Consider the following 57,671-nt stretch of genomic DNA (forward strand, 5'->3'; position numbering starts at 1 on the left):
GCAGCTGCGCCGGCGAGAACTTGATGAAGTTTCCCTGCAGCGCGACGTCGGACAGGCCGGCTTCGCGGGCCCCCACCCGGAAGCGGGCCACGGCGATGAGGTTCTGGACCGGCAGCGGCGGCTCGCCGTAGCGGTCCACAAGCTCGGCCAGGACCTCTTCGATGGCCTCGTACGTCACCGCGGAGGCCAGCTTCCGGTAGGCCTCCAGGCGGAGCCGCTCCCCCGGCACATAATCGTGCGGGAGGTGGGCGTTGACCGGCAGCTCGATCTTCATTTCGGCGGCCTTTTCCTCGGCATCCCCGCGGAAGTCGGCCACCGCCTCACCCACGAGGCGGATGTAAAGGTCGAAGCCAACACCCTGGATGTGGCCGGACTGCTCACCGCCCAGCAGGTTGCCCGCCCCGCGGATTTCGAGGTCCTTCATGGCCAGCTGCATGCCGGCGCCAAGCTCGTTGTGGGTGGCCACGGCTTTGAGCCGTTCCAGGGCCACCTCGCCCAGGGGCTTCTCGGACGGGTACAGGAAGTAGGCATAGGCGCGTTCACGGCCGCGGCCCACCCGCCCGCGGAGCTGGTGCAGCTGGGAGAGGCCGTACTTGTCCGCCCCGTCCACGATCAGGGTGTTGGCGTTGGAGATGTCCAGGCCGGTCTCGATGATGGTGGTGCATACCAGGACATCGAAACGCTTTTCCCAGAAGTCCACAATGATCTGCTCCAGCCGGCTCTCGGACATCTGCCCGTGCGCCACCTCAACACGTGCTTCCGGAACCAGTTCACGGATCTTCGCGGCCGTCCGGTCGATGGTGGACACGCGGTTGTGCACAAAGAACATCTGGCCTTCGCGCATCAGCTCACGCCGGATGGCCGCCGAGGTCTGCTTGTCCGTGTACGGTCCCACATATGTCAGCACGGGATGGCGTTCCTCCGGCGGGGTGGCCAGCGTGGAGGTTTCCCGGATGCCGGTCAACGACATCTCCAGGGTCCGCGGAATCGGGGTGGCGCTCATGGCCAGCACGTCCACGTTGGTCCGCATCTTCTTCAGCGCTTCCTTGTGCTCCACACCGAAGCGCTGCTCCTCGTCCACGATCACCAGGCCCAGGTCCTTGAACGCGAAGTCCTTCGACAGCAGCCGGTGGGTGCCGATGACGACGTCAACGGAGCCGCTCTTGACGCCCTCAACGGTCTCTTTGGTTTCCTTGGTCCCTTGGAACCGCGACAGGGCTTTGACCCGCAGGGGGAACCCGGAGAAGCGCTCGGTGAACGTTTCGAAGTGCTGCTGGGCGAGCAGGGTGGTGGGCACCAGGATCGCCACCTGCTTCCCGTCCTGGACCGCCTTGAACGCGGCCCGGACGGCGATCTCGGTTTTGCCGTAGCCCACGTCGCCGGACACCAGGCGGTCCATGGGGATCTCGCGCTCCATGTCCGCCTTGACCTCATTGATGGTGGTCAGCTGGTCCGGCGTCTCCACGTACGGGAAGGCCTCCTCCAGCTCACGCTGCCACGGGGTGTCCGGTCCGAACGCGTGGCCCTTTGAGGCCATCCGCGCGGAGTACAGCCGGATGAGCTCGCCGGCGATCTCCTTGACGGCCTTGCGTGCCTTGGACTTGGTGCTGGCCCAGTCGGAGCCGCCCATCTTGCTGAGCACAGGGGTATCGCCGCCAACGTAGCGGGTCACCTGGTCCAGCTGGTCGGTCGGGACAAACAGGCGGTCCCCGGGGGCGCCGCGCTTGGACGGGGCGTATTCCAGGACCAGGTACTCGCGGACGCCGTCTCCGCCGCCCGCCACCTTGCGCTGGATGAGTTCGATGAAGCGGCCAATGCCGTGCTGTTCGTGCACCACGGAATCGCCGTTGACCAGCTGCAACGGGTCCACGGCATTCCGCCGCTTGGACGGCATACGCCGCATGTCCTTGGTGGAGCCCGCGGAAGTCCTTCCCAGCAGGTCCGCTTCAGTGAGCAGCCCCAGCTTGAGGCTGTCCAGGACAAAACCGCGTCCGACGGCGGCAGTGGTCACCTCGATGATGCCCGCCTGCGGCTCCTTCTCAAGCGTGTCCACCCGGGCACAGGGGATGTCGGCGTCGTGGAAAAGTTCCGCCAGGCGCTGCGCCGGGCCGGGACCCTCCGTGGCCACTACGATCCGCCACTGGTCCCGGACGTGGGAGCCGATGAAGTCCATCATCTCGGCCACATCACCCTGGTACCCGCGCGGTTCGCGGGCGCGGAGGTTCAGAACGTCGATCTCGGGCAGCAGCTCCTCGTCAGTGGCCAGCGACGTGATGGACCACCAGGACACCTCATGCTCCAGCGAGAAGCTCCGGGTTTCGGCCAGGGAACGGAAGCTGGCGGAATGCAACGCTGCCGACGCCTGCGAACTGAGGTCCAGCGGAGCCGTGCCGCCATCCGAGGCCGTGGACCAGGCTGCTTCCAGGAACTCCTCGTTGGTGGCCGCAAGATCATGTGCGCGCCTGCGGACCTTTTCCGGTTCAATGATCACCGAGATGGACCCGGCGGGCAGCTGCTCCACGAACGGAACCATGGCGTCCACCAGCACCGGGGCCAGGGATTCCATCCCTTCCACTGCGATGCCGCCGGCGATCTTCTCCAGCATGTCCGCGGCCGCGGGAAGCTGCGCCTTCAGGGTGGCCGCGCGCGACATCACCGACGGCGTGATGAGGATTTCGCGGCAGGGCGGGGCGTGGAGCTCGGTGGGGTGATGCACACCGGGCGCCGACAGCGAGCGCTGGTCGGCCACCGCGAACCAGCGCATCTGGTCCACCTCGTCGCCGAAGAACTCCACGCGGATGGGATGGTCCTCAGTGGGCGGGAAGACGTCGATGATGCCGCCGCGGACGGCAAACTCGCCACGGTGGGTGACCATGTCCACGCGTGCGTAGGCGGCATCGGCAAGGCTCCGCACCACGCTGGAGAACGGCATGTCCTGTCCCACCTTCAGCGTGACCGGAACCAGCTCGCCCAGCCCGGCGACGATCGGCTGGACCACCGCGCGGACCGGTGCCACCACCACACGCAGCCGGCCCGCCGTCGAACTTTCCGGGTGCGCCAGGCGGCGCAGGACGGACAGCCGGCGGCCCACGGTGTCCGAGCGGGGCGAGAGCCGTTCGTGCGGCAGGGTTTCCCAACTGGGGAACTCGGCCACTGAATCGGCCGGCAGGTAAGCGCGCAGGGCCGCTGTCAGATCCTCTGCTTCGCGTCCTGTCGCGGTGACCGCCAGCACCACAGGAGGGAGCCCGCCGTCGGGAGTTCCTTCGTCGGAGCCGGCGTCCAGGCCATCTGCCATTTCCGCCAGCAGGACGGCGCGGAGTCCGGCCGGCGCGCTGATCTGGTAGTCCTGGCCCCGGACGTCAAAACCCCTGGCCGCCTCCGCCTGGACCCGCGCGAACGTCTGGTCTTCTGCCAGGACACGGCGCAGTCCGGTCAGCGAGGGACCACCGTTGGACGGGCCAGGATGGGACGGGCCAGTGGGGCTCATGGCGGAAACTCCTGTGGGTTCATGCCTGTGGGTTCATGGGATCGCAGGCAACACGAAAGCCCGAAATTCACTTCGAATCCCGGGTCATCCCAGCCTACCCCTGCCCCGGGGCCCGCCGGGCACCCCGTTGCTAAGCTTGCTGAGGAAGCGCGCCTGTTGCGCGCCTCCGCCCGCCTGGCCTGAGGAGCTTTCAGTGAGCGATAGCAATAGTCCGAGCGACACTCCACCCACGGTGGCAGCGGGGACGGCGCGAACCGTCCTGGTGACCGGCGCCACCGGCTACATCGGAGGCCGCCTGGTCCCCCGGCTGCTGGAGGCCGGGCACACCGTCAAGGTCCTGGTCAGGACACCGGCAAAGATCGCCGGCGTGCCGTGGCTGGGCAAGGTTGAGGTCATCGAGAGCAGTCTCGACGACGGCGGAGCCCTGGAGCAGGCGCTGGCCGGCGTCGACGTGCTCTACTACCTCGTCCACTCCATGGCCTCCGGCGCCGGCTTCGAGTCCAAGGAAAAGGCCATGGCGGAAACGGCGGCCAGAGCCGCTGCCGCCGCCGGCGTAGGCCGGATCGTCTACCTGGGCGGCCTGCACCCGGCCAACGTGGAACTGTCCACTCACATGCGGTCCCGGGAAGCCGTGGGAAAGGTGTTCCTGGACAGCACCGTGGACGCGGTGGTCTTCCAGGCCGGGGTGGTGATCGGTTCCGGGTCCGCGTCCTTCGAAATGATCCGCCACCTGTCCGAAGCGCTTCCGCTGATGCCGGCCCCGAGCTGGGTGCGCAACAAGATCGAGGCAATCGCCGTCCGGGACGTGCTGCACTACCTTGTGGGCGCCGCATCCTTGGACGGGCCCGTCAACCGCACCTTCGACATCGGCTGCCGGCAGGTCCTGAGCTACGCGGGCATGATGAAGGAATACGCCGCCGAGGCCGGGCTGCCGTACCGGGTGGTGCTGGCTCTGCCCATTCCCGCCCCGAGGCTCGCCGGCGTGTGGGTGGCCCTGACCACGCCCATCCCGCTGTCCATGTCGCTCCCGCTCGTCGAGTCGCTGCAGCACGATGCCGTGTCCCGCGAACACGACATCGACGCCCATATCCCGGTGCCGGCGGGCGGCCTGACCCCGTACCGGCGGGCCGTTGCCCTCGCCCTGGGCAAGGAGCGTGACGGCCAGGTGGAAACCACATGGTCAAATGCCGGGGCCGACGCCGATCCGCTGCCCAGCGATCCGGACTGGGCAGGCCACACGGTCTACGTGGATGAACGGACCTTCCACGGCGAAGTTGATCCCGCCGACGTGTGGACCATCATCGAAGGAATCGGCGGCCGGAACGGCTGGTATTCCCTGCCGCTGGCATGGTGGGTACGTGGCTGGCTGGACAAGCTCACCGGCGGCGCGGGCCTGCTGCGGGGACGAAGGCACCCAGGCACCCTGGCCTCGGGCGAAGTGGTGGACTGGTGGCGCGTGGAACGGATTGAGCGCGGAAAACTGTTGCGCCTCCGCGCGGAGATGCGCGCCCCCGGACGTGCTTGGCTTGAACTGTCCGTAGAACCTGACGGGACGGGCAGCCGCTACCGGCAGCGGGCCATTTTCTTCCCCAAGGGCCTCAGCGGAAAGCTCTACTGGCTTGCCGTGCTGCCGTTCCATAGCCTCATTTTTCCGGCGATGGCACGGAACATCACCACGGCGGCGCAGAAAATCGCCGGCGCCGACAGTGCGGAGGCCGGTTCCAACAACACGCAAGGCTCCCCGTAGGATGTGGGGAGCAAAAAGCGTTCTGACCTACACATCACTGGAGGACCCATGGCACTGAGTGCAACCACTACCCTTCCGCACGCCGTCGACAGCGTCGCTGCCGTCTTTATCAACGAGGACTTCCAGCGGCACACGAGCCAATTCGTTGGCGGCACACTTGAATCCTTCGAGGTGGCCGGAGACGTTGACGGAGTATTCAGCACCACCTCGGTCCGCACGCTGCCCACCACCCGGCTGCCGGAGATCGCCCGTAAGTTCGTGGGCGAAAAGCTCACGGTGACGCAGGTGGAGAACTGGGACGCCCCGGCGGCCGACGGTTCCCGCCAGAGCAACATCACGCTGAAGATCGCCGGCGCCCCTCTTGATGTGACCGCGGTCCAGCGGCTCGTCGCGGAGGCCGGCAGCACGCGCATTGAACTCGAAGGCAACGTGACCTCCTCCGTCCCGTTCCTGGGCGGCAAGATCGCCGAGGCAGCTGAACCCATGGTGGCCAAGGCCCTGAACATCCAGTCACAGCAGGCCCAGGCCTGGCTCGAAAGCCACTAGGCCATGCAGCTCCCCCTGTTTGCGGGCTTGGTCCTGATTATCGCCGGCCTCTGGTCCCTGGTGATCTGGCCGCAGTTCCTGCGCCGCGTGATGAAGGATCCCAGGGCGCGGGACGCCGCCGGCAAGGCCACAAAGTTCCTCACCGTCCACGTGGTGCTGGTCAGCATCTCCATGGTGCTGGGAGCCGCCACTGCCGTGATCGGGGTTATGGGGCTGCTCGGGTAGGCTGGACACAGGTGCGCCGGGAAGTCTGGTCGGCAACAGTTTTGCCGACCCCTTAATTCCAGGAGCCACCCATGGCCAAGCGCCCTTCCCGCCCCGCCTTCGCTGCCAAAGTCCTCAGCCGCTCAAGCTACCCCGAATTCCTGCGGATCTCAGAGATCCTCAGGCTGGAAACAGCCGGCGGTGCCCTCCTTTTGCTGGCCACAGCCGCGGCCCTCGTCTGGGCCAACTCGCCTGCGGCTGAGGGCTACTTCGCGCTGCGTGACCTGAAAATCGGCTATGAGCCCTGGCACCTCCGGCTCTCCCTGGGGCTTTGGGCGTCGGACGGTCTCCTGGCCATCTTCTTCTTCCTGGCCGGCCTGGAACTCAAGCGGGAGTTTGTCTCCGGTGAACTCCGCAAAGTGTCCAAGGCGGTGGTTCCGGTGGCCGCGGCCGTGGGCGGCGTGGCAGTTCCGGCCCTGATCTACACGCTGGTGAACCTGGGCCAGGACGCCGAGAGCCTGCGGGGATGGGCCATTCCCACAGCCACCGACATCGCCTTTGCCCTGGCCGTGCTGGCCGTCATAAACACCCACCTGCCTGCGGCCCTCCGGACCTTCCTGCTCACCTTGGCCGTAGTGGATGACCTGCTGGCCATCGGCATCATCGCCTTCTTCTACTCGTCCGGACTGCAGCCGCTCTTCCTGTTGGCGGCACTGGTTCCGCTGGGGCTGTTTACCCTGCTGGTCCAGAGGAGGGTCCGCAGCTGGTACCTGTTGCTGCCGCTGGCCGCCGCCACCTGGGGACTCGTGCACGCTTCCGGTATCCACGCCACGGTGGCCGGTGTGCTGCTCGCTTTTGCCGTGCCGGTGCTGGCGTCGCAGAAACGCGGTGAGGCGGGTTCCGGTATGGCTGAGTCCCTGGAACACCGGCTCCGCCCGCTTTCGGCAGGTTTCGCCGTCCCGGTCTTCGCCTTCTTTTCCGCCGGAGTTGCCGTGGGCGGCCTCGACGGCTTCCGATCGGCCCTGGCGGATCCCGTGGCGGTGGGAATTGTGGCTGCCTTGGTGGCCGGCAAAACGATTGGCGTGTTCGGTACTACCTACCTGATCACTAAGACCACCAGGGCAAAGCTCGACGACGGTCTGGCCTGGATCGATGTTGCCGGCCTTGCGATGTTGGCCGGAGTGGGCTTCACGGTGTCGCTGCTGATCGCCGAGCTGAGCTTCGGTGCGGGCTCGGCCTACGATGACCACGCGAAGGTGGCCATCCTCACCGGATCACTGGTTGCCGCCCTGCTCGCCACCGTGGTGCTCCGGCTGCGGAACCGGCATTACCGCGCAGTGGAACTTGCGGAACGGCATGATGCTGACGGCGACGGCATCCCGGACGTTTTCGAGCACCGGGGCTGACAGCGGCGCGGCCGGGCCTCGGCCCGGCTTCGGCCCGTGCGTGCCTAGGCTGCCTGGTTCAGGGCGTCCTCGGCGGCCACCCAGGAAATCATGGCGCATTTAACGCGCGCGGCGTAGCGGGCCACACCCTCGAAAGCCGCGGCGTCGCCCAGGATCTCGGGATCGGCGTGGATCTTCCCGCGCGAGCGGAGTACTTCGCGGAAGTTGCCAATGACGGCGTGGAGCTCGTCCACGGTCATTCCCTCCGCGAGTTCGCTGAGGACCGACGCCGATGCCATCGAGATGGAACACCCTTCGCCGTCCCAGGAAATCTGCGCCACCTTGCCGTCTTCCACGGCCACCCGCAGCGTGACTTCGTCGCCGCAGACCGGGTTGAGCTGGTGGGACTGGCCCGTGGACGCCCCCGCCGGCACGGCGATGCCGGCCAGTCCGCTGCCGTGACGGGCTTTGGAATGGTCAAGGATGATCTGCTGATACAGCTGGTCAAGGCTCATGGTGGTGTACCTTCGGTGATCGCGCTAGACGCGGAAGTAGGAGCGGACTCCGGCGACGGCTTCCAGGAAGGCATCGACGTCGTCGGTGGTGTTGTACAGGTAGGCGCTTGCCCTGGTGGTTGCGGTCAGGCCCAAGCGGCGGTGCAGCGGCTGGGCGCAATGGTGACCCACGCGGACGGCGATGCCCCTGGAATCCAGGAACTGCCCGACGTCGTGCGCGTGCACGCCGTCGACGTGGAACGCGGCAAGGCCGATCCGTTCCTGTCCGGCGGCAGGCCCCAGCACGCGGATGCCGGGAATGGACTCCAGCCCCGCCACCATCCGCTGGCCGAGCTCCGCTTCCCAGCGGTGCACCCGGTCCAGGCCGGTTTCCGTGAGGTAGTTGGCTGCGGCGGCCAGGGCAACGGCCTGCGAGATGCGCTGGGTGCCGGCCTCGAAGCGCTGCGGCGCGGGCAGGTACTCGGCCCGTTCCATGGTCACCGTGGTGATCATGGAACCGCCTGTGATGAACGGTGGCAGCACGTCCAGGAGGTCCTGCTTGCCGTAGAGGACCCCGATTCCGGTAGGCGCCAGCATCTTGTGGCCGGAGAACACGGCGAAGTCGACGTCAAGCTCCTTGACGTTCAGCGGCAGGTGCGGTGCCGACTGGCAGGCGTCCAGGACCACCAGGGCTCCGGCCTGCCGCCCCAGCGCAACCAGTTCCTGTACGGGGTTAATTGTGCCCAACACGTTGGAGGCGTGGGTGAACGCGAGGACCTTAGTTTTGCTTCCCAGGATCTCGGCCGCAATATCCAGCCGCAGGGCACCGGCGTCGTCGATGGGGATGTAACGAAGCGTGGCGCCTGTGCGGAACGCCAGTTCCTGCCAAGGGATCAGGTTGGCGTGGTGCTCCATTTCGGTCACCACGATCTGGTCACCCGGGCCCACTGCGAGGTCTTTCAGCCGGGCGTCGCCGCGCCCCTGCGCCGCCCACAGCGCGGCGTTGGAGAGCGAGTAGCTGAGCAGGTTCAGGCCTTCGGTGGCGTTGGAGGTCCACACCGTTTCCGCGTAGCCGGCACCGATGAATTCCGCTATGGTCTCGCGGGCACCTTCGAACACCTCTGTTGCTTCCACGGCAAGGTAGTGGGCCCCGCGGTGCACGGCAGCGTTGCGCTGTTCGTAAAACTCCTGCTCAGCTTCGATGACACTGAGCGGGTTTTGCGAGGTGGCGCCCGAATCGAGGTATACCAGGGGCTGGCCGTTCACCAGCTGGCCAAGTACGGGGAAGTCGTTTCGAATCCTGAGGACTTCGGCGTTATCCATGGCCGGCACTGCGCGTTCCAGCGTGGCAGGCGTTGATACTAGGGCCAAAGCTAAACTCCTTGAGATGCCAATGGATTGACACTCAATTGTCCCACAACACCACTATGGCGGCGGCCCGATGGGCAACCGCCACAGCAGCTCCGGGCTTCAGCCCGCGGAGGTGAGGGCCGGCGACGGCTGGGGGGAGAGTCTCGGTCTCAGAAGACTCTGACGTCGCCGGCCCCGCTTCGATCCAGCCCCAGGGCCGGAAGTTTGCTTCAAAATGAGGCCTGAAAGTCTGTTGGCCGGTCCGCGGTTTTGGTGGCTCCGTGTTTTCCTGCCGCACTAAGTCAATCGCATGCTGAAGCTCAGCACACGAGTAGGCAGTACTCTACTTTTTGGGGCCGGGGCTACGCGTTTCCGGACGTCCTTACACAGGGTCCCGGACGCATGGCGTCCGTACGCAGGCCTAGTTCGGAAGGGCCGAAGCCAGTTCGTCGCGGCTCCGCACGCCGAGTTTGACGTACGTGCGGTAGAGGTGGCCCTCCACAGTACGCACGGACACCATGAGTCTTTGTGCGATCTCCCGGTCGGTGAGACCTTTCACGGCGAGCTCTACGATGTCCTGTTCCCGGCGGGTGAGGTGCACGCTGGGGGCTGCGGCGATGAAGTGGCCTTCCCGGAACCGCTCGCCCAGTTCGTGGTCGCACTTCTCCCGCAGGGCCACCGCCTGACGGGCCCGCCGGCGCTCACCGGAGCTCTCAAGGACGGTGCTCGACCGCGCGTAGGCTTCCCGCGCAAGGTTAACGAATCCCGCGCCTTCAAGCATGGCTGCCGTTTCCATGATGGAATCGGCGTCCTCGGACTCCCAATGCCCCGCCAGCGTGAGCATTGCCGCGGCCCAGCGGCCTTCCACGCTCCCCGCCAGTGAGTGGACCAACGGGATCACGGAATGGTCGCCCAGGTCCCAGCAGAGAGCCAAGAGTTCCAGGAGTGTCCCGGCCCGTGTGGTCACCTCGGGTGTGGTGGCCAGTGTGTGGAGGCGCGCCAGGCCTTTTCCGTCATGCGCCACATACTCCGATGCCGCTGCCGCGTACGCCCTCGCAAGGAGTCCGTAGCCGGGGGAACCCTGCGGTGAATCCTTGTAATCCAGCTCAAGCCGGCCGGCCTGGGCGGCGTCGCCGAGCCTCGCCGCTACATAAAACGCCAGCCCGGAACCAAACCGGAACATCTGCAGCGGATCGTTGAGCCTCAGGGTCTCCACCGCCGGCAACAGCGTTTGATAGGCGCGTTCCATCCGCCCCTGCCGCAGGAGCGAGTAGCCACGGAGCACCTCGAGGCTGCCGCCGAAATAGGCGACACCCCGCGGCTGCCCGGCAGCATAGTTCGCCGACTCCCGTTCCGCCGAGTCCCACTCCCCCATGGCCAGGTAATCTGCCACCAGGCGGCCAAGGACAAATTCGTTGAAGAAGAACACGCCACCCTGCAGTGAGGGAAGTTCCGAGACTGCCCGCAATGCGGCATCCAGCCCCTGGACGGCCCGTCCGGCCGGGGCGAGCGAATGGGCCAGCAGCGCCAGGCCCACCGCACGCAGGGCGTCGTCCGTGGCATCGCCGGCGCGGCTGCTCCGAAGGTCCTGGACCTCGGCCTCCAAGGCCTGGTGGTTGCCTGCTTCGCAAAGTTCCAGCAGGCGAAGCAAGCGCTCCTGCCAGGGCCCGGCCGGCGCGCCGGCGGTCTCTTGGGAATCCGGCGGCACAGCATCCGGGCCAGCCGTCATGACGCCTGCGCCCTGAAGCGCATCACGGGAATCGGCCGCGAATACTGACAGCGGCGTTCCCAGAGCCTGGTGTGCCATGGCCCTGAGCATCAGGACCGGAACAGCCCAGGCACCGTTCCCCAGCTGCAGCCAGCATCCGTCCAGGAGCTTGGCCGCACCCGCAAAGTCGCCTTCATTGAATAAGGCGCGTCCCTGGACGGCCTGTGCCTGCGGCACGAGGTCCGGGTCCACGACCTTCGCCGCCATCATCCGGCTGCTCCGGTTCCGGGAGTGGACCAAGGCAGTGCCGGCCGCCTCAAGCAGCTCGGGATCGGATATTTTCAATCCACATTCAAGGGCCCATTCCACGGCCCTCATCCTGCCTTCAGACCCTTCGGGAGCGGTTCCCAGCTGATCCCGGATCTTTTCAAGCAGCTGCAGGCTCCGGGACACCGAGATACTTGTGCGGAGCGCCTCGCCGAACACGGAGTTCCAGATCCGGAGATCGGCTGGAATGCCGGAACTTTCCACCATCATCTGCTGGTCCAGCAGCGTGCGCACTACTTCAGCGCCAAAAATATCCTCGATCACCTTCCGGCTCACGGGTCCTGCGAGGGCGACAAGTTTCAGGACTTCCTGCTCTTCCGGGCTGCGGCGGAGCATGTCCTTCACCACCACCTCGGCGAGCCTGGGTCCGTCGGCAGGCAACGGGCCCAGCAGCATCCAGATCCCGTTACGCTTTGCGAGTTCGCCCCGCTCTGCGGCATCATGCAGCAAGGCATCAAGAATCCGCGGATTTCCGCCAGACGCGCTCCAGATTGTGTCAATGGTTCCGGAGGGGATTGTTCCATCAAGTGCGTGGGAGAGGACTTCCTCGACCTGCTCCCGGTTCATGGGTCGGAGATCCACACGGTCAGCCAGGCCGTCATACCAGAGCTGAGCGAGCGGCTGGGGCAGCCCGGGCCGCGGCCTGCCGGCAGCAAGCACTGTGGCCCAGCCAGCGGAGATCATGTCGGCCACGATGCTGGCCGTTGCCTCGTCCAGGTGATGGGCGTCATCCATCATCAGAAGCAACGGGGTATCCTTGCCGGCTTTCAGCTTCTCAAAGTACCTCCACACGGACCGCAGCACAGCCACCGAAGACACGGAGTCTTCGGCCGTCAGCTCCGCCGTGTAGGGCGCCAAAACTCCAAAGGGAACGCCGGACAGCGACGAACTTCCATGGATCTGAACAATGATCATCTCCTGGGAAAGCCGCTCGGTGATGGCCTCGGTCAGCGTTGACTTCCCGATGCCCGGGCCCGCCATGAGGAACACGGCCTGGCTCGTGCGGCTGCGAATGATGTTGCAGATCCGGTCCAGCGGCTCACGCCGGCCCGTGAGCAGCCGATATTGCGTTCCCTGTTTGGCAGCGTGGCCGTTAGACGAGTCCAGTCAGATCACCCCTGGATGTAACTCCGAGCTTGGTAAAGACCTGGTAAAGGTGGCCTTCCACAGTGCGCACGGACACGCCCATCTCCACGGCGATATCGCGGTTGGACGCGCCCCGGCCGGCCAGCCGCGCGATCTGCCTCTCCCTGGCAGTCAGTAGAGGGCTGCCGCTGCTCGGCACGATCGGCAGGCTTGCCACGGTGGCTGCGAGGATGTCCAGTCGGGCCTGTGCATTCCTGGCGGAAACCGAGTCACCGGCCTGCCGGGCGTAGTCAACGGCCAGCGCCATGCACCGGGCCTCAACGGCATCCAGTTCCAGGGTGGCCGCCAGTTCCCCGCCGGCAAGCAACGTTTTGGCGTCGTGGGTGCGGCTGCCCACGGCGACAAGACGCGAAATTTCCGCCAAGGGGCCCTGGCGTTGCCCGGCCACTTGTTCCATCAGCCGGAAGTCCGCTTCCGTGCCGTTGACCGTGGCTCCGAGCAGGCTGATCCCGGCCAGGGTGAACCTGCCTGCCGCGATGTCACGGCGGGCTGACTGCTTGAGGCGGGTGGCTGCGTCATTGTCCCCCAGCCATCGGGCGGCCATATCAGCGCAGAATTCAATGCGGCTCCGGGTGGCATGGTCAGCGGCACCTGCCGTCCGCTGCAGCCGGTCAAGATACTGCCGGGACTGCCCGGCATTGCCGATCTGCGCATACGCGAAGGCGATGGCGGCGTAGGCGGCGCGGAGCAGGTTCTGGACGGGCCGCAGTTCCAGCTGTGCAGCGGCCGAGAGCAGCGAATCAAGGGCAACGGCGCCGCGGCCCGAGTACACATAGGCGATGCCGGCCGCTAGCTCCGCGGCGGCGCTCCGGTAAGGGAGCCGGTGGAACTCGCGCGCGGAAGGCGGATCCAGGAGGTCGATGCACCGGCGCCATTGCCCTGCCATCAGGAGCACGTTGTACGCCCGGCCGGCGAACCTCTCGCGCAGCCCCACGATCTCGGCGGCGTCCGAGATCTGCCCGCCCAGCTGCCTCATCAGGCTCAGGGCGTCCATTTCCCGCCCGGCCATGGACAGGGCGCTCATGAGGATCACCGCTGAGTTCATCCTGAACCAGGTGTCCGGATTCTGCCCGGGGTCGGCAGCGGCTTCCAGTGCCGGCAAGGCGGAGGCGTAGTCCCCCACAAAAGCCTGGTACTCGAATTCGCTGAGGCTGATCCGGTTGGCCGCAGCAGCCAGCGGCTCCGGCCAGCCCTTCGCAATTCCTGGCTCCACGCCCAGCCGCTCCCGTGCCGTCTGCAGCAGCGCCGGCACCCGGGCGGTGTGTTCGGGGAGCCAGACCATGACCCGAGATTTGGCCTCGACCACCCGGGCGAACTCCTCAACGTCCAAGTTGTCCAGCTGCGGCTGGGAAATATCGTCCAGTGCTGCCATGGCCTGCACCGGGAGGTCCATGAGCAGGTACGCTGCGGCTTTCTGCCGCTGGGCAGGCACCCATTGAGGGTCATTCCGCTTCAGCGTGTCGGCATACTTGAGGGCAAAATGGGGGTCAAAGAGCTGCACTGCGGCTTCGGCGGCGGCAAGCGCCATGGCCGGACTCAGCTCGGCCTCGCATTCCTGGGTCCAGGCGCCGAACGCCATCAGTTCTTCCATCGTCATCGTGGCAGGGTCAGGTTCCTTGCCGCCCAGGAGCAGGCTCCGCAGTTCCCTTCGCCGAGTGATGCTGAGCCAGGAGCGGACAACGTCGCCGAGGTACTTTTCACGCAGTGAAACCCATCGGTTGTCCGAGGAATCGATCTCCAGCAGGCCCGAATCTTCCATGTCCGCCACCACGCCGGCACCGTACACTTTGGTCAGCCTGGACAGTTCCACGCTGCGGGCGCACGAGAGCATCTCGATGACGTCCCGTTCCTCCGGAGACTTCCGGGTCCACTGGGACCGGACGATGTCGTCGAGGCTGGCCGCGCCGTCGAGCACCACCTTGTCCCGAAGAGTCCAGACGGAGTCCGACAGAACCAGGTTCCCCGAATGCTGCTGCTCGGTTACAAGCGCTTTCAGGAGCAGGGGGTTGCCGCCAACCATGGTGTGGAAAGTGCTGACCAGGGAGGCCGAAACGCGGTGGCCCAGCAGGGAAAGCAGCACCTGGCGGGTCTGCAGCTCATTGAGGTTGTCCAGCCTGACCTCGGTGAGCCGGCGGTCGTTGAGGAGCCAGTGGAAGTCGGCGGGTAGATCACTGACCATGGGCGCCACGGCCACCATGCGGGCGGTCCCGGTCAGGAGGATGTTGAGCAGGACGCCGGCGCTCATATCATCAATGCTGCCGGCGGTGTCCAGGGTGATGACACACTGGCGCCCCGCGGCATCGCTTTTGATGAGGGACGTAATGCCACGGAGGATGGCTGTGGGCGACCCCATGTACGCCTGGGGAAGACGCGCCAGCAGGAAAGCCAGGCAGCCGTAGGGTGTTGTGCCGGACGACGGTCCGCTGCGCAGCTGCAACGTCCAGATATCCGGGCCAAGCTCGGCGACGGCTGTCCTGGCCAAGGATGACTTACCTACACCGCGTCCGCCGGTGATGACGACTCCCAGGGAGTCGAGGCTGGTCAGGGCGGCGCGGACCGCTTCGAGGTTGGCACTCCGTGCGGGCACGGACCATCGCTGCGGCTCTGACACGCCTGCAGTGTCGGTGCGCAGCTCAAGGTCGTTGAGCGGTGACCCACGTCCCCAGCTGAGTGGCTCGATTGACATGAACTTGTCCCCTACATCCCACTAAAGCGGGATAAGCCCCATCGCTCCCCCGCTTAGGAAGAAGACTACCCCTTGGCACACGCAGGTAAACAGGGACAGGCGGTTTTAAGTTTTATTCCTGAACGTCTGACCTGACCGGATGGAACTTCTGCTGGGCCGCAGTCAGCCCTTCCCTGACCAGCATCTCCACGGCATCAGCCGCCTCATCGAGCAGGAACGGAAGGTCCTTGCGCTCTGCAGTGCCAAAATCGCGCAGGACATAGTCTGCAGTGTCCATCCGCCCTGGAGGGCGCCCCACGCCTACCCGTACCCGGAGGTAATCCTTGGTGGCCAGCGCCTTGGACATGTCCCTGAGGCCGTTGTGGCCGCCCTCACCGCCGCCGCATTTCAGCTTTATGGTGTTAAACGGAATATCAATCTCATCGTGCACCGCGACAACATGGTCAGGGTCAATGCCGTAAAAATTTGCCAGGCCGGACACCGGGCCGCCGGAAACATTCATGTAGCTCATCGGCTTGGACAGCACCACCCGGGGACCGCCGATCCCCAGCCGTCCTTCGAGCACCTGGGCGCGTGCCTTGTGGGTTTTGAACTTGCCACCCATCCGGCCCGCGAGTTCGTCCAGGACCATCTGGCCGACATTGTGCCGGTTGCCCTTGTATTCGGCCCCGGGGTTTCCGAGGCCAACGATCAGCCAGGTGTCAGTCATTATTCAATCCTAAGGTGGTCCGGACATGGCAGTGGCCGGACCCCCGACAGGGCCCGGCCACATATCAAACTGTGCCGTTATTACTCGCCGGCGACTGCGGCTGCGGAGTCAGCCTGTGCCTCTTCCTCAGAGACCTCAGTGGCCTCGGAGATGTGGACAACCAGGGCGTCGGCGTCGGCCAGCAGGACCGAACCCTTCGGCAGGACCAGGTCGGAAGCGTGGATGTGCTGTCCGGCGGAGCGGCCTTCGATGTCGACCTCGATGGCGGTGGGCAGGTGGGTTGCCTCAGCCTCAAGGGAGATGACGGTGAGTTCCTGGTTGAAGACGCTGCCCGGAGCCAGTTCGCCAACGATGTGAACCGGGATGTCCACGGTGACTTTTTCGCCCTTGATGACGGTCAGCAGGTCGATGTGCTCGATGATCTGCTTGATCGGGTCGCGCTGGACGTCCTTGACCAGGGCCAGGTGCTCTTCGCCGTTGACGTCCAGGGACAGCAGGGCGTTGGCTTTGCGGACTGCAAGCGTGGTGGCCTTGGCCGGAAGCGTGATGTGGATCGGCTCGGCGCCGTGGCCGTAGATGACGGCGGGGATCAGGTCGGCCATGCGCGCGCGGCGGGCGAAGCCCTTGCCGAATTCGGTGCGTACTTCTGCTGCGAGCTTCTGCTCAGACATGTGTATCTCCTCGGAAGACTAAAAGGTGTTCAGCAAGGGCGGAGGTCTGTTACGACCTTCAACGCCGGGCGGCCGTGAGGCCGCCCTTCCAGAAGGGAGATTCAGACCCAGTCGATAACGGAGACCTGCAGTCCGGTTTCCCGGATGCTCTCCCTCGCCAAGGTATCGTGAAAAAGCTTACCAGCGCCGGGCCAAATTACTGAAAACGGCGGTCTCCACCAGCCCCCTGCTGGAATCAGGCGTTGCCGTCGAACAGGCTGGTGACCGAACCGTCGTCGAACACTTCGCGGATGGCGCGGGCGATCAGCGGTGCGATGGATAGCACCGTCAGCTGCGGGAACTGCTGATTCGCGGTGAGGGGCAACGTGTTGGTGACCACCACTTCGCGGGCGCCGGATTCGGACAGCCGCTGGGCCGCGGGCTCGGAGAACACAGCGTGCGTCGCGGCGATGATGACGTCCTTCGCCCCGGCGTTCTTCAGGACCTGGACCGCTCCGGAAATGGTGCCGCCGGTGTCGATCATGTCATCGATCAGGACGCAGGTCCGGCCCTCGATCTGGCCCACGACAGTCTTGGAGACGGCCTGGTTGGGAACGGTAAGGTCACGGCTCTTGTGCACAAACGCCAGCGGCGCTCCGCCCAGGCGTTCGGCCCACTGCTCCGCGACGCGCACGCGGCCCGTGTCCGGCGACACCACGGTGACGTTGTCGGCGGCGACGCGGGTACGGATGTAATCGGCCAGGAGCGGGATGGCCATGAGGTGGTCCACAGGCCCGTCGAAGAAACCCTGGATCTGCGAGGTATGCAGGTCAACGCTCATGATGCGGTCAGCGCCGGCGGTCTTGTACAGGTCCGCCACCAGGCGGGCGGAAATAGGCTCGCGTCCACGACCCTTCTTGTCCTGCCGCGCATACGGGTAGAACGGGGACACCACGGTGATGCGCTTGGCGGAGGCCCGCTTCAGCGAATCGATCATGATCAGCTGTTCCATGAGGTGGTTGTTCAGCGGAGCCGGGTGGGCCTGGATGACGAACGCGTCGGTTCCCCGGACGCTTTCTCCCGCGCGGACGTAAATCTCCCCGTTGGCGAAGTCGTAGGCATCCACGGGCAGCAGCTCGGTACCCAGCTCCTTGGCGATTTCCCGCGCCAGCTCGGGGTGCGCCCGCCCAGCGGCAAGTACCAGCTTCTTCTCGCCGCGTGCCGTAATTTCGCTCATTATCGCTGGTCCTCTTCTGTCGATGCTGGGGTATGTGAGGAATCTGAGGCGGCGGCCTGAGCCAGTTCCGCCGAGCGTGAGCCGGGGCGGTTGGCCACAACCCAGCCCTCGTCGTTGCGCTGCGCTGCAACGGACACGACGAGCGCCCCTGCCGGGACGTCCTTGCGGATCACCGCGCCGGCGCCGCTGTAGGCACCGTCCCCCACGGTGACCGGTGCAACAAAGACTGTGTTGGAACCTGTGCGGACGCCCGAGCCGATCACCGTGCGGTGCTTCTTCTCGCCGTCGTAATTGGCCGTGATGTTGCCGCAGCCAATGTTGGTGTCCTCGCCGATTTCGGCGTCGCCTGCGTAGCCGAGGTGGGAAAGTTTGGAGCCGCGGCCAATCGTGACGTTCTTGGTTTCGTAGAACGCACCGATCTTGCCGGTGTCGCCGAGCACTGTGCCGGGACGCAGGTAGGTGAAAGGGCCGACGGCGGCGTCCGCACCGATCACGGCGCCGGAACCGTGCGTGCGGGTCACCTTGGCGCCCTCGCCGATGCGGACATCGGTCAGGGTGGAGTCGGGGCCGACGACGGCGTCCCTCGCCACGGTGGTGGCACCGTGCAGCTGCGTGTTGGGCAGGATGCGGACGTCCTCGTCCAGGGTGACAGTGGAATCGATCCAGGTGGTGGCGGGGTCAACTACGGTGACCCCGGCGCGCATCCAGGCTTCAACGGTGCGGCGGTTCAGTTCCGCGCTGAGGGCGGAGAGCTGCACGCGGTCGTTGGCGCCCTCCACCTGCCAGCGGTCCTCGGTGACGACGGCGGCCACCCGACCGCCCGACTGCCGCGCGAGGCCCAGCACGTCGGTGAGGTACTTTTCGCCCTGCGAGTTATCAGTGGTGATGTGGACCAGCGCGTCACGGAGGACGTCGGCGTCGAAGGCGTAGATCCCGGAATTGACCTCGCGGATCAGTCGTTCGATTTCCGTTGCGTCCTTGTGCTCGCGGATGCCGGTCACGGAGCTGTCATCGCCGCGGAGAATGCGTCCGTAGCCCGTGGCGTCGTCCAGCAGCGCGGTGAGCACGGTAACGGCATTGGCTTCGCGCTCATGTGTGGCCACCAGGTCCGCCAACAGGCTGCCGGTCAGGAGCGGAACATCGCCGTAAGTGACCACGACGGTGCCTGCAAGTTTTTCCTGGGCGTCCAGTGCCTGCACGGCCACCTCAACGGCGCGGCCGGTGCCGGGGACGTCGTCCTGGTCCACGATCAGGGCTTCGGGGTCCAGCTGGTTCAGGTGGCGGGCAACCAGATCCCGCTCGTGGCGGACCACGAGGGCCAGACGTCCGGGGTTAATGCTGCGGGCTGCCAGCAGGGCGTGGCCCACCATGGACCGGCCGCCGATTTCGTGCAGGATCTTCGGGGTACGGGATTTCATCCGGGTACCGGCGCCTGCTGCCAGAACAATGACGGCGGCTGGGCCGGTATTCTCGGGGATCACGTACGGGTTCTCCTTGCTTGGTTGCGCGTTGCGCTGGGCGCGGTGCCTGTCCGGCCAAAATTCACGGCGGGGCACCGAGTTCATCCTACTGGACGGTCTTCGCACAGCAGTTCCGCCCATAGGATTCGAACCTATACTCCACGGCTCCAAAGGCCGGGGTGCTGCCATTACACCAGGGCGGACCATGCCACAGGCGCAAAGGCCAAGGCACAAGTATTTATTTTGCCATGGCTTCAGGGCAGCCCGCGACATTGGCAGGAATCACGGCAGCCAGGCCAGTGCACCGCCACCGGTTCCAACTGTTTCAGCAGCGCTAGGGCATGATGGAAATGTGAGCAACAACCCACCCCGGACACGGATGACAGGCGTACAGCGGCGCGGCCAGCTGGTAGACGTCGGCCGTGGCCTTTTTGCCGCTCGCGGGCTCGACGGGACCACCATTGAGGAAATCGCGGCCTGCGCCGGCGTTTCCAAGCCCGTGATCTACGAACATTTCGGCTCCAAGGAGGGCTTGTACACGCAGGTGGTGGACTTCGAGTTCCACATCCTGCTGGACTCGATCACCGCTGCCCTGACCGAAGAGGGCAAACCGCGTGTCCTGGTGGAACGCGCCGCCCTGGCCCTCCTCACCTACATCGAGGACCGGGCGGAGGGCTTCCGGATCCTCATGCGCGACGCACCGCCATCGCAGCCCGAAGGCGCTTTCTCCACCCTGCTGTCCCAGGTCACCGCCCGCGTGGAACACATCCTGTCCGACGAATTCCACCGCCGCGGCTTCAGCGCCCAGGACGGCGCGATGTACGCCCAGATGCTCGTAGGCATGGTGGCCATGACCGGCCAATGGTGGCAGGACAGCCGCCAGCCCGACAAACAAACCGTCGCCGCCCACCTGGTCAACCTCGCCTGGAACGGCCTCACCGGCCTCCAAAAAGACCCCGAGCTCCGCACCGAAGATTCAGCGCGAACGGACACTTAAGCCCCTGCGCGAGCGAAGTGTCCCGGGGTTGCGTGCGCTCGTGGTCACCTACGCGGCGCAGGAGCCCTTCGCCGTCGCTTAGCGCGTTGGTCCCTTCCCAACACTCGCAAGCTCGCGTCGGGGCCCTCGGGACGACGCTTCGAGCCATAGGGGCCCAACGGTCGCTGAGCGACCTTGTGTGCCCGATGGCCCGCGATGCGCGACTACGCGAAGGTCCCCCGCCCCGCTATTGCCGAAAGTTCCGGTCGGCGATCTCCGCCGACCGCAGTTGCCGACGGGTTGCCCGCTGTTCCACGGCACAGTGGTGACTCCCCTCGTGAGCGACCGTCACCAACGCGGAGGGGCTTAAGTGTCCCCTCGCGCCAAGGCGGAGGGGCTTAAGTGTCCCCTCGCGCCAAGGCGGAGGGGCTTAAGTGTCCCCTCGCGCCAAGGCGGAGGGGCTTAAGTGTCCCCTCGCGCTGGAAGCCGGGCTCACGTTCGCCGGAGGCGGTCCTTCCGCAAGGAGCGCATCGCAGGGCATCGGGACGCGGAGGTCGCCCAGCGACCGGAGCGTCCCCTTTGCCCTGTGTCTAAGCGACGCGGAAGGGCCGGCTCCGGCACCCAACCCAACCCAAGTAGCGCCGGGCTACTCGCCGAGGACTTCCAGGGCTTCCATCCATTCGAGTTCCAGGGCTTCGCGGTCGGTGGCGAGGTCCTTGAGTTTTTTGTTCTGGTCGGCGAGGGCGTCGAAGTCGGATGCTGCGGTGCTCTTGACCATTTGGTCGTGAATCTTCTTTTCCTGCTGCTCCAGTTTGCCCAGCTGGCGCTCGATCCGGTTTTTGGCCTTCCGGGCGTCGCGCTTTTCGGCTTCGGAGGAACCGGAGGCAGCGGGTGCGGAGCTGCCGCTCGGACCGCTGACGGGGTTGCCGCCGCCGGTGATCGTGGAGCCGGCCAGGGCGGATTCGCGGAGTTCCAGATACTGGTCCACGCCGCGCGGCAGGGCGCGGATCTTGCCGTCACCAAGCAGCGCCATCTGGTGGTCCGTCACGCGTTCCAGCAGGTAACGGTCGTGGCTGACCACAACGAGCGTGCCAGGCCAGCCGTCAAGGACGTCTTCGACGGCGGCGAGGGTGTCGGTGTCGAGGTCGTTGGTGGGCTCATCGAGCATCAGCACGTTCGGCTCCCCCACCAGCAGGCGCAGGAGCTGGAGGCGCCGGCGCTCACCACCGGACAGATCCCTGACCGGGGTCCACTGCTTTTCGTTGGTGAAGCCGAGCTGCTCCACGAGCTGGCCCGCCGTGAATTCCTTGCCGCCCACGTTAAAGGACCGCTTTTCGCGCTCGATGACTTCGATCACGCGCAGGTCCGAGACGTCGTCGAGCTCTTTGACCTCCTGGGTCAGCACGGCGGTGACCACCGTCTTGCCGCGCTTGACCTTGCCGGATGACGGCTCAATCTCGCCGTTGAGGAGTTTCAGCAGGGTGGTCTTGCCGGCGCCGTTGACGCCCACGAGGCCAAGCCGCTCACCGGGGGCAAGCCGCAGCGTGATGTTGTCGAAGAGTTTCTGTCCGGGGTCGCCGCCGAGGAAGTCCAGTGAGACGTTCTCAAGGTCCAGGACGTCCTTGCCGAGCCGGGCGGTGGCCATCTTGCTCAGGGCTGTGGAGTCACGCGGCTCGGGGACGTCGGCAATGAGGGCGTTGGCGGCCTCGATGCGGAATTTCGGCTTGGCCGTGCGGGCCGGAGCGCCGCGGCGCAGCCAGGCGAGCTCCTTTTTCACGAGCATCTGACGCTTGCCTTCCATAACATTCGCCGCGCGGTCACGCTCGGCACGGGCCAGCACGTAGGCCGCGTAGCCGCCGTCGAACGGGTCCATGATGCCGTCGTGGATTTCCCAGGTCTTGGTGCAGACTTCGTCCAGGAACCAGCGGTCGTGGGTGACCACCAGGAAGGCGCCCTGGTTGGCCCGCCACCGGGTCTTCAGGTGCCGGGACAGCCAGGCGACTCCTTCGACATCGAGGTGGTTGGTCGGTTCGTCGAGCATGATGACGTCATGGTCCTCGATCAGCAGCTTGGCCAGCGCCACCCGCCGCTTCTGGCCGCCGGAGAGGGCGTGGACGTTCGCATGCCAGTCGACGTCGGACACCAGGCCGCCCATGACTTCGCGGATCTGGGGGTTGCGGGCCCATTCATAGTCGGCCTGGTCGCCGACGATCGCAGCGCCGACTGTGAGGTCGCCGTCGAGCACGTCGCTCTGGTCCAGGTAGCCGATGTTGACTTCGCTGCGCTTGGTCACCCGGCCCGAGTCCGGGGTGGAGCGCATGGCCAGCAGGCGCATCAGCGTGGACTTGCCGTCGCCGTTCCGGCCCACCATGCCGATCCTGTCACCTTCCTCGAGTCCGAGGGTGATGCCGTCCAGGACGGTGCGCGTTGCGTACGAAACCGTAAGGTTTTCGCCGCCAAGAAGGTGTGCCAAGAGGGACTGCTTTCTGCTGCTCAGTAAGGAAGGGGACTCTTAAAGGAGAGTATCGGAGATGATGCGCGCCCCATGCACGGGCCCGTGGACAGGGAATGCCGTCAGCCCATAGTGCCGCAGGTCCTCCGCCAGGTTTTCGGCTGCGGCGGGATTGTGGGTCAACAGCGCCACGGTGGGTCCGGAACCGGATACGATTCCGGCCAGGGCGCCGAGCGCTTCACCTCGTCCCAGCGTATCGCGGAGCGCGGGGGAAAGTTCAATGGAAGCCCGCTGCAGATCGTTCACCAGGACCCGGCTCAGGGCATCGGCGTCCCCGCTCCGCAGCGCCTGCAGGATCTTGGGATCCACGGCCGTGGGCTCGGCAACGTCCAGTCCTTCTGCCTCCCGGAGCCGGTCCAGGGCGCGGAAGACCTCGGGGGTGGGCAGCCCATAGTCCGCCGCCACGAGGACCCAGTCCGTTTGGGCCTTGGCCAGTGCCGGCGAAAGGTCGTCGCCAACGCCAAGCCCGACGGCGGTTCCGCCGAGGAGGGAGAAAGGAACGTCGGCACCCAATTCGGCGGCCAGATGGGCCAACTCATCCCGCGACAGCCCGCTGTTCCAGAGCGCGTCACAGGCCAGCAGGGTGGCTGCGGCATCGGCCGAGCCGCCGCCCATGCCCCCGGCCACGGGGACCCGCTTGGTGATTTCAAGGTGCACGCCGGTCGAATGCTCGGAGACATCGGCCATGATGGCTGCGGCCTTGTAGGCCAGGTTCTTCTCGTCCAGCGGAATATCCACGCCGTCCAGGTCCAGGGTGCTGTCAGGACTGATGCTGACGGTGATCCCCGGCATCTCCGTGCTGGTGGCAGCCACTTCCTCATAGAGGGAAACGGCCAGGTACACGCTGGCAACTGAGTGGTAGCCGTCAGCGCGCAAGGGCCCCACGTCCAGGGAAACATTGACCTTGCCGGGCGCCTTCACACGGACCGTCCGTGCGGGAAACTTCCCGGCGGCTGCCTTCACGACCCGGCCTCGCGGGCTTCGGCAATCCGGGCGAAGGCGTGGATGTCGATGACTTCGCCCCGGGCCGATGGAGCCACTCCTGCGGCGATGAGGCAGCGCTCGGCCTCGGCTGCGCCGCCCGCCCAGCCGGCCAGGGCGGCCCTCAGCGTCTTCCGGCGCTGGGCGAAGGCGGCGTCGATCACGGCGAACACCTGCTCACGGGTGGCGGTTGTTTCAGGCGGTTCCCGCCGGGTGAAGGCCACGAGCCCGGATTGGATCTTCGGCGCAGGCCAGAAGACGTTCATGCCGATCACCCCGGCCTTGCGCATGCTGCTGTACCAGGCCGCCTTGACCGAGGGCACCCCGTAGGTTTTTGATCCTGGCCCCGCGGCCAGCCGGTCAGCCACCTCGTCCTGGACCATCACCAGACCGTGCTGCAGGCTGGGGAAATGCTGGAGCAGGTGCAGGACCACCGGCACCGCCACGTTGTAGGGCAGGTTCGCCACAATGGCGGTGGGCTCAACGGGAAGCGATGTGACCTTCATGGCGTCCGCCTGGACCAGGTGGAAAGCGCCCGCCGCGTCCGGCCGCCATGCTTTCACGGTTTCCGGCAGCTTTGCCGCCAGGACCGGATCAATTTCGACGGCGACCACCGTCTGCGCGGCATCCAGCAGGCCCAGCGTGAGGGAACCAAGGCCCGGCCCGACTTCCAGCACCGTCTCGGTTGGCCCGATGTTGGCAACGGAGACGATCCGGCGGATGGTGTTGCCATCGATGACGAAGTTCTGTCCCAGTGTCTTGGTGGGCCGGATACCGATTTCTTCCGCCAGCCGGCGTATGTCGGAAGCACCGAAGAGGGGTGCGGGCGCGGCGGCAGTCGGTTCAGTCACCTAGGCATCCTATCCCGGCCGCGGTGACGGGCCATCCGCTTTCCGCGCGGATCATGCGTGTTTCGCGGTGTATGTTTCCGCTTAACGGCAGCGGCCGGCCCCGGGACAATCCGGGGCCGGCCGCTGTCATCTGCTTGCCTGGCGGCTGTGGTCAGCTGCCGCCAGCGCAGGTGCTCATTGGTGCCTAGCTCGTAGCGGCCCAGCCACAGCCCCACGGCTGCAGGCCACGCTGTGCGTACACGCGGTTGGCGATGTCGATCTGCTGTGCCTTGGTGGCGAGGCTGGCGTTAGGGGCGTAGGCGCCGCCGCCGGAGCCGATCCAGGTCCGGATGTCGAACTGGAGGCCGCCGTAGTAGCCGTTGCCCGAGTTGATGGACCAGTTTCCGGTGGACTCACACTGGGCGATCTTGTCCCACATGGCCTCGTTCATCATGGCCGGGGCCGAGGCGCCGGTGTTCATTCCGGCGGCGGCTGCGGGCTTTGCCTTGGTGCCTACCGTGACCTTTTCCGTCACGGGCTGGACGGAAACAGTTTCGGAGACCAGCGTCCGCGAGGCTTCACGGCCGTCAACCATCACCAGCTTGAAGCTCTTATCCACCTTGCCGGCCACGCCGGCCTGGGTGACCTCTTTCTCGCCCTTGAGAAGCTCAGCGCTCTCAGTGGTCATGCTGTCGAAAGCAACATCTTCAGTAGTGGCCGCGGTCTGGCTGGTATCCACCCGGGAGACCTTAACCACCATGTTGTTGACCACGTGCGCGTTGCCCGGCTGGGAAGTACGGTCGTCGACGCCGAGGGTGATGCCGGCGTCCTCCAGCACCTGGGCGACGGTCCCCGCGGTGGTGGTGGCCGTGGAGGCCTTGCCGTCGGCAACGATGCTGACTGTCTTGGGCGTGGAGATGGAGACAAACGATCCGGCCACGGCGAGCTGGGCGTCCTTCGGGACGGAAACGGAGGAGGAGCTGGCCACTCCCAGTTCGGTGACGAGGCCCGCAACATCCGGCGCCGTGGTGTTGATGGTCTTTTCGGAACCGTCCAGGCTGACCTTCACGGCCTTGGCCATGTTGACGTTGATCACGGTGCCGTTCTCCACTTTGGCGTCCGCCGAGGGCGAGACGCGGTCAGCCGGCTTCAGTTCTACGTTGGCGCTTTTTACGACCTGGCCCACGGTGCCGCCGAAGGACTGGACCGAAGTCACTTTTCCGTCGACGTTGAGGGTAACGGTTTTGTTATTTCCGACGAAGGCCACGAGCCCCAACACCAGTGCACACAGCACCACCAGTTGGGTGCCCACCTTGATAAAACTGAACTTACCGTCCGTTGTGAAGAGCTTGACCACGATTGCCCGTAACTTTAGATCCATCCGGGCACGGGGAAAAACGCAGTGAAATAGCCGGCGCATGACCCTGGGGACAAGCTCCGGGCACCGTTGCGCCGCCACACTCCGCGCGGCAGGCAGAGGGCATCAAAGCCCTGTCTGGTCCTGCTGCGCATGAAGTGAAATTATCCGAAGGCCTTCCCCGACCCCGGCTAATAGTTCTCCACTGTAACCGTAGCGTTATAAAGCGGCCAAGAAATTTACATACGAGGTATGTGAACCAAGCAATGTGACGAGGCCCAGGTCAGTCCCACGATCCGTACGCCCGCACGGTATTTTCGCTAATCCGGGTGCAGAGCTCCGCGAGGTCAGTTCCTGTCAATTCGGCCATGGCGCGGACGGTGTACGGCACCACATAACTGGCGTTGGGACGGCCGCGGTGCGGATGCGGAGTCAGGAACGGGGCATCCGTTTCCACCAGCACCAGGTCCGGGTCCGCCACTCCCAGCGCGGCGCGGAGGTTAGCCGCATTCTTAAAGGTCAGCGTGCCGGCAAAGGACATGTTCCAGCCTGCGGCATTGCAGATCCTGGCGAGCGCCTCATCACCCGAGAAGCAATGAAACACAACCCGCTCCGGAGCCCCCTCCTCGCGCAGGACCTGCACGACGTCGTCGTGCGCATCGCGGTCATGGATCTGCAGCGTCAGGTCCAGGCGCTTGGCAATATCGATATGCCGTCGGAACGAATAGCGCTGGTGGGCCAGGCCCTCCCCTTCGGTGCGGAAGAAATCAAGGCCGGTCTCGCCGATAGCCCGGATCCGGGGGTGGGCGGCCAGTTGCTCAATCTCCGCCAGCGCATCTTCCAGCTCGCCGCGCCTGGCATAGTCCGGGGCGTCGTTGGGGTGCAATGCCACTGCCCCAAGCAACCGGCTGTCCAGGTCAACGGCGCGGACCGTGAACCGGGAGGACTCCAGGTCGCAGCCCACCTGGACGGCCCCCTGCACTCCGACCGCCTGGGCCGCATCCAACGCCGCGGCGATGCCCACCGGGCTCTCGCCATCGGGGAAATCCAGGTGCGTATGGTTGTCCATCACGGGGACCGGCAGCGGCTCCGGCGCCGGCGGATAGTCCTGCCGCGCCTGCCGGCCGGCGTCTGCAGGGTCCGCCCCGGCGGCACGGTAAGCGGCGGGAATCAGCGAATTGCACATCCCTCAAGCCTAGCGGCGGCGGATCGCGGCAGAATTCCCGGAACTCTCTGTCAGCAAGGGCAGTTGTGTTAGTAGGCTGGTACGAACAGATGCGAACGCCCACCGCCGGGCGAAGGCAGGCCTGCTGTCCCGTTCCGGGTGATCCCCGGACTGAAAGGTTGCAGATGGACTCCCACCGCCGCACCGCCGTCAACGAGGTAACCCCTGCCAGCCGGAACTTTACCCCCGTGACGGAGCAGGTGGGCCATCTCAACGGTTACAAGGCAGCAGCCATGGACGCGGACTCATTCCACGCGGCCAGCCAGCGGATCCTGGCCTCGATCAACACCGTCATTGACGGAAAGTCGGATGCGGCCAGGCTTGCCCTGACGGTGTTGCTGGCCCAGGGCCATCTGCTCCTGGAGGACGTGCCAGGTGTGGGCAAGACCCTCCTGGCCAAAACCCTCGCCCGGAGCATTGACTGCACGGTCAGCCGCATTCAGTTCACTCCTGATCTGCTGCCTTCGGACGTGACGGGCGTGTCCATCTATAACCAGGCGTCGCGGCTGTTCGAGTTCCGCCCGGGTGCCGTCTTCGCCAACATTGTTATTGGCGATGAAATCAACCGCGCGTCCGCCAAGACCCAATCCGCCCTCCTGGAGTGTATGGAGGAACACCAGGTGACCGTGGACGGGGACTCGTACAAACTCGACGAACCGTTCATGGTGGTGGCCACCCAGAACCCGATCGAGATGGAAGGCACCTATCCACTCCCCGAGGCCCAGCGCGATCGCTTTATGGCGCGGATTTCCATGGGCTATCCGGACAAGGACTCCGAAATCGAAATGCTGGAGACCCATCAGGCAACCTCCCCGTTGACCAAGGTCTCCGCTGTGGTCACCTCGGCGGACGTCGCAGCGATGATCGCCACGGTCCAACAGGTTTACGTCTCCCAGGCCATCAAGGAATACACCGTCTCAGTAGGCCGCGCAACGCGCGAAAGCCCCCTGCTCCGGCTGGGCGCCAGCCCTCGCTCCATGCTCCAGCTGCTCCGGGCCGCGAAGGCCACGGCGGCGCTGGACGGCCGTGATTTTGTGCTGCCAGACGACGTCGTCAGCGTGGCGGAATCCGTGCTGGCCCACCGGATCATCCTGGACCGGAAGGCGGCCGGCGCCGGCGAGACCCCGCACAGCGTCATCCGGGGCATCCTCTCCCGGCTCCCGGTGAACCAGGACCCGGTGAACAACCCGGCCCCGCCGGCCGGACTGCGGCGGAACCACTAGGCAGGGCCGTCATATGGCGCTGCGTGACCGACTGCCCCGGCACCTGTTCAGCCAGCGTGGCTGGGGGCTCCTGGCCGCCGGCGCCGTCTGCCTGTTGTCTGCGCAGATCATGGGGCGGCGGGACCTGCTGAGTCTGAGTGTCCTGCTCATCGTCCTTCCCCTGGTTTCGCTGGCCGGGATCAGGCTCCTCAAGCCCCGGTTCCAGGTTTACCGCGAGTTCAACCCGTCCCCGGTGGAGACCTCCGCCGCCACCACAGTGCGGCTCGCCGTGGCGCGGACCGGTTACGGGGGCGGCCGGGCGATCATGGAGGAACGGCTGCCGCCACGGTTCGGCGAGTCCCCGGCCTTCCATTTCCCCGCCCGCTCGGCCAAGGGCGGGACCAGCAGGTACGAATACCACTTGCGCTCCACCAAACGCGGACAGTACCTGATCGGCCCGGTAACCGCAGAGTTCACGGATCCGTTCGGGCTGTCCCTGCACAGGCGGTCAATTGACGACGGCGACACACTCACCGTGACGCCCGCCGCCGTCGAGCTTCCCGTGACGGGCCTCGCGGGAGCCCGCGGCAACGACGGCATCACAGCAACCCGTACCCGCGCCAACCCCAGCGACGATGACGTCATGACCCGCGAATACCGCCCGGGCGATCCCATGCGCCGGGTGCACTGGGCGGCCACCGCGCACCACGGCGCCCTGATGGTGCGCCAGGAGGAGTCCGTCACGACGCCGGAGGCCACCATCATCCTTGACCAACGGTTCGCGGCATTTTCCGGCGGGCACGGATCCGGTTTCGGGGGCAATGCGGCCGTGGACGGCCACGAGATGATCACCAGCGGCACGTTCGAGTGGGCCGTGGTGGCCGCGATCTCCATCTGCAGGCACCTGTCGGAGCGGAACTACGCCCTCCGCCTCCTGGGCCCCCGCGGCGAACCCGCGTTCCTCCGCTCCCCGTCCGCACCGGAACCGGAAGCGGAAGAGTTCAGCGGAGTGTCCGGGCTCCAGTCGATCGCCGAAAGCCTCGCCGCCATCCAGCTGTCCGGTCCGCACCACGCTGCCCGGGACCACGGTGGCCAGGATGCCGGACCGGCCGTTTTCGACGATCACCTGATGGACAAACTCTCCGCCCACCGGATGCGGGGGCCCCTTATTGCCGTGCTCGGCAGGATCTCTCCGAGCGAGGCCAGAGCCCTCGCTCCGGCGGCGGGTTATGGCGCGAATGCCTTCGCCATCATCGTTTCCGAGAGGCCCGCGGATTCCGAGGACTCTTTGGAGGCCCTCCGCCGGGGCGGCTGGCGGGCAGTGGCGGTGCCAACCTCGGTTCCGGTCCCGGACGCCTGGGCGCACTTCGACCAGGGTGGTGCTGCGCCGGCCACGGCAGCGGCAGACGTACGCCGCGGAGCGGCGGTGGGACGGTGACACTGGCACCGGAACGCAACGCGTCCCGCGGGCAGGCAGCCACAGGTGCCCCGGGCCAGGTTCCGGCACGGACGCGGGTCGGGGCGTACCACTGGGCCATGGCCGGCGCCGTCGCCCTGTCCGTGGCCGGCGCCGCGATTTCCCTCAACGGTGTCCTGCGGGGTTGGGCCTGGTACTTGCCCCTCTTGACCACGGTGGTGGTGGTCTGCCTGACCATCGCCACGCTCCGCGCGCTGCGGGCCCATCCTCTCGTGGTGGCTGCCGGCGGCTTTGCCTCCCTGATCGCGATTCTCACCCTGACGTTCTTCCGGAGCACGGGCATTGCCGGTTTCATCCCGTCCGGGGCAACCCTGGCTGAAGTGGACAGGTTCGTCCGCCGGGCGAGCGAGACGGTACTTGCGGAAAGTGCCCCGGTGGCCCCGAACGCCGGAATCGTTATGGTCAGCTGCGCAGCCCTGGGCCTGACAGCCATCCTCATCGATGCGCTGGCCGTACCGCTTGGCATGCCGGCAACAACCGGACTGGGCCTGCTGGCCATCCTGGTAGTCCCCGCCACCGTGAAGCCCCAGAGCGTGGGGGTTTGGGGCTTCACTGCCACGGCGGCCGGGTACCTCCTGATCCTCGCGTTCAGCCAGTGGTTTGCACCGGATTCCCGCACTGCGGCCGACAGCGGCCGGAATCCCGGCCAGTTCCGGCGGGCCATGCTGACCGGAACCGTGGCACTGGTGGCAACACTGGCAGTGCCGGCGGCCATCCCCGGGTTCGACCACGGCACGTTTCCGCAGGGCTCCCGGCTGAACCCGTGGGGCGCCGGGACCGGCTTGAACCCCATAATTACCTTGGGAAACAGCCTGCGGGCACCGGCCGGCAGCGGGCGGATCACCTATGCCACCAACGCGGCCGGGCCGCTGTATCTGCGGTCCGTCACAGTTGACAATTTCGACGGCGAATCCTGGGGACCTGATGACCGCGACGCAGAGCGCCGCCCCGTGGCCGGACAGTTTGAGACGGGCCACGAGATCGTCGCCGAGGAGCAGCTCCGCCAGGTGACTGCCGTGGATACGGGCACGTTCACCAGCCCGTACCTGCCGTTGCCGTACGCGCCGGAAACAATCCGCGGGCTCAATGGCGCCTGGACATGGGACCCGGCCACCTTGGCCGTCAAGGGTTCCAACACCAACACGCGGTCACAGCAATACCTTGTGGTGTCCACGGCGCCGAAGCTCACGGCCACCCTCCTTCAACAGTCGTCGCAGGCCGTGCAGGGAATCCCGGCCGACTTCACCAGGGTTCCCGGCAACGTCCCGGACATCGTCCGCAGCACGGCTGACACGGTGACAGCTTCGAGTGACACACCCTTCGCCAAGGCCATGGCCATCCAGAAATACCTTCGCTCAGGGGAGTTCACCTACTCGCTCCAGTCACCTGTCCAGGGCGGCTACGACGGTAACGGGCTCTCGGTGCTGGCCGATTTCCTGACCCAGAAGAGCGGATACTGCATCCATTACTCGTCCGCGATGGCCGTGATGGCCCGGCTGGAAGGTATCCCCAGCCGCATCGCGGTTGGCTACGCGCCGGGCCGAAGCACTGGTTCCACGGTTTCAGTGGCCGGGCAAGGGGCGCTGCCGGAGTATGAGGTGGACGCCCGGGACGCCCACGCCTGGCCCGAGCTCTACTTCCAGGGATTGGGGTGGGTGCCCTTCGAACCCACGCCGTCGCGTGGTGTCATACCCGCGTACGCCACGGAAACCAGCACACCCGGCATCCCCGGTTCGCTGGGTAATAACGAGGACCTCCTTCCCGGCGCAACCGCCCCGACCCCCACACCAAGCGCCACGGCCGTGCCCCTCCCCGGTGCAGGTGGCGGCGCAGGGGACCTCGGGCAGCTGCTCCTGCCATGGCTGCTGGGGACGGCGGCCGCGCTGGGCCTCGTCCTGCTGGCGGCCTCGCCGCGGCTGGTGAGGATGGGGCGGCGTGCCCGGTGGCTCCGCACCGAGGGCCGGGCGCGGGAGGACGTGATTCCGCTGGCGTGGGCCGAAATCCGTGATCTCGGAACCGACTACGGACTGCCACCGGACGCCAGCGAAACAGCCCGGACGTATTCCACACGGCTCCGCCATTCATCGCTGCTCGGCGAACATGGAGGCATGGACGACGCCGCGCACCAAGCCATCCGCAGCCTCACCTCCGACTTTGAACGCCGGCACTACGGCCCGCCTGTCCAGGACACAGCCGGCCGCGGCAGGACAGGGGCCATTGCCCCACGCATCGCGGCGGTGCAGCATTCCCTGCGTGCCAACGCCTCGCTCCCTCGACGCCTCCGTGCCGACTGGCTCCCGCCGTCGGTTCTGGGCCGGTGGGCCTGGCTCCTGGCTGCCCCGTTCAGAGGGCTCAACAGGCTGGCGCGCCGGACGGCAAAAGCCGCCGCACGCTCCTGGTCGAGGGCACGCGGCGGCTTGTTCCGGCCGCGTGGTAGCCAATAGCGGCTCGCCGCGGCGGCTCCCTACTGGCGGTGGAGGAAGCGGCTGACCGGAGGATAATCCTGTCAGCCGGAGGTCAATCCTTTCAGCCGGCGTAGGGGTCCGCGATGCCGATGTACTGGGTGTAGAGGTATTCCTCGATGCCTTCGAGGCCGCCTTCACGTCCCAGCCCGGACTGCTTGACGCCGCCGAACGGTGCGGCGGCATTGGAGATGACACCGGCGTTCAGGCCGAGCATGCCGGTCTCGAGCCGTTCGCCCATCCGGATGCCGCGGTTCAGGTCGCGCGTGAAGACGTACGCCACCAGACCGTATTCGGTGTTGTTGGCCAGGCGGACGGCTTCGTCCTCGGTGCCGAAGGTGATGATCGGGGCGACGGGGCCGAAGATTTCCTCGGACAGGATCCGCGTGCCTTCGGTGACGCCGGTGAGGATGGTGGGCGGGTAGAAGTAGCCCGGGCCCTCGGCCGGGGCGCCGCCCAGGACAGCCTTGGCGCCGGAGGCCACGGCATCGGACACCAGCTCATGAACCTTATCCCGGCTCTTGGCATCGATCAGCGGACCCACTTTGGACTCCGGTTCGGTGCCCCGGGCGGTGGTCATCTCACCCATTTTCGCGGCGAACTTCTGGGCAAATTCGTCGGCGACGGACTCGTGGACGATGAACCGGTTCGCCGCGGTGCAGGCTTCGCCCATGTTCCGCAGCTTCGCCAGCATGGCACCGGCGACGGCGGCGTCCAGGTCCGCGTCCTCGAACACCACAAACGGGGCGTTGCCACCGAGTTCCATGGAGGTCCGCAGGACGGTCTCGGACGCGTCGGCGAGCAGGCGCCGGCCCACCTCGGTGGAGCCCGTGAACGAGAGTTTGCGCAGGCGCTGGTCCTTGATCAGCGGGCCGGTGGTGGCCCCTGCCGTGGACGTGGGGATGACGTTCAGGACTCCGGCCGGCAGGCCGGCCTCCTGCATGACTGCCGCGAACAGCTGCGAGGTCAGCGGCGTGAGGTTGGCCGACTTCAGCACCATGGTGCAGCCGGCCGCGACAGCAGGGGCGATCTTGCGCGTGGCCATGGCCAGCGGGAAGTTCCACGGCGTGATCAGCAGGCACGGGCCCACCGGCTTCTTGGTGACCAGCAGGCGGGACTTGCCATCGGGCGAGACCGAGTAGCGGCCAAACGCACGGACAGCTTCCTCGGAGAACCAGCGCAGGAACTCGGCGCCATAGGCGACCTCGCCGCGGGCCTCGGCCAGCGGTTTGCCCATTTCCATGGTCATCAGCAGCGCGAAGTCCTCGGCACGGGCCGTAACCATCTCAAAGGCACGGCGCAGGATTTCGCCGCGTTCACGGGCCGGGACCTTCGCCCACGATTCCTGCGCTGCGGCGGCCGCGTCCAAAGCAGCTTTGCCGTCTTCGGCGCCGGCGTCAGCGATGCTGAGGAGCACCTTGCCCGTGGCGGGGTCCTCGACGTCGAATGTCTTGCCTGACGCCGCCGGGCGCCATTCGCCGTTGATCAGCAATCCGGTGGGAACAGAGGCCAGCAGTGCGATTTCGCGCTCCGCGGTAACAGCTGGCTGTGCGGTGACAGTCACGGTGACTCCCTCGTCAGTAAGGTTTGGTTCAGCCTTGGCGCAGGGCCTGGGCGGCCTGCCGTTTGGCTGATTTACTGTCACACTACTGCCGCGGCCGCCAGAGGGTCTACGCCTGGACGCACTGCTGAAGCGAGATTTCGTTGTGCAGCTGCACAGCTGGCCTTTAGTACGCTCAGCGTGCCGCGAGGACCGCCGAGTACAGCTCCCGCTTGCTGACGCGGACGTCCTCGGCTACGGCGGCCACGGCTTCCTTGAGCCGGATTCCCTGGGCCACCAGCTCGTTGACGGCCGCCACGTGGTCCTCGGGGGTGCCCGGCGCCTGCTCAGGGGCGCCGCCCAGCACCACGGCAATCTCGCCGCGCACCTCGTTGCCTTCGGCCCACAGCAACAGTTCCCCGACCGTCCCGCGGATAACTTCCTCGTAGGTCTTGGTCAGTTCCCGGCAGACGGCGATCCGCCGCTCGGCACCGAAACGCTCGCGCAGGGCCCGCAGCATCGATTCCAGCCGGTGCGGGGCCTCAAAAAACACCATGGTCCGGCGTTCGGCCGAAAGGTCCGCCAACCGCGAGGCCCGTTCGCCGGCTTTCCGGGGCAGGAATCCCTCAAAACAGAAGCGGTCGGTGGGCAGACCGGACAGTGCCAGGGCGGTCAGTACCGCGGACGGGCCAGGGACGGCGGTCACGGTGAGTCCGGCTGCCACAGCGCCTTCCACCAGCCTGAACCCCGGGTCCGAGACCGAAGGCATGCCGGCGTCTGTGACCATGACCAGGGTTTTGCCGGACCGGACGTGCTCCAGCAGTTCCGCGGTCTTGGTGGCCTCGTTGTGCTCGTGGTAGCTGATGACCCGCCCGGCGACGGTGACTCCGAGGCTCTGGACAAGGCGGTGCAGGCGCCTGGTGTCTTCGGCGGCCACGATGTCCGCCGTCCCCAGGAGCTCGATCAGGCGGGCCGACGCGTCTCCCGTATTCCCGATGGGCGTTGCCGCCAGTACAATCCGGCCCGGCCCCGTGGCGACGGGTGCCGCTGCAGCCGGGTCCGCTGCCACGTGAACCTCTGTCTCTGGCTCCTCCCCGGCGGCAAGGGAAGGTTCTGCGGGGCGGGAATCGGCGAAGGTGCTGGGGTTAGGGTCCACTCCCCCAGCGTACTGCTGGCCGGCGGCCCAAGCTGCAAAAGGTAGCATGGGGCTCGTGACGCAGACCTCCATGCGGCCTGCCGAGGCCGTCCAGACCATCGCGCCGGCACGAGGCCCGTGGATCGCCCGTCCGGCGGAGGCCTTCTCTGCCACAGCCCTCCGCGAGCGCCTGAACGGCAGCACGCGCAGCTGGCGGGATTACCCGCCGTCGCTGCGTCTCTGGTTCTGGCTGGTGCCCGCCCTGACCTCCGTGATCGGCGGCGTCCTCCGCTTTGTCCGGCTGGACACGCCGCACAGCCTGGTCTTCGATGAAACGTACTACGTCAAGGACGCCTACTCCTACGTGGTCAGCGGCTACGAACGGGGCTGGCCGGACAAGGCCAACGACTCCTTCAACGCAGGCAACCCGGCCATCCTCCTGGACACTCCCGAGTACGTGGTCCATCCGCCCGTGGGCAAGTGGATGATCGCCGGCGGCATGTGGCTCTTCGGAGCCGATAATCCGTTCGGCTGGCGGTTCGCGGCCGCACTGACCGGAACCCTGTCCATCCTGCTGCTCACGCTGATTGCACTGAAACTGTTCCGCTCAGTGCCGCTGGCTGCCGCCGCGGGCCTGCTGCTCGCCGTCGACGGCCACCACCTGGTGATGTCGCGGACATCCCTCCTGGATATCTTCCTGATGTTCTGGCTCCTGGCGGCCTTCGGGGCTTTGCTGCTGGACCGCGATGACGGACGACGGCGGCTGGCCGCACGGCTCGGACGGCTCGCGGCCGCGTCCCGGAACGCTCGGCCCGCAGCCAGCCAACTGCTGGCGGGACCGTGGCTGGGGATCCGCTGGTGGCGTCTCGCCGCGGGCGTGTGCATGGGACTCGCCATAGGCACCAAATGGTCGGGCCTGTTTTTCCTCGCCGGCTTCGGCGTGCTGACGGTCCTGTGGGACCTCAACGCACGGCGCGTCGCGGGAATCCGCGGCTGGGTCAGCGGCGGAATCATCAAGGATGGACTGCCTGCCTTTGCCAGCATGGTTCCGGTTGCGGCGGTGGTCTACACCGCCACCTGGACGGGCTGGTTCCGTTCCGAGGGCGCCTACTTCCGGAGGTGGGCCCAGAGCAACCCCTCAGCGGAGTGGGGCTGGCTGCCGGACTCCCTGCGTTCGCTGGCGCACTACCATCTGGAGGCGTACAAGTTCCACCAGGGACTGGGCTCCGAACACCCGTACGAGGCAAGCGCCTGGAGTTGGCTGGTGATGGGCCGGCCGACGTCGTTCTTCTACCAGAAGCCGGAGCAGGGCGCCCCGGGATGCGACGTGCCCAACTGCGCCTCCGCCATTCTCTCGGTGGGGAACCCGATGATCTGGTGGGGAGCGGCCATCTCGCTGGTGGTCCTGCTGTTCTGGTGGGCCGGGCGCCGGGACTGGCGCGCAGGGGCGATCCTTGCGGGCGTGGGCGCCGGCTACCTGCCGTGGTTCCTGTACCCGGAGCGGACCATGTTTTTCTTTTACGCCGTCTCCTTTGAGCCCTTCCTGGTGCTCGCGCTGGTGTATTGCCTGGGCCTCGTCCTGGGCCGGGACACCGACCCGCTCTGGCGCCGGCGGGCCGGTGTTTACCTGGTGGCACTCTTCGTCGCCGGGGCAGTCCTGTTGTCCGCATTTTTCTACCCGGTGTGGACCGCGGAGACCATCCCCTATCAGGAATGGCGCTACCGGATGTGGATGCCGTCCTGGATCTAAGGCAGGATTGCATGAAACCCTGACCAGCCGCGAACTGCGTTGAGGCAGCGGAACGGAGACGCCCCCGTGCGAGAAGCGAGCACAAACCTCCTGGTGGAGCTGGAGCCCGGCAGCAATGTCACCGATCTCCTGCGCCAGCGGGAAGCCGCCAACCCGGCCCACGCCCTCTACGCGCGCAAAGGCCCCAACGGCTGGACCGACGTTCCGGCGCAAAAATTCCTGCACGATGTCTGTGCCCTCGCCAAAGGACTGATCGCCGGCGGCCTGGAGCCCGGCGACACCGTGGCCGTCATGTCCGCCACCCGCTACGAGTGGGCCCTGGTGGACTTCGCCATCTGGTTTGCCGGCGGCGTGAGCGTCCCCATCGACGAGACCTCAACCCCCGGCCAGATGGAGTGGATCCTGCACGACGCCGGCGCGCGCCGCGTGTTCGCGCAGGACCGCGGCAAGGTGTCGCTTATTACAGGCATCATGGAGTCTTCCATCCTGCTCAAGGACCGGCTGGTCCCCGTGGTGAGGATGGATGACGACGACGACGCCCCGAACCTCGCCAGCCTCTCGGCTGCCGGAATGGGCGTCACGGACGCCGAGCTGGAACGCCACCGCTCCGCCGCGGGCCTGGACGACGTCGCGTCCCTGGCCTACACGTCCGGCACCACCGGACGGCCCAAAGGCTGCGTGATCACCCACGGCAACTTTGCACTCGTGGCCGTCAACGTCGTCGCCTTTCTCCCGGAGATCCTCAAGGGGCAGAATGCGCGCACCCTGATGTTCCTGCCGCTGGCCAATGTGCTCGCCCGCGCCGCCCAGGTGGCGTGCCTCCATGCGGGCGCCACCCTGGGACACGTCAGCCGTCCTGCTGATCTGCGGGCGAATCTGGGCACGTTCAAACCCACGTTCCTCCTGGCGGTGCCCCGGATCTTCGAGAAGGTCCGGGCGGACGCCGCGCACCAGGCTGCCGGGTCCGGGAACGCGGGGATCTTCAGGGCAGCGTCAGCCGCCGCCGTCCGTTTCTCCACGGCACAGGACACCGTCGCCCGCGGCGGGGGCAGCGGACCAGGGCTGGCGTTGCGGGCGCGGCACGCCGTCTTTGACCGCCTGGTGTACCCGAAGCTCCGCCAGCTCCTTGGTGGCCGGGTCCGTTACGCGGTATCGGCGGCCGGCCCCCTGGCACCTGAGGACGCGCACTTCTTCCGGGGCGCCGGGATCCCGGTCCTTGAGGGCTACGGGCTGAGCGAGACAACCGCCCCCTGTACGGCCAACACGCCCGCCCGGACCAGGGTGGGCAGCGTGGGCGTCCCCCTGCCGGGCACCACCATCCGGGTGGCCGAGGACGGCGAAGTGCTGGTCAAGGGGATCGGCGTGTTCAAGGGTTACCACGCCAACGAAGCGGCCACCGCAGAGGCCTTTGTGGACGGGTTCTTCCGTACCGGGGACCTCGGCGAGCTGGACCGGGAGGGCTTCCTGACCATCACCGGCCGCAAGAACCTGCCCGCCAAAATAAACGGCTGAGCACGTGCAGTTGCTTGGGGCTACGCCTCAGCGGCTATCGGCTCATCCTTGGCCAGGCCGCGACGACGGCGGGTGGGCCAAGTGAGGATGAGCGTTACCAGGGACACCAGGAGGACCAGCGCGGCGATGACAATACCGGCATCGATCCAGAACTGGCCCGGGAACAGCCTGATCAGCGTGTCTTCAAGGGCAAACGTCCAGGAACCGCTGGCGAAGAAGATCCGGTGGAATTCGGTGAAGAACTGCTGCCAGCCGAGCACGGCCAATGCGCCGAGGCCCAGAATGATCGCCAGCGCAACAATGGATCCCGCGAAGAGTCCGCGGCGCACACCGCCGGTGCTGCGGCGGCGCAGGTAGGCGATGGCCACGAGGCTGAGGACGATCAGGAGTGCTCCCCCGCCAAACGCGGAAAGGATGACAACTTTTACGTCCGCCATGTGGCCGACTTCGCCGTCCTTGAAAAGGTCCCCGCCACTGCGATTGACCAGATCACCCAGATACCGCGGCCCCGCCCAGTTGCTGAGGTAGTCAACCGCGTAGGAACCGTACGTCATCCGGTCGTCGGTGCTGAACCCGTACCCGTCGCCCGGGAACCCGGGCCTGTTGTACTCGGCCCACAGGAACAGCGGGCTGGTGACCGCACGGACGGCCAGCACGAGCAGGATCACCGGGTAGAAAAGGGCCAGCAGGACTTGCCAGATGCGCGGGGCCACGGGCTTGGCGTTGGCTGCGCTTTCGCGCTCCGCGTTGCGGCGCTCCACTTCCTCCTGCGGCGGACGGACCTGCAGCGCTGACGTGGGCAGCGGCTCGCTGAAGTGGGCACCGTTTCGGGTGGCGCCCTGGGCGGACGGTTCTTTGCGGAGCGACTCTTCTACGGAAGGTACCGCGGCGGGAGGTTCGACGGCGGCCTCCGCGGCTTTGCGGCCGGCGCGGCTTTCGGGCTGGGTGACACCGCCCTGCCCGGCACCGGCGCTACGTGCTGGGGACACGTCGGGAGTGCTGGAGTCGGAGTCTTTCAGCCAGGCAAAAGCCGGCTCTTCCGAGTCCGACGAAGTATCCAGGTCCGGATCCGGCTGCGGCTCCGTGCGTTTGGCAGGGGTCGGCGAATTGTCGTTCACAGCAGCGTCACTTCCGTTGGGTTCCACGCCGCCGGCTCTGATCCGGGCAGCGCCGTGTATCTGATATCGAGCCTACCGCCCGCTCCTCCACAAGGGCGAGGAGCCACCCCGTCGCTCCCGGATTCATGCGGCGATTTCACTGTATCCAGCGTCGCCAGCCACCAAGTCGCCGCGTTCACCGGCGTCATAGGCCCGCCGTCCCCATATCAGGACGTAGCCCCAGTAGGCAGCCAGCACCGCCAGGCCGATGCCGATCTTGGCCCACACCGGAAGCGGGCTGGGCGTGACAAAACCTTCCACTAATCCGGAAACGAACAGCACCAGCACCAACCCCAGGGCCACGGTGATCAGCGACCTGCCTTCGTCCGCCACGGCACGTCCCCGCGTCCGTGGTCCCGGGGACACCATGGCCCAGAAGATCCTCAAGCCCGCCGCGCAGGCAATAAAAACAGCCGTCAGTTCCATCAGGCCATGCGGCAGGATGTAGCTGTAAAAGACATCCTGCCGGCCCACGGCGGCGAAAACTCCGGCGGCGATCCCGACGCCCTGGGCGTTCGTGAACAGGATCATGGGTACCCAGAAGCCGGTGATGCCCAGGGCCACCGCCTGCGCGCTGATCCAGGCATTGTTGGTCCAGACGGCCCCCGCAAACGAGGCCGCAGGATTTTCCGAATAGTAGCCAATGAAGTCTTTCTCGACGTACTGCCGGACCGCAGCCTCGGAGGCAACGGACCGCAGGGCCTCGGGGGACGTCCCGATCCAGAGCGCGTAGGCGCCGGCAACCAGGATAAATGCGGCGCCGCAGGCCACCGTCAGCCACCGCAGGCGGTACAAAGCCGCCGGCAGGGCAGCCACGAAGAACCGGGCCAGGTCCGCCATCACGTTGGACCGTGCGCCTGTGAAACGGGTCCGGGCCTGGGCCAGGGTGGCGGACAAGGAAGCCGACAGGCCGCTCTCCGGGGCAATCGACCGGATGAAGGAAAGGTGGGCCGACGTCGACTGGTAAAGGCGCAGCAGTTCATCGGCCTCTTCGCCGCTGAGGCGCCGCTTATGGGCGAGCTGGTGCAGCCTTGACCACTTGTCCCCGTTGGCGGCGGAGAAGGCATCCATATCCACGGCAACAGCCTAGCCGCCATAGACTGTGAAGGTCCGCAGGATGGCTGACCAGGGATTGGGGTATCCGCTTGAGTTCGATAATCACCGGCGAGGCCGTTGTCCTGGAACTGCGCCCCGCATCCTTCGCCGCCCGTGCCCTTGGCCTGCTGCTGGATGTCCTGTTCAACATCATCCTGCTGGTCCTGATCCTGCTGGGCGTCGCAGCCGCCGGCCAGGACCTTGACGAGGCAGCAATGCGGGCGCTGACGCTGGTGAGCGTGGTCTTCTGCTTCGTGATTGTCCCGGTAGCCGTGGAGACCCTCACCCGGGGGCTCTCGCTCGGAAAACTGGCGACCGGCCTGCGTGTGGTCAGGGACGACGGCGGCGCCATCCGGTTCCGCCACGCCGTGATCCGGGGGCTGACTGGATTCCTGGAAATCTACCTCACCCTGGGTGGCCTCGCCATCGGCGTCGCCCTCTTCAACAGCCGCTCCAAGCGGCTGGGTGACATCCTTGCCGGCACGTATGCGCTGCGCCGCCGCGTGCCGGCAGAGGTACCGGTCCGCGTCTTTGTTCCCCCACAGCTTCAGGGCTGGGCCACAGCTGCGGACATCGGCCGGATCCCGGATGCGACCGCACGGCAGGCCGCCCAATTCATCCGGCAGGCCGGACGCATGTCACCGCTGTCCGCCGCCGGAATGGCAGCGTCGATCGCCACGGAACTGGCCGGGCATGTGGCCCCTCCGCCGCCCCCGGGAACCAGCCCGGACCAGTACCTGGCGGCCGTCACCGCCGAACGCCGTCACCGTGAACTCGCGCGGCTGCAGCAGGCCCGGCGCCGGAACGCGGCCACGGCGGAGCGGTTGGACCGCCTGCCGTTCGGGCCATAGGCCTTAACCTCGTCCTGGTCCTGGGCCAAACGGTGCTTAGTTGTTGTACTCCGCCCAGGGGATGTTCCAGTCGCCATAGCCGTCGTCGACGGCGGCGTAGTCGCCTTCGGTGTTGATGATCTGAACCACATCGCCGGTGGTCATGTTCTCAAATACCCAGGCGGCGCCGTCGGGAGCGAATCCGATGCAGCCGTGCGATACGTTCGTGTTGCCGATGAAGGGGTAGGCGGACTCCAGCGCCTGGTGGATGTAGGCGCCGCTCAGGGTGAGGCGGATGGCATACTCCACGTCCACTTCGCCGTAGTAGGCCGGATCGCCGGGCTTGAGTCCGATGCTGGCCGCCCGGAAGCGGTCATAGCGGTTCTTTTCCATCAGAACCGCGTAGCCGCGCGCTGACGGGAAGCGCTGATCGCCCATGCTGACCGGGAGGGTTTTCACTACCTGGTCATTAACGCTGAGCGTGAAAGTGTGTGCGGCGGCATCGGCGATAGCCACCCGCTTGTCACCGAAATTCACGGTGACCTTTTTGTTGAAGTTGGCAATCTGGCCGTTGCCGAGGTCCACGCCGAAAAGCTGCATGTCCATGGTGACGGTGGAGTTCGCCGCCCAGAAGGCTTCCGGGCGGTACCGGACCATGGTGTCGCTGAACCAGTGGAAGGCCCCGGCCTGCCCTGCGCTGGAGGTGATTTTGATGGCCATTTCCACGGCATCCCGGTTGACCACCGGTTCGCTGAAGATGACCTGCAGCGGCTGGCCCACGCCAACCTTCATCCCGTCCAGCGGGTAGATGGCAGCATCCGCCTCGTGCGTGCTCGAAACCGTACTGAACGAGTTTGTTGTGTTGGTATCCCGTCCCGCCCCGTCAGTGACCACATACGAGTAGCTGTACTCGGTGTTGAATTTCAGCGGGTCTGTCGCTGTCCAGGTGCTGCCGTCCCCTGCAAAGGTGCCGTGGACTACTTCGCCGGCGGTGCTGGTCAGCGTGACGCTCTCGATCCTGCCGTTGCCCACCTTAAGCGACACCGGCATTGCCGGGTTCACCTGGTTTGCGGCGTTGGCTGGCGTGACGTCCACCTTGGCCGGGGCCACCACGGGCGATGCGACGCCCGGCACGGACCGGACTGCCGAGCTGGCTTCGGACTCCAGGCCACCGCGCGCAAAACCCGGCGCGACGGCGGCGAAGACGCCGCCCGTTGCGGCAAGGACACACACGGCTGCCACCAAGAGAATTTTCTTGGCGGTCCCCCGCCGGCGTGGCTTAACAACAGGTTCCATAGTCCGATCTTAATGCTTGGACATAACAGCCCCGGGCGTGGTCTGCACCCGGGGCATCACACGTCAGTAACGATAGTGCTCGGGCTTGTACGGTCCGGCGATGTCCAGGTCCAGGTAGTCGGCCTGTTCCTTGGAGAGTTCCGTAAGCTCCACGTCGAGGGCGTCGAGGTGCAGGCGGGCAACCTTTTCGTCCAGGATCTTAGGCAGGACATAGACCTGGTTGCTGTATTCGCGTTCGCCTTCGGGCTGGTCCCGCTTGGTCCACAGCTCGATCTGGGCGATGGTCTGGTTGGCGAATGAGTTGCTCATCACAAAGGACGGGTGGCCGGTGGCGTTGCCCAGATTCAACAGGCGTCCCTCGGACAGGACGATGATGGAGCGCTCTTCGGCGGTCCCGGCGTCGAGCACCCACTCATGCACCTGCGGCTTGATCTCCACCTTCTTAATGCCGGGGATCCGCGCCAGACCGGCCATGTCGATCTCGTTATCGAAGTGGCCGATGTTGCCCACGATGGCTTTGTCACGCATGCCGGCCATGTGTTCGGCCAGGATGACGTCCTTGTTCCCTGTGGTGGTGATGAAGATGTGGCCTTGGCTCAGCACCGACTCCAGCTTGGCCACCTGGTAGCCGTCCATGGCTGCCTGGAGGGCACAGATGGGGTCGATCTCTGTGACGATGACGCGGGAACCCTGGCCGCGGAATGCCTCTGCGGCTCCCTTGCCGACGTCGCCATAACCGCAGACGACGGCCACCTTGCCGCCCATCAGCACGTCGGTGGCGCGGTTGATGCCGTCAGGCAGCGAATGGCGGATGCCGTACTTGTTGTCGAACTTGCTCTTGGTGACCGAGTCGTTGACGTTGATGGCCGGGAACAGCAGCTTGCCCTGTTCAGCCAGCTGGTAGAGGCGGTGCACGCCGGTGGTGGTTTCCTCGGTGACGCCGCGCAGGCTGGCCCCGATCCGGGTCCACCGCTGCGGGTCTTCCTGCAGCGAGGCGCGCAGCACGTCCAGGAAGATCCTGCCTTCCTCGGACTCGTCTTCGCCTGCCGCCGGTACAGCGCCGGCAGCTTCGAACTCAACGCCCTTGTGGACCAGCATGGTGGCGTCGCCGCCGTCGTCCAGGATCATGTTCGGGCCGAGCTCCGGATCGGTGTCCGCGCCGGGCCAGGCCAGGATCTGCTGTGCAGTCCACCAGTATTCCTCCAGCGTCTCGCCCTTCCAGGCGAACACCGGGACACCCTGCGGGTCCTCGACCGTTCCCGTGCCCACCACGACGGCTGCAGCGGCATCGTCCTGGGTGGAAAAGATGTTGCAGGAGGCCCAGCGGACCTCGGCACCGAGGGCCGTGAGGGTTTCGATCAGGACGGCAGTCTGGACCGTCATGTGAAGGGATCCGGCGATCCGGGCGCCCTTCAGCGGCTGGGTGGGTCCGAACTCCTTGCGGAGTGACATCAGGCCTGGCATCTCGTGCTCGGCCAGGCGGATCTGGTGGCGGCCGGCTTCGGCCAGCGAGATGTCGGCTACCTTGTAGTCAAATGTCATGGGGTTCCTTTGCTTTTGTCCGACGGCGGCGACGGCGTTGAAGCCTCTGCGCGAAAGTCGACCGCTGGTGGTGGTACGTGTTGTCCAGGCGTTGCCTAGGCAGTAGCTGCGGTTTTGTCCGTGGCGGGGCTTGGGTCCGTGGCCGGCCGGACGGCGTGATCGTGCTGGTCCGAGCCGGCAGCCGTGGCGGCCTGGAGAAGTTCCGGCGGCAGCAGCAGCGGGATACCGTCCTCGATCGGGTAGCGCAGCTTAACGCCCGAATCTCCCGCCGCCGTCGACACAAGCTCTTCGCCTTCCTGGACAAGGGGCGATCCGGTCACGGGACAGCGGAGGACGGACAACAGTTCAGGACTGATCTTTGGCATGATTGGTGCTCCCGACAGGGGCGCGTTCGCGCCGTTGGCTGACTGATTAGCAGGTTCCAGCCTACCGCCAGATCCGCCTCAGGAAGGTTCGCGCAGGACGCGCAGATGCCCCCGGCGGACACCTTCGGTGCCGGCCGGGGCCTCCAGCGCTGAATGCGAGCCACGCTGACCCGGCGTGGTCTGCGACTTGGGCGGCTGGGCCGCTGCTTCGCGGACCGCGTTGGCGAGGGCCAGGAGGTCGTCCGGTCCGGGCTGCTGCGGGCTTGTGGGCATCGCCAAGCGAAGCACTTCCCAGCCGCGGGGCACCGTCAGCGACCCGGCGTGCTGCTCGCACAAATCGTAACAATGCGGCTCGGCGTAGGTGGCAAGCGGACCCAGGACGGCGGTGGAGTCGGCATAGACGTACGTCAAAGTTGCCACCGCCGACTGACGGCAGGCTGACCTTGAACATTGACGGATAGCTACCACGACATCACAGACTACTCCGTATCCCAACTTGTTCGGAGTATTTGCCGAATCGGCGCCGCGCCTTGGCGCGAAAACCGGGGTTATGTCGCGTAATTCTGCGCCCGGGTTTACAGTCAAGGTATGCAGTCATCGAACCATGATTCAGCTTTTACGGTCCGTTTGGCTGACCCGGATGACCGCGCCGCAGAAACGGGTTCGGGTTCGCCCGGCCGAAGCTTTGCGATGCGCCGCCGGAACCGCCACGGTCGCGGCCTGCGCGGGGAGCTGGTGTTGCCAACGCACCCCGGTTACAGGACACGGTCGGACCGCTTTGACGACATGGTGCTGGATTCCGCGCAGCGGCTCCACGACATCTGGGGCAAAACGCTCGACGGCGTCCGGTTTGCCGTCGACGAAATACCCCCGCAGCTGGAGCAACTGGTGGCCGACGCCGCACCGCCTCCCATGGGCGCCTACACTCCCGCCACGGCAGAGGAAGGCCCGGTGATCACCCTGTACCGCCGGGTAGTTGAGCAGGGTTGCGCCAGCCGGGAGGAACTCCAGGACCTGGTGCACGACGTCGTCGTGGAACACACCGCCGAAATGCTCGGCGTAGCGCCGGAAACCCTGGATCCGGTCTACCGCCGCCGGTACTGACGCCGCCGGTACTGTCCTGTCAGTACCCCAGGGAGACCGGCACCTTTTCCTGCCCTGAAGCCGCCGGCGTGAAGGCGACCGTGGAGATGTCGTCCCGGCCGTCCTGCTGCAGGAGCAGCGCGCCGTAGGCAGCGTCACCTGACGCGGAGACAACGTACGCCACCACTACCGACTCGTCCACCTTCTCGGGGACCTTGATGGACGTTGTGGTGCCGCCGGCGACGTCGGCAGTGGCGGCCGCGCGGATCTTGCCGTCCGCGGTGATGGCAGCGTAGGAGACCGTGGCCCGGTTCTCGAGGACGCCGAACACGAGGGTTCGGTCACCGCCATGGGGCACGGGCACCACATGCTGGCTTCCCAGCCGGACACCGGAGGCAGCCCAGGCGACGTCCGAGGCCTTCTCGTTCGTGACGCCCCGGGTGACGCGGGTTGCGGCCACAAATGACACGTCCGAACTGGTGGACACCGTGTAGTGGCCGGCGGGGACGCCAGCCAGGGAAATCTCGGTGACGGACCCGGCTTTTGCCGTGACAACGCCGCCGCCGGGGAGGGCTTTCTGGCCGTCCCGGCCGAAGAGCTTGACCTCCACTACCGCGTCCGACGGTCCCGGAACCGTGATGGCCAGCGCGGGGCCGGCGTCGTTGAAGCCGCTGTTTCCCGTCAATGCGGAGATCGCGCCGGCGTCTTGGATGTCCACTCCGGTCATGACCTGCCGTGCGGCAGGTGCGGCGCCCGGAGCAATGAAGTCGACGCCGCCGGGCGTCAGTCCCCTCAGGACACTCTGCTGGATAGACGCGGCCACCGGACCGCCGGCGCTCCGGACATGGACGGTGAGCTGGGCTTCACCAGGGGCCAGGCCAGCCAGCACGATTGAGCGGGTACCTCCCGGCGCGACCAGCAGCCCCCTGCTGCCCGGGGCCCGGATCTGACCCTTGCTGCCGAAGAGCTCCAGGCTGACGGTGGCAGGTGTGCTTGAGGCGTTGCTGAGGACAAGAAGGGAGGTGCGGCCCACGGTGGTGCTGGCACCGGACAGCCAGAGGTCGTTGGCGGGCGGCTGGCAATTGGCAGCCGCCGAGCCCTGCAAGTCACCGTCGGTGGCGGTGAATCTCATAAGCCCGGCGGCTGAGGGCTTCTGGCCTGCCTGGGCGTCGGCGCTCAGGAAGCTGGCATCATCCACACTGTGCCCGGCGACGACGCCGGCGGTCAGGTCCTGGGGACCTGTCCCCTGGCCGGGCTGGCTGCCGTCCTTGGCGATCTCGACGGCGGGCGTCCCGTCAAGGGCGGCGAGCCTGCTGCCGGGGAGGACACCGCCGGGGGCGCTCAGGACGGCGCCCGTGACAGCGCTCTTGGCGGTCGCGGATTCGGGGCTGAACTGGGGGTCGGTGCCCGCCTCTGTTCCTTCGAGCAGGCGGGCCGGGCCAGGACATACCCCCGTGCTGGCGCCTGCGGGAACTGCAGCCAGCACGGCCGGGATGCTGCGGCTCCCCGCCGGCTGCGGGGCGACCGAGGAGGCTGCGAGTCCCGCGCCGGCTGTGGCCACAATCGCCACGGCCGAGACCAGGCCTGCCAGCATCTGCTTGCGAGGGGTCCTGCGGGCTGCGTCCTTATGCATTCTGATGTTCCTTACGCAAAGATCCCTCGTCCCTCGAGAGCCCTGTGTTGGGCCGGCGCGCGGGCATGGGAATGGCGAGCATCACAGTGAGTCCTATCACCGTGATCTGTGCGATTCCGGACCAGAGGGCCCACGGGGTGTCGTAGCGGATGGTCAGCTGGCCGGCGGTGGCAGGCAAGGTAAAGGCCTGGGCCGAGCCGGATGTTGTGGCAGTGAGCTTCCGCCCGTCGAACCAGGCGCTCCAGCCCGGGTCAGCCCGTTCGGCGAGCACCACCAGCCGCCCCTCCGGTCCCTCGGCGACGGGGGTGTCGACGTCGTCGTATTTGGAGGGCACCAGTGCCACAGTGGCGCCGGTGCCGTCCACGATCCTGACGCGATGGGGTACGTCGGCGGGCTGCAGTACCGGCGGGTTCAGCGGCGTGATCCGCCAGAGCCAGCCGACATCCGTCTGGCCGACGGCAACGAGCCCCGGAACTGCGTCCATCCTGCTGGCCGTGAGCTGGGCGGCGGTATCTGCCGAGCGCAGCACCACGAATCCGGCACCAAGGCGCTCGAGCTCGGGACGGGGGTCCACGCCTTGGCCGGCCACCAGCGTGGCCACCACGCTGCGGATGGACGCCGTGACGTCGTCGTCCTCCCTGACCGTCTCCTGGTCGGGCGCGCCCAGGATGTTCCGGGCGGCGGCAATCGTTGACAAGCTGTCCAGGGTGGTCCCGGCGCCACGCATCAGGGCCGCGTCAAAGGAGCCGTTCTCCTGGGTGCCGATCAGCAGCGTGCGTGTCTGCTCCGGTCCGGTGCCACGGTCTATGGCGGTGGCGGGAAGCGTCCTGGCGCTGCCTGGCTGCACCAGCCGTGGCGTTCCCAGCGCGGGCCCTGCCGGCACGTCGGCCGGGAGTGCAACGGCTGAGGAACGTAGCAGGTTCTGGGCCGACCACACCGCCATGCCGGCCAGCGGACCGGCCAGCAGCACCACCATGGCAAGGGCCGTCGCGGAGCGAAGGGCCACGTTGCGCCGAATACTGGGCGAGGCTGCCCGGTCCGCGGCATCAAGCAAACGCTCGGCACCAATCAGGGCGGCTCCGAGCAGGGCGAACCCTGCGGCGGAGACGGCTGGTCCGGTGAACGGGGTCACGAGGGTGTCGGCAGTTGCGCCGGTGGCAACGTGCCCTGCGAGCCGGCCACCGGCGAAGATCACCAGAGCCGCCACCCAGAGAACACGTGCTGTCCTGCTGCGCATACCCGGGAGGAACAGGGCGGCAACGGCAAGCAGCAGGACGGGAACGGCCAGCAGAAATGCGAGCACGAGTGCCCATGGGATCGCCTGGCCGCTGAAGAACGGAAGGCCGGACAGGCCACCGTCGGCGGAGAACAGCAGCGGCTGGCCCAGGAACTGCTGCCACAGCGGGGCCGCCTCGAATCCCAGCGGAACACCGGGGTCTGCCAGCAATGCCCGCGGCCGGTCGATAACGGACAGCCCGAAGGGAAGAAAGAGCGCGGCGCTGGGCAAAAGAGCCCACCACACGGTGCGGCCACGACGGCCAAGCATCAGCCCGCAGAGCACAATAACCACAACGGCCGGGACTAGCAGTGAAGGCGCCGACGCGGTCACAACACCCAGCGTCAACCCTGCGGCGGCGGCAGCAGTCCAGGACGGCATGCCGTTGATCCCAGGCCGTGCGGGTGGTTTTTCGGTGAAACGCCCGTCACCCGGGGACGGGACAATGAACCGTCCGTGGCCCACAGCGGACCCGGTGGCACGCAGGAGTGCCAGGACGAGCAGCGGGATCATGATGTGGGCCACCAAGGCACCGGCCCGGCCCTGGTTCAGTGCTATCTGCAAGGCAGGAGCGGCCGCCCAGAAGAGTGCGGCAACGAGGCGGAAGCGGCGCCGGATGGTCAGGCCCCCGGCCGCAAACCATGCGGTCAGGCCGGAAAGCGGGGCGGCGAGCAGCAGGAGCCAGGCCATGGCCGCGTTGGCGTCTCCCCCGCCGAGCAGGCCAAGGATCCACAGCACATAGCCGAAGGGGTCGCCCTTGCCCGGAAGCCCTGCCCCCAGGCTGATCCACCAGCTGGAGGCGTGGTGCCAGATTTCGCCAAGGGTGGAGGACACCGGAATGAGGCCTCCACCGGAAACAGCGTCGGCCCGGAACATCCCGCTGAGCGCTGTGAGGGAAGCTGCGGACGCGATGATGATGGCGGCGATGGCGCCTGTCCCCACCCATCCCCGTTCGGTGGTGGTCAGGGCAGCGAAGTCATCCGATGAGTCCCCCGTGGGCTGGTCCGCCAGGGGGTCATGGACAAGGCCATCGGCCGTGGAGTTGTCGGCGCCCAGGGCTTCCATCAGGGAGCGGCGGTGGTTCCAGACTTCACGCCGTGGCGTCTGCAGCTTCTTGATGACGGACCGCCGGATCCGTCGGCTGTTTGCCGCGGTCCGGCGGGCCTTTGCCACGGCACCGGGCCGGGCCAGGGCAGCGAATGTGGCCACAAGCTGGGAGAAACCGTGCCCGGGATCCTTGACCGCAATGCTGAGCACGAGTTTGAACATGCTGCCAAGCAGCGCACCGACCGCATGGATAGGCACCTTCCACAGCGGGGCGTGCTTGAGGCGCAGATGGACCTGGGCTTTTCGCGCCGCGGAAGCGTTTCCCTGGGCATGCGGCCGGTGGGCCACGTGGAACATCCGTGCAGTGGGAACTACCACCACGCGGTGCCCGGCGAGGCGGTTGCGCCAGCAGAAGTCGACGTCGTCGCCGGTGCCCGGCAGTGCGGGGTCGAAGCCCTTCAGGAGTTCCCAGATATCACGGCGGACCAGCATGCCGGCCGAGTTCACCGCAAACGCGTCGGTGCGGCCGTTGTACTGGCCCTGGTCCAGTTCGTCGGCATCGATCAGGGTAAGCCGCTCGGCCCAACGGCTGGTGGAGAGTCCGACGTCGATCAGCCGGCGTTCCGAGTGCCAGTCCAGTTGCTTGCAGCCGGCCACGGTCACGGATGGTGCGCGCTCCACCGCACTGAGGAGTTCGGCCAGCGCCTCCGGGGCCGGGGCCGCATCGTCGTGCAGCAGCCAGACCCACTCTGTGGCGGCGCGCTGGGACTGGCCTTCCCAGGGCGTGTGCTTGTTGAGCCCGGCGCGCACGGCGCCGCCCATGCCGCTCTTGCCGGGCGGAAAGGTGCTCACATTGGTTGCGCCGAAGGCCCGTTCCAGGAGGACGGCGGAGTCGTCGCGGGATCCGGTGTCCACTCCGATGAGGGAGTCCGCGGGCCGGGTCTGGTCCGCGAGGGCAGCCAGGGTTCTGGGGAGATAGGCACTGCCGTTGTGGGACACCACAACGGCAGTGACATGTACTTCCTGAAGAATTAGATTGCTCGCTTCCTTAGCCGCCGGCGCTCACGCTCGGAAAGGCCACCCCAAATGCCAAACCGTTCGTCGTTTGCCAACGCGTATTCCAGGCACTGCGACCGCACATTGCATGCACCGCAGACCTTCTTGGCGTCGCGCGTGGATCCGCCCTTCTCCGGGAAGAAGGCTTCCGGATCCGTTTGCGCGCACAATGCATCAGTCTGCCAGCCGAGTTCACCTTCGTCGTCGAAGTCCTGCCTGAACGGCAGTCCGATCCACACCGGCTGGGAACTTGTTCCCTGTGCCGGGGTGCGCAGTTCCATGGGCGGATCCAGGTCGTCATCGTCCTGGTCGTGTCCGCCGTCAAGGAGTGCTTCGTGCGCCGCCAGGAAGGCTGTGGCCTGGTCCTGGAGGGGGTCTTTGGTATTGCGATTGTAACGGTCCGCGGCGTCGGGATCCGCGGGATCGACGAACCAGTCGCTCGGCACCCCCCGTGCGCGGTATTTTGCCGTTGCCAGTCCGGCGACGACGGCATCTTCATGGATACGCTCTGCTTGCCCCACGGCGACCCTCCCCAAATGTTGCAGCCCTTGCCTGAATACTTGGACACTCGGTTGCGTGTCCGTATTTATGCAGTGACTTTCGATATCTAATTACACGCGTGTAACTAGTGGGGAGTCAAGCCGTGGACGGATAATAATCAACTTTCCGGGCCAATCCCGGTCACGCCACGCCCGGGAGTTTTCCGAAGGTCCGGCGCGCGGAGGCCCGGCAGTCCGCATCGGCGGCCAAAAGGTCCCGTTTCCGCTGAATAGCTGCCAAAAAATACAGGCGCAGCCCGATTAGACAAATAAGATGACAAACTCCCGTGAGTAACATCACAGCCCGGCCGGACCCGACCAGGACCCTTAGGGACTCGGTGCGCGGCATCCCTGCCAAGGACGCCCCACCGGGTCCGTGACAAGATAAAGCCATGAGCATCCCGGCGATAGATCTGATGACCTCCCTGCGTTCCGGCCACGCCACGTCGCCCCGCCTGACCTGGTACGGCCCGGACTCCGAGCGCGTGGAACTCTCCGGTCGTGTGCTGGACAACTGGGTGGCAAAAACCAGCAATCTGCTGCAGGACGAACTTGACGCCGAGCCCGGCATGCGACTGACTCTTGACCTGCCAGCCCACTGGAAGTCAATGATCTGGGCACTGGCCGCCTGGCAGCTGGGCATGGAAACAGTCCTGGGCGGCGGGGAGGCGGAGCTCCTGGTCACCGACAGGCCCGGAACCGTTGAGGGGCAGCACGACGCCGTTATCGCCGTCGCGCTGCCAGCCCTGGCGATGCGGTGGCCTGGTGACCTGCCTGCCGGAGTCATCGACTACGCCGCCGAGGTGCGCTCCCATGGTGACGTCTTTATGGCGCACACGGACCCTTCGGCGGCCGGCTGTGCCATTCGGGCTGGCGGAGGCCAGCGGCACATCCACGAAAGCCTGATCACTGGTTTTGCGGCGCCGCATGAGGAAGGCGTCAGGCTTCTGGTCCCGGCCTCTGAAGGGCTGGAGCCGGCGCTGGCGAACTCACTTGGCGCGTGGCACAACGGTGGTTCAGTGGTGCTGGCTCACGCCGATGTGGAGCTGACGGACAAGCTGCTGGCCGCAGAACGCATCCACGGCAAGTAGCTTTCCCGGCACGGCCGGGTTAGGGCCGCTGCCGGCGGCTTTCCGGTGAGTCTGCCTCCGGCTGCTCCCCGTGCTGGGCGACGGCAGCAGCGGCAGCTGCCTTCTCACGATGGTGCCGTTCGATGAGCTCGTGGTCGTGGGAGAACTCCGGCTCCTGATCCAGTTCTTCGTTGAAGACCCAGAACCGGTAAGCGAAGAAGCGGAAGATGGTGCCCAGGACCAGGCCCACGACGCTGCCGGCAATAAATAGCGAGGGCTTGTCGTTCAGGTCCAGGATGTATTTCGCGAACCAGACACAGCCTGAGGCGATCAGCAGTCCCACCAGGTTCATGACGGCGAACAGCGCGGCCTCACGGGCCACATTGGCCTGCTTGCGGTGTCTGAACGTCCAGTAACGGTTGGCAACCCACGAGAAGATGCTTGCCACGATGGTTGCCATCGCTTTGGCCCAGACCTCGCTGCCGTGCATCGGTCCGGTGAACAGCCAGATGAAGATGGCCGAGTCAATGACGAAGGCCACACCGCCCACGGCTCCGAACTTGGCCACTTCACGCCAAAATAGCGAGGCGAGCCCCCGGATACGATCTGCAAGTGCGCTAAACATGACCCTCCATGGCCGTCAGTTCATTGGGCCACACGGCCAGAGGTCTATTTTAGACCCGAAATCGGTGAACCCGCCCCACGCGGAGTGAAGGGTGATCGCGGAAATACCCGAAAAGCGGGCCCTTCGACGTCCCAAAGCCCGGATCCGGTGAGCTTTTCTGTAGGCTGGCATATGTGACTTTTCCAGTAATCGGCGTAGTTGGCGGCGGCCAACTCGCGCGCATGATGGCTCCGGCCGCTACCGCCCTTGGCTTTGAACTCCGTGTCCTGGCTGAGGCTGAGGACGTTTCAGCCGTGTCTGCTGTGTCCACTTCACCGGTGGGTGACTACAAGGACCTCCAGACTCTCCTCGACTTCGCGGCCGGCCTGGATGTCATGACGTTCGACCACGAACACGTCCCCACGGACCACCTCCGCGCGCTTTTGGCCGCCGGCGTGAATGTCCAGCCCGGTCCGGACGCCCTGCTTAATGCCCAGGACAAACTGGTGATGAGGGCTGCCATCGACAGCCTTGGGCTCCCAAACCCCATCTGGGCTGCTGTCGCTGACGTCGCCGCGCTCGTGGACTTCGGCGAAGAAACGGGTTGGCCGGTTGTCCTCAAGATGCCCCGCGGCGGCTACGACGGAAAGGGCGTGCGGATCATCGACTCCGCCGAGGCCGCCGAAGAGGCTGCTCCGTGGTTCGAGGCCATGAGCCCGCTCCTCGCCGAAGCCAAAGTTGAGTTCAGCCGCGAACTGTCCGCGCTGGTGGCGCGGACCCCGGGCGGCGAAGCGAGAGCCTGGCCGGTGGTGCACACTATCCAGGTGGACGGCGTCTGCGACGAAGTCATCGCCCCTGCCCTGGACATCCCCCTCGAGGTCGCCGCGGCTGCGGAAGACGCGGCACTGCGCGTCGCCACGGAACTGGGCGTCACCGGAGTCATGGCGGCGGAACTCTTTGAAACACCGGGCTCCGGCGTCGGCTTCCTGATCAACGAACTCGCGATGCGCCCCCACAACACCGGGCACTGGACCCAGGACGGTTCGGTTACCAGCCAGTTTGAGCAGCACCTGCGGGCGGTCCTGGACCTGCCGCTGGGTGCCACCGACATCCTGGGCCCGGTAGTGGTCATGAAAAACTTCCTGGGCGGCGACAACCAGGATCTGTTTTCCGCCTACCCGGCCGCCCTCGCCAGCGAGCCGGCCGCCAAGGTCCACTGCTACGGAAAATCAGTGCGTCCGGGACGCAAGATTGGCCATGTCAACCTCGTAGGGACCTCCACGGATGATGTGGACTCGGTCCGGCAACGCGCAACCCGGGTGGCGGCCATCATCCGCGACGGCCGGGTTCCCACCGAAGAATCAGCACGGATTTCCGAGGAGAACGCATGACCACCGAAACCACCACCGGCACCGTCCCCCGTCCCATCGTTGGGCTGGTCATGGGCTCAGACTCGGATTGGCCGGTCATGGAGGCCGCCGCGGATGCATTGGCTGAGTTCGGCATCCCCTTTGAAGCCGATGTGGTCTCCGCACACCGGATGCCCACCGAAATGATCCGGTACGGCCAGACCGCCCACGAACGCGGGCTGCGCGTCATCATCGCGGGCGCCGGCGGAGCTGCCCACCTTCCCGGCATGCTGGCAAGTGTGACTCCCTTGCCCGTTATTGGCGTCCCGGTCCCGCTTAAGACCCTGGACGGCATGGATTCCCTCCTCTCCATCGTGCAAATGCCTGCCGGCGTTCCCGTAGCCACCGTGTCCATTGCCGGTGCCCGGAACGCAGGCCTGCTAGCAGTCCGGATCCTCGCGTCGGGCACGGACGAACTGGCAGCCACGCTCCGTGCCGACCTCCTGGACTTCGCCCAGGAACTCAACGACGTCGCCACCCGCAAGGGAGCCAACCTCAGGCAGAAAGTCAGCGAAGTCTTCGCCGACGGCAATGGTGTTCTCCGGGGCAGCCGTTAAGGAACCGGACATGTCCAGAAGCGAACCGCAGCAGCCAGCAACCGGCAAGGTCATGACTGATCCCGTCCGGTATCCGACCAGCGCCTCAGCCCCCGTCCGGACCAAACGGGGCTTTGCCCTGGTCCTGATGACCCTTCTGGTGCCCGGCAGCGCCCAGATTGTGGCCGGCGACCGCAAGCTCGGCCGTATTGCCCTGCGCGTCACCCTGACCGCCTGGGCTTTGCTGGCGGTCACCCTGCTGCTGCTGGCCGTGAACCGGTCGCTCCTGATCAACATCCTCACCAATCAGTTTGCCTCGCTGGTGATCATCCTCGTCCTGGTGGCCCTGGCGCTCGGATGGGCGTTCCTGTTCATCAACACCCTCCGGCTGATCCGCCCCGTGCTGCTGGCACCGGCGGCGCGTCCCGCCGTCGGCATTGCCCTGGTCCTGGCCCTGGTCCTGAGCAGCGGCACCCTTGGGTATGCCGCGTACCTGCTGAACGTGAGCCGCAACGCCATCGGCAGCATCTTCGCGGGGGGACCAGAGATCGATCCCGTCGACGGCCGCTACAACTTCCTGATGATGGGCGGTGACGCCGGCGACGACCGTACAGGCAGGCGCCCGGACAGCCTGTCCGTACTCAGCGTGGACGCAAAGACCGGCCAGACAGCCATCATCTCCGTGCCACGCAACCTGCAGAACGCCCAGTTCAGCGAAGGCTCGCCCATGCGGGAGATCTACCCGGACGGCTACGACTGCGGCGACGCGTGCCTCATCAACGCCATCAACACCGAAGTGACCAACGAGCACGCGGACCTGTATCCGGGTGTAGCGGACCCCGGTGCGCAGGCCACCCTTGAGGCGGTATCGGGAACCCTCGGAATCACGGTCCAGGCCTACGTCCTGGTTGACATGGAGGGCTTCGCCAAGCTGATTGACGCCATGGGCGGGATCCGAATCAAGGCCGGCGGCTGGGTTCCGATGAGCGGCTACTTCGACGAGGTTACCCGCACTCATGGCATGCCCTTGGGCTGGATTCCCGCCGGTGAACAAACACTCGATGGCGACCGCGCACTTTGGTACGGACGCTCGCGCGAATTCGTCGACGACTACGCCCGGATCCAGCGTCAGCAGTGTGTCCAACAGGCCATGCTCAAACAGCTGGATCCGGCCACGCTGGTGTCCAAATTCGAGGACATCGCCAGCGCAGGCACCAAAGTGGTGGATTCCAACATCTCCTCCTCCCAGCTGGGCAGTTTCGTGGATCTCGCCATGAAGGCCAAAGGCCAGGAAGTCAATCGGCTGACCATCGGGCCACCTGATTTTGACGCATCCTTCTCCACCGTGCCCGACTTTGACATCATCCACGAGAAGGTGGACCAGCTCCTGGCCTCCGCGTCGGGGCAGCCCCAGGCTGCCACGCCGGTCGACGGCATCTTGCAGCCCGCCGCGGCCGGCGGACGGCTGCAGGCGTCCTCGCAACTGCCCACGGCTGCGTTCCTGGCAGCCGGGGGAGTCCGCGCGCAGACTGCCCCGCCGTCGTCGGACTTCACGCCGGTGACCACAACGCCCGACGGCGAGCCGATCACCGAGGCGATGCTGAACCAGCTCAAACGCGAAGGCAACGAACAGGCGCTGCGTGAACTCGTGGCCACCAACGGCCAATGCGCGCCGCTCTAGGCCCGCTGGGCCGTCGCCTGGAAAACCCGGCCGCAGCACGTGACTGCAAGACTACGTAGACCTGAAGACCAAGAATGGATACCGGCTGTGTACGAAATTGAAAACGTCCTCCGCGACTACGCCTGGGGATCCACAACCGCTATCGCCGGGCTGCTGGGACGCCCCGAGTCCGGTCGTCCCGAAGCCGAACTCTGGATCGGCGCCCACCCCGGCGCCCCTTCAATGGCCCGCCGGGTGGACGGCTCCGTGGCACCGCTGGACGCCTTGATCGCCGAAGATCCGAACCATTTCCTGGGCAGCGAATCTGTGGCCGAGTTTGGCCCGCGGCTCCCGTTCCTGACCAAGATCCTTGCTGCCGCGCTGCCGTTGTCCCTCCAGGTCCATCCCAGCATCGACCAGGCCAAAGCCGGATTCGCCCGGGAAAATGCTGAAGGCATTGCGCCCGATGCCACGCACCGCAACTACCGCGATGACAACCACAAGCCCGAAATGATCTTCGCGCTGACACCGTTCGAAGCGCTGTGCGGGTTCCGTTCTCCGGCAGCAACCCGGAAGATTCTGCTCCACCTTGCCGCCTGCTTCGACCTGGTGGAAACCGGGATCCCGCCCCTGCTGGTGGAGCTGCTCGAGGTCCTGGACAACCCGGACGAGGGTGCCGGCCTCAGGACTGCCTTCGAGCGGCTGATCAAGGGCGGCGAAGACGTCTCCCACACGACAGCGATGGTGGCGGCCGCCCTGATCTCCGGCGCTCCGCTGGCACCGTACCAGGCAGAACTGTCCACGGTCATCAGCCTCAACGAGAAGTATCCGGGTGATCCCGGTGTGCTGATTTCGCTGCTGCTGAACAGGATTTCGCTGGCCCCCGGCGAGGCCGTCTACCTCCCCGCGGGCAACGTGCATGCCTACCTGCATGGGTTGGGTGTTGAAGTCATGGCGTCCTCGGACAACGTGCTCCGCGGCGGGCTGACGCCGAAATACATCGATGTGCCCGAGCTGCTGCGGACCATCGAATTCCAGCCGGTGGCAGTCCCCATGCTCACGCCGGAAGTGTCCGGCCTTGGCCAGGAGCTCTACCAGCCGCCCTTCCGGGAGTTCCAGCTTCAGCGGATCGAACTGGCACCCGGCGCGGAGCCGGTGCCGCTGGCCCAGGCGGGTGCCGTCGTCGTTATTGTCGTTGCCGGATCGGTGTATCTCGATTCGCCCAAGGGCGACCTGCAGCTGGCCCACGGGGGGAGCGCTTTCCTTCCCGCCGCGGAAGCACCGGTCAATGTCCACCCGGTGGCCGGTGCCGAGTCCCCTGCCGTTGCCTTCGCCGTGACCACATCCCTGAAGGCCTGAGCCGTGGAATTCTTCCTGC

Annotated in this window: 43 protein-coding genes, 1 tRNA gene and 1 pseudogene (2 of these 45 cut by a window edge); 18 read left to right on the plus strand and 27 right to left on the minus strand. The window is 66.3% G+C overall.

Going from position 1 to position 57,671, the window contains the following annotated elements; translation table 11 throughout:
• A protein-coding gene (gene mfd / locus ACX80X_RS01090) for a transcription-repair coupling factor (protein ID WP_252613702.1) crosses the window boundary here: on the minus strand, positions 1-3,487 show its 5' portion. The gene continues 194 nt to the left of window position 1, outside the view; 3,487 of the gene's 3,681 nt are visible here — the first part of the coding sequence; it begins with the start codon at positions 3,485-3,487; its stop codon lies beyond the left edge, outside the window.
• Positions 3,488-3,680: 193 nt separating this feature from the next.
• On the opposite strand from mfd, the gene ACX80X_RS01095 reads away from it, so the two are divergent.
• The 4 genes from ACX80X_RS01095 (at position 3,681) to nhaA (ending at position 7,390) form a co-directional block, all read left to right on the plus strand.
• On the plus strand, positions 3,681-5,234 hold the full coding sequence (locus ACX80X_RS01095) for an SDR family oxidoreductase (RefSeq protein WP_252613703.1): 1,554 nt from the start codon (positions 3,681-3,683) through the stop codon (positions 5,232-5,234).
• Between the two features lie 48 nt (positions 5,235-5,282).
• Positions 5,283-5,780, plus strand: coding sequence for a DUF2505 domain-containing protein (locus ACX80X_RS01100; protein WP_252613704.1), 498 nt, complete (start codon positions 5,283-5,285; stop codon positions 5,778-5,780).
• A gap of 3 nt (positions 5,781-5,783) precedes the next feature.
• Positions 5,784-6,005, plus strand: a complete 222-nt coding sequence (locus ACX80X_RS01105) for an SCO4848 family membrane protein (RefSeq protein ID WP_252601070.1) — start codon at positions 5,784-5,786, stop codon at positions 6,003-6,005.
• 71 nt (positions 6,006-6,076) lie between these two features.
• On the plus strand, positions 6,077-7,390 hold the full coding sequence (nhaA, locus tag ACX80X_RS01110; RefSeq protein WP_252607831.1) for a Na+/H+ antiporter NhaA: 1,314 nt from the start codon (positions 6,077-6,079) through the stop codon (positions 7,388-7,390).
• A 44-nt stretch (positions 7,391-7,434) separates the two neighbouring features.
• Here the strand turns inward: nhaA and sufU are convergent, their stop codons facing one another.
• The 9 genes from sufU to ACX80X_RS01155 form a co-directional block, all read right to left on the minus strand.
• Positions 7,435-7,884 carry a Fe-S cluster assembly sulfur transfer protein SufU gene (gene sufU / locus ACX80X_RS01115; RefSeq protein ID WP_252607830.1) on the minus strand — a complete coding sequence of 150 codons (450 nt, stop codon included), beginning with the start codon at positions 7,882-7,884 and terminating at the stop codon, positions 7,435-7,437.
• 24 nt (positions 7,885-7,908) lie between these two features.
• Positions 7,909-9,234: a SufS family cysteine desulfurase gene (locus ACX80X_RS01120; protein ID WP_252613705.1), complete on the minus strand. Its 1,326-nt coding sequence runs from the start codon at positions 9,232-9,234 to the stop codon at positions 7,909-7,911.
• 400 nt (positions 9,235-9,634) lie between these two features.
• Positions 9,635-12,355: a LuxR C-terminal-related transcriptional regulator gene (locus ACX80X_RS01125; protein WP_374209892.1), complete on the minus strand. Its 2,721-nt coding sequence runs from the start codon at positions 12,353-12,355 to the stop codon at positions 9,635-9,637.
• Entirely contained in the window at positions 12,342-15,080 is a 2,739-nt protein-coding gene (locus tag ACX80X_RS01130) for a LuxR family transcriptional regulator (RefSeq protein WP_252607829.1), read from the minus strand. Before ACX80X_RS01130 ends, ACX80X_RS01125 begins: the two co-directional genes overlap by 14 nt.
• Before the next feature lie 112 nt (positions 15,081-15,192).
• Complete coding sequence (gene pth, locus ACX80X_RS01135) at positions 15,193-15,789, minus strand: aminoacyl-tRNA hydrolase (protein ID WP_252607828.1); 597 nt, start codon at positions 15,787-15,789, stop codon at positions 15,193-15,195.
• Positions 15,790-15,869: 80 nt separating this feature from the next.
• A complete protein-coding gene (locus tag ACX80X_RS01140) occupies positions 15,870-16,460 on the minus strand; it encodes a 50S ribosomal protein L25/general stress protein Ctc (RefSeq protein ID WP_252607827.1) in 591 nt (196 codons plus the stop codon).
• Between the two features lie 235 nt (positions 16,461-16,695).
• Positions 16,696-17,676, minus strand: a complete 981-nt coding sequence (locus tag ACX80X_RS01145; protein ID WP_056348072.1) for a ribose-phosphate diphosphokinase — start codon at positions 17,674-17,676, stop codon at positions 16,696-16,698.
• On the minus strand, positions 17,676-19,157 hold the full coding sequence (gene glmU, locus ACX80X_RS01150; RefSeq protein ID WP_252607826.1) for a bifunctional UDP-N-acetylglucosamine diphosphorylase/glucosamine-1-phosphate N-acetyltransferase GlmU: 1,482 nt from the start codon (positions 19,155-19,157) through the stop codon (positions 17,676-17,678). Before glmU ends, ACX80X_RS01145 begins: the two co-directional genes overlap by 1 nt.
• Before the next feature lie 110 nt (positions 19,158-19,267).
• Positions 19,268-19,339: transfer RNA gene (locus ACX80X_RS01155), tRNA-Gln, on the minus strand.
• Between the two features lie 149 nt (positions 19,340-19,488).
• On the opposite strand from ACX80X_RS01155, the gene ACX80X_RS01160 reads away from it, so the two are divergent.
• Positions 19,489-20,133 (plus strand): TetR/AcrR family transcriptional regulator, encoded by a 645-nt coding sequence (locus tag ACX80X_RS01160; protein ID WP_252601047.1) that lies wholly within the window; start codon positions 19,489-19,491, stop codon positions 20,131-20,133.
• Positions 20,134-20,758: 625 nt separating this feature from the next.
• Here ACX80X_RS01160 and ACX80X_RS01165 read toward each other — a convergent pair.
• The 5 genes from ACX80X_RS01165 to ACX80X_RS01185 all read right to left on the minus strand — a co-directional run bounded on the left by ACX80X_RS01165 (position 20,759) and on the right by ACX80X_RS01185 (position 26,978).
• Positions 20,759-22,585: an ABC-F family ATP-binding cassette domain-containing protein gene (locus ACX80X_RS01165; RefSeq protein ID WP_252613706.1), complete on the minus strand. Its 1,827-nt coding sequence runs from the start codon at positions 22,583-22,585 to the stop codon at positions 20,759-20,761.
• Positions 22,586-22,624: 39 nt separating this feature from the next.
• The gene (locus tag ACX80X_RS01170) at positions 22,625-23,587 is read right to left on the minus strand and encodes a 4-(cytidine 5'-diphospho)-2-C-methyl-D-erythritol kinase (RefSeq protein ID WP_252601045.1); all 963 of its coding nucleotides are present in this window, start codon (positions 23,585-23,587) and stop codon (positions 22,625-22,627) included.
• Positions 23,584-24,456: a 16S rRNA (adenine(1518)-N(6)/adenine(1519)-N(6))-dimethyltransferase RsmA gene (gene rsmA, locus ACX80X_RS01175; protein ID WP_058929623.1), complete on the minus strand. Its 873-nt coding sequence runs from the start codon at positions 24,454-24,456 to the stop codon at positions 23,584-23,586. The genes ACX80X_RS01170 and rsmA overlap by 4 nt, the downstream gene beginning before the upstream one ends.
• Positions 24,457-24,640: 184 nt before the next feature.
• On the minus strand, positions 24,641-25,792 hold the full coding sequence (locus tag ACX80X_RS01180; RefSeq protein WP_252607824.1) for a ubiquitin-like domain-containing protein: 1,152 nt from the start codon (positions 25,790-25,792) through the stop codon (positions 24,641-24,643).
• Between the two features lie 283 nt (positions 25,793-26,075).
• Positions 26,076-26,978 (minus strand): TatD family hydrolase, encoded by a 903-nt coding sequence (locus ACX80X_RS01185; protein ID WP_252601043.1) that lies wholly within the window; start codon positions 26,976-26,978, stop codon positions 26,076-26,078.
• 164 nt (positions 26,979-27,142) lie between these two features.
• Between ACX80X_RS01185 and ACX80X_RS01190 the strand changes: the two genes are divergently transcribed.
• Genes ACX80X_RS01190 through ACX80X_RS01200 form a run of 3 tightly spaced genes read left to right on the plus strand, consistent with a single transcriptional unit; the run spans position 27,143 to position 32,140 of the window.
• Positions 27,143-28,240, plus strand: a complete 1,098-nt coding sequence (locus ACX80X_RS01190) for an AAA family ATPase (protein ID WP_252601041.1) — start codon at positions 27,143-27,145, stop codon at positions 28,238-28,240.
• Between the two features lie 13 nt (positions 28,241-28,253).
• On the plus strand, positions 28,254-29,657 hold the full coding sequence (locus ACX80X_RS01195; RefSeq protein ID WP_252601039.1) for a DUF58 domain-containing protein: 1,404 nt from the start codon (positions 28,254-28,256) through the stop codon (positions 29,655-29,657).
• Complete coding sequence (locus ACX80X_RS01200; protein ID WP_252607822.1) at positions 29,654-32,140, plus strand: transglutaminase family protein; 2,487 nt, start codon at positions 29,654-29,656, stop codon at positions 32,138-32,140. Before ACX80X_RS01195 ends, ACX80X_RS01200 begins: the two co-directional genes overlap by 4 nt.
• 82 nt (positions 32,141-32,222) lie before the next feature.
• On the opposite strand, the gene ACX80X_RS01205 is transcribed toward ACX80X_RS01200, so the two are convergent.
• Together ACX80X_RS01205 and rsmI are read right to left on the minus strand one after the other, a co-directional pair.
• Positions 32,223-33,722, minus strand: a complete 1,500-nt coding sequence (locus tag ACX80X_RS01205) for an NAD-dependent succinate-semialdehyde dehydrogenase (RefSeq protein WP_058929629.1) — start codon at positions 33,720-33,722, stop codon at positions 32,223-32,225.
• A 172-nt stretch (positions 33,723-33,894) separates the two neighbouring features.
• On the minus strand, positions 33,895-34,854 hold the full coding sequence (rsmI, locus tag ACX80X_RS01210) for a 16S rRNA (cytidine(1402)-2'-O)-methyltransferase (protein WP_252601035.1): 960 nt from the start codon (positions 34,852-34,854) through the stop codon (positions 33,895-33,897).
• A gap of 46 nt (positions 34,855-34,900) precedes the next feature.
• Here rsmI and ACX80X_RS01215 point away from each other — a divergent pair, with 46 nt between their 5' ends.
• Both ACX80X_RS01215 and ACX80X_RS01220 read left to right on the plus strand, forming a co-directional pair.
• The gene (locus tag ACX80X_RS01215; RefSeq protein ID WP_374209889.1) at positions 34,901-36,583 is read left to right on the plus strand and encodes a dolichyl-phosphate-mannose--protein mannosyltransferase; all 1,683 of its coding nucleotides are present in this window, start codon (positions 34,901-34,903) and stop codon (positions 36,581-36,583) included.
• Positions 36,584-36,649: 66 nt separating this feature from the next.
• A pseudogene (locus ACX80X_RS01220) lies at positions 36,650-38,068 on the plus strand (AMP-dependent synthetase/ligase); the annotation flags it as partial.
• Between the two features lie 47 nt (positions 38,069-38,115).
• Here ACX80X_RS01220 and ACX80X_RS01225 read toward each other — a convergent pair.
• Both ACX80X_RS01225 and ACX80X_RS01230 read right to left on the minus strand, forming a co-directional pair.
• Complete coding sequence (locus ACX80X_RS01225) at positions 38,116-39,213, minus strand: TIGR01906 family membrane protein (protein WP_252607820.1); 1,098 nt, start codon at positions 39,211-39,213, stop codon at positions 38,116-38,118.
• 123 nt (positions 39,214-39,336) lie between these two features.
• Positions 39,337-40,329, minus strand: coding sequence for a stage II sporulation protein M (locus ACX80X_RS01230; RefSeq protein WP_252601030.1), 993 nt, complete (start codon positions 40,327-40,329; stop codon positions 39,337-39,339).
• 68 nt (positions 40,330-40,397) lie between these two features.
• On the opposite strand from ACX80X_RS01230, the gene ACX80X_RS01235 reads away from it, so the two are divergent.
• Positions 40,398-41,198 carry an RDD family protein gene (locus ACX80X_RS01235; protein ID WP_252601027.1) on the plus strand — a complete coding sequence of 267 codons (801 nt, stop codon included), beginning with the start codon at positions 40,398-40,400 and terminating at the stop codon, positions 41,196-41,198.
• Between the two features lie 36 nt (positions 41,199-41,234).
• Here the strand turns inward: ACX80X_RS01235 and ACX80X_RS01240 are convergent, their stop codons facing one another.
• From ACX80X_RS01240 to ACX80X_RS01255, 4 genes are all read right to left on the minus strand, one after another.
• Complete coding sequence (locus tag ACX80X_RS01240) at positions 41,235-42,473, minus strand: L,D-transpeptidase (RefSeq protein ID WP_252613707.1); 1,239 nt, start codon at positions 42,471-42,473, stop codon at positions 41,235-41,237.
• A 63-nt stretch (positions 42,474-42,536) separates the two neighbouring features.
• A complete protein-coding gene (ahcY, locus tag ACX80X_RS01245; RefSeq protein ID WP_248761945.1) occupies positions 42,537-44,015 on the minus strand; it encodes an adenosylhomocysteinase in 1,479 nt (492 codons plus the stop codon).
• Positions 44,016-44,110: 95 nt separating this feature from the next.
• The gene (locus ACX80X_RS01250; protein WP_104061004.1) at positions 44,111-44,380 is read right to left on the minus strand and encodes a Trm112 family protein; all 270 of its coding nucleotides are present in this window, start codon (positions 44,378-44,380) and stop codon (positions 44,111-44,113) included.
• Between the two features lie 78 nt (positions 44,381-44,458).
• Positions 44,459-44,848: a DUF3499 domain-containing protein gene (locus tag ACX80X_RS01255; RefSeq protein WP_252613708.1), complete on the minus strand. Its 390-nt coding sequence runs from the start codon at positions 44,846-44,848 to the stop codon at positions 44,459-44,461.
• A gap of 120 nt (positions 44,849-44,968) precedes the next feature.
• On the opposite strand from ACX80X_RS01255, the gene ACX80X_RS01260 reads away from it, so the two are divergent.
• Positions 44,969-45,484 carry a metallopeptidase family protein gene (locus tag ACX80X_RS01260; RefSeq protein ID WP_058929637.1) on the plus strand — a complete coding sequence of 172 codons (516 nt, stop codon included), beginning with the start codon at positions 44,969-44,971 and terminating at the stop codon, positions 45,482-45,484.
• Positions 45,485-45,503: 19 nt separating this feature from the next.
• On the opposite strand, the gene ACX80X_RS01265 is transcribed toward ACX80X_RS01260, so the two are convergent.
• From ACX80X_RS01265 to ACX80X_RS01275, 3 genes are read right to left on the minus strand one after another with little or no spacing between them, the layout of a single operon-like run.
• A complete protein-coding gene (locus tag ACX80X_RS01265; protein WP_252601021.1) occupies positions 45,504-47,096 on the minus strand; it encodes a DUF5719 family protein in 1,593 nt (530 codons plus the stop codon).
• Complete coding sequence (locus tag ACX80X_RS01270) at positions 47,089-50,421, minus strand: glycosyltransferase family 2 protein (protein WP_252613709.1); 3,333 nt, start codon at positions 50,419-50,421, stop codon at positions 47,089-47,091. The genes ACX80X_RS01265 and ACX80X_RS01270 overlap by 8 nt, the downstream gene beginning before the upstream one ends.
• Before the next feature lie 29 nt (positions 50,422-50,450).
• Positions 50,451-50,996 carry a WhiB family transcriptional regulator gene (locus tag ACX80X_RS01275; protein ID WP_252607817.1) on the minus strand — a complete coding sequence of 182 codons (546 nt, stop codon included), beginning with the start codon at positions 50,994-50,996 and terminating at the stop codon, positions 50,451-50,453.
• A gap of 410 nt (positions 50,997-51,406) precedes the next feature.
• Here ACX80X_RS01275 and ACX80X_RS01280 point away from each other — a divergent pair, with 410 nt between their 5' ends.
• Positions 51,407-52,105 carry a TIGR03089 family protein gene (locus tag ACX80X_RS01280; protein ID WP_252601016.1) on the plus strand — a complete coding sequence of 233 codons (699 nt, stop codon included), beginning with the start codon at positions 51,407-51,409 and terminating at the stop codon, positions 52,103-52,105.
• Positions 52,106-52,124: 19 nt separating this feature from the next.
• Here ACX80X_RS01280 and ACX80X_RS01285 read toward each other — a convergent pair whose 3' ends face one another.
• On the minus strand, positions 52,125-52,709 hold the full coding sequence (locus tag ACX80X_RS01285) for a GtrA family protein (RefSeq protein WP_252601014.1): 585 nt from the start codon (positions 52,707-52,709) through the stop codon (positions 52,125-52,127).
• 221 nt (positions 52,710-52,930) lie between these two features.
• Between ACX80X_RS01285 and ACX80X_RS01290 the strand changes: the two genes are divergently transcribed.
• From ACX80X_RS01290 to ACX80X_RS01310, 5 genes are all read left to right on the plus strand, one after another.
• The gene (locus tag ACX80X_RS01290; protein ID WP_252601146.1) at positions 52,931-54,079 is read left to right on the plus strand and encodes a 5-(carboxyamino)imidazole ribonucleotide synthase; all 1,149 of its coding nucleotides are present in this window, start codon (positions 52,931-52,933) and stop codon (positions 54,077-54,079) included.
• Positions 54,076-54,654 (plus strand): 5-(carboxyamino)imidazole ribonucleotide mutase, encoded by a 579-nt coding sequence (gene purE, locus ACX80X_RS01295; protein ID WP_058929643.1) that lies wholly within the window; start codon positions 54,076-54,078, stop codon positions 54,652-54,654. Before ACX80X_RS01290 ends, purE begins: the two co-directional genes overlap by 4 nt.
• Positions 54,655-54,664: 10 nt before the next feature.
• Positions 54,665-56,314 (plus strand): LCP family protein, encoded by a 1,650-nt coding sequence (locus tag ACX80X_RS01300; RefSeq protein ID WP_252613710.1) that lies wholly within the window; start codon positions 54,665-54,667, stop codon positions 56,312-56,314.
• Positions 56,315-56,401: 87 nt separating this feature from the next.
• Complete coding sequence (gene manA / locus ACX80X_RS01305) at positions 56,402-57,652, plus strand: mannose-6-phosphate isomerase, class I (RefSeq protein ID WP_252601008.1); 1,251 nt, start codon at positions 56,402-56,404, stop codon at positions 57,650-57,652.
• Positions 57,653-57,655: 3 nt separating this feature from the next.
• A protein-coding gene (locus tag ACX80X_RS01310) for a lipid II:glycine glycyltransferase FemX (protein WP_459310977.1) crosses the window boundary here: on the plus strand, positions 57,656-57,671 show its beginning. It continues 959 nt past the right edge of the window; only the first 16 of its 975 coding nucleotides appear in the window; it begins with the start codon at positions 57,656-57,658; its stop codon lies off the right edge, out of view.

The sequence above is a fragment of the Pseudarthrobacter sp. MDT3-1 genome, from assembly GCF_054510755.1.

Coding starts and splice junctions, on each gene's coding strand:
- ACX80X_RS01195 (WP_252601039.1), top strand. CDS start 28,254: ATGGCGCTGCGTGACCGACTGCCCCGGCACCTGTTCAGCCAGCGTGGC.
- ACX80X_RS01250 (WP_104061004.1), bottom strand. CDS start 44,380: ATGCCAAAGATCAGTCCTGAACTGTTGTCCGTCCTCCGCTGTCCCGTG.
- purE (WP_058929643.1), top strand. CDS start 54,076: ATGACCACCGAAACCACCACCGGCACCGTCCCCCGTCCCATCGTTGGG.
- ACX80X_RS01105 (WP_252601070.1), top strand. CDS start 5,784: ATGCAGCTCCCCCTGTTTGCGGGCTTGGTCCTGATTATCGCCGGCCTC.
- ACX80X_RS01240 (WP_252613707.1), bottom strand. CDS start 42,473: ATGGAACCTGTTGTTAAGCCACGCCGGCGGGGGACCGCCAAGAAAATT.
- ACX80X_RS01300 (WP_252613710.1), top strand. CDS start 54,665: ATGTCCAGAAGCGAACCGCAGCAGCCAGCAACCGGCAAGGTCATGACT.
- ACX80X_RS01285 (WP_252601014.1), bottom strand. CDS start 52,709: ATGTTTAGCGCACTTGCAGATCGTATCCGGGGGCTCGCCTCGCTATTT.
- sufU (WP_252607830.1), bottom strand. CDS start 7,884: ATGAGCCTTGACCAGCTGTATCAGCAGATCATCCTTGACCATTCCAAA.
- ACX80X_RS01185 (WP_252601043.1), bottom strand. CDS start 26,978: ATGTGCAATTCGCTGATTCCCGCCGCTTACCGTGCCGCCGGGGCGGAC.
- ACX80X_RS01190 (WP_252601041.1), top strand. CDS start 27,143: ATGGACTCCCACCGCCGCACCGCCGTCAACGAGGTAACCCCTGCCAGC.
- ahcY (WP_248761945.1), bottom strand. CDS start 44,015: ATGACATTTGACTACAAGGTAGCCGACATCTCGCTGGCCGAAGCCGGC.
- ACX80X_RS01265 (WP_252601021.1), bottom strand. CDS start 47,096: ATGCATAAGGACGCAGCCCGCAGGACCCCTCGCAAGCAGATGCTGGCA.
- nhaA (WP_252607831.1), top strand. CDS start 6,077: ATGGCCAAGCGCCCTTCCCGCCCCGCCTTCGCTGCCAAAGTCCTCAGC.
- ACX80X_RS01130 (WP_252607829.1), bottom strand. CDS start 15,080: ATGTCAATCGAGCCACTCAGCTGGGGACGTGGGTCACCGCTCAACGAC.
- ACX80X_RS01280 (WP_252601016.1), top strand. CDS start 51,407: ATGAGCATCCCGGCGATAGATCTGATGACCTCCCTGCGTTCCGGCCAC.
- ACX80X_RS01140 (WP_252607827.1), bottom strand. CDS start 16,460: ATGTCTGAGCAGAAGCTCGCAGCAGAAGTACGCACCGAATTCGGCAAG.
- ACX80X_RS01290 (WP_252601146.1), top strand. CDS start 52,931: ATGATGGCTCCGGCCGCTACCGCCCTTGGCTTTGAACTCCGTGTCCTG.
- ACX80X_RS01260 (WP_058929637.1), top strand. CDS start 44,969: ATGCAGTCATCGAACCATGATTCAGCTTTTACGGTCCGTTTGGCTGAC.
- ACX80X_RS01215 (WP_374209889.1), top strand. CDS start 34,901: ATGGGGCTCGTGACGCAGACCTCCATGCGGCCTGCCGAGGCCGTCCAG.
- pth (WP_252607828.1), bottom strand. CDS start 15,789: ATGACTGACACCTGGCTGATCGTTGGCCTCGGAAACCCCGGGGCCGAA.
- ACX80X_RS01100 (WP_252613704.1), top strand. CDS start 5,283: ATGGCACTGAGTGCAACCACTACCCTTCCGCACGCCGTCGACAGCGTC.
- ACX80X_RS01145 (WP_056348072.1), bottom strand. CDS start 17,676: ATGAGCGAAATTACGGCACGCGGCGAGAAGAAGCTGGTACTTGCCGCT.